Here is a 47,925-nt window from a genome sequence, read left to right as displayed (position 1 = left end):
AAGTTTAGCGGCACTTTGCCGTATCTTTCAAGCTAATTCCCTCTTTACACCCGTTACCGAAGGCCACCACCTTTGGCGCTTTGTCGTACCCGCACGGATTGGAAGCATGAGTTTGTTGCCGTGTGTGGGTGTGGTTGGTCGGGCAGAACGGGGAAATCTCACATACTGCCCAGCGTGTGATCGCGCACCACAGCCGCCCACGATTCGCAACCGTGGGGCATCTGCAAGCAGAGCGTAACGGGGAACCAACCACGGCCAGCTCTTAAAAAACGGCGCGGCAGTCTGGCCATCAGGCGGAGGCTAAAGCAGATGCAGCAAGGACGGGGTGTGTCTCTGGAGCGCGTGAGAGGGAGCTGCCGCAAGCAGTCTCGATAGTCCGGAGCAAGGCGAGTCAATCTTGTGTAACTACGTTATTTTTAACGTAGCCAAGCAGGAGGGCTCTCCTATCTTGAAGCGCAGCGGAAAGATAGGAGAGCCCGCTGACTGTGGAGCTTGGCGACATCCTTTTTGCGCGGCCTTTGGGCCGTTGTTTTTGAGCTCTTTAAGCCCCAGCGGCACGGCACAGACCGCAAATTCAAATCATAAGTGCAACGCTCACTGTCGGCTAGAGGTCAGGCCAGTGCGCATAAGGGGGCGTTACGTTAAATCGGACGCCCTTTTTGCCGCCTGTCATCCTGCAAAACGCTGGGTTTTGCAGGGCGTTATCTCCCATACTGCGCCGCACCATCCCTTGTGTCGGAGAATGACTCCATGGAAACCATTACCCATCCCACCCTGGTGCAACTGGTGGCCGCCGGTGCCGTGCGCGTCGTGGTCGCCGTCGGACAACCAGGCGGCTGGACGCTGCTGGTGCGCTACGGTCTGGCCGAACGTGCCCTCGCCGCCCAGCGCAGCAAGCAGCTCAGAGTATTTCGCAAGCTCGATACCATGGTGCTCTATCTACAGCAGATCGGGGTCAGTCGCTTCGAGGTGGATGCGGCAGGCTTCATGGCTGCCCAGAGACAGCCTCAGGGCTCCTGTGCGTATTCCGGTGAAGTTGAACAGTGATTCCGGAATCTGTGAACACCATTTCCGGAAAGTATGCGGACAGGGATTCTTCGAGCAGAAGCTGAGCTTTGAGGGGAGGCATCTTTTCGACTCACCGAACAAGCCAGCAGCCAAGCGCAGCGCGGCAATTGTGGATCCAAGACGTTGGAACCGGACGGTTCATCTGGCATCAGAGTACGTGCACTGAGGTGTCCGGAATCGGTGTACAAGCAAGCCGGAATCAGCGTTCATTTTCAACCGGAATAGGTGTTCATTTTCGACCGGAATATGCACTCCTGAACATAAAAGCGATGATGCGCTTCTCCATTCCGAGGCAAAATTACCAAAAAAACCAATGTCCGTGAGCGATAGCGAGACGTGTCCAGCATGGCCGATATGAGGACTTTGAGAGACTTCAAGAAGCTAAAACTGCGGGTAAGGTAAGATGCATCCCAATAGGGTCATTGTTGTGCTGGATGGAGTATTTATGAAACGGATGATACCGCTGGCGGTGCTATTAGCGTTGCTGAACGGCTGTGTTAGCCATCAGGATGATGTACAGAACAACGTCAAACCTGTGGCCGATGCTGAGCCTACAGTGATTACAGTAAGTTCCGATGACTACAAATTAGTATGGTCAGGGACTGATGCTGTTATCAAATGGAATAATGGCACCTCGAAGAGATGTCATTTATTCGACGTTAGACGCGGTGTGGATTACGCGGCCGTCCCTTATGTTGGGACAACGTTCAAATGTGATAATGGTAAGAGCGTTGGGCTGAGACAGATTGAAGGCTCCGATTACGCAGAGATGCTATTTCTTGATGAAAAGGGTGATCTCGTTATACGCGAAAGAGTATGGGTTTATAAGAACTAAGAAAAATATGGTTCGAGAGCACATAAGGGGCGCTACGGTAAGCTGGAGCCCCTTATGTGCGGTGCTGGCTAGTCTGCGGCCTATCTCTCTTCAATGACCAAGTCAGGGCTTTTTTCTATTCCAGGGCGAGTATATTCGCTGTCGCTTTCATTTAAGCAACGGAAGTAAATGGTTACCGTTGTGTCTATATCCATTCTGGTTTTCGCAGTGTTTTCATTCAAAAACATAAATTTTTTACCAAGGCTATTACACTTTTCTGCCCCTGAGTTAAAAGCACTTTGACGGGCTGACGCAGCATCACGGAAACCATCTGCAGTGGCTGAGACCGAATATGTGTCTTTGCCAACCTCAAGAACGTTACTCGTAGAGACGCAACCACCCAAGGCTAGAGTAAGTAGTACTGCTGTTGCTTTGTAATTCATTGATTTTATTGCCCTTGTTCTTATCTGAATGGGTGATTGTGGATCATCCAACTCTATCTTTTTTTTTATATAAAAATCAAAGCATTCAGTGATTATTCAATTACCAGTGGTGGCTGTAACTGGTACGGGTTTGGATTTTGGGGTGGTTATATAAATCCAGCATCTCATTGGTGGCTAACGGCCAAGATCAAGATGGCTTCTAGTAGCATCATCATGAGTAGCCCACTTCGCGCTGATGGCGGACAGCGAGCACCACGATAACGTCCGGTTCAATGCGATAGCGGGCTAAATAGCCGCTGTCTCCAAAGGGGATCACCCACTCACGAAACGCCTCTGGTAGTCCTTTAATGGGGCGGCCCATTGAGGGTTGGGCTGCGAGCTGGCGTAGGGACAGCTGGATTGTTGTTGCTGCCCGCTGTGCGACCTGCTGGCTTTTAGGGCGCAGGAATTCACGTAGGCGTTGCAAGTCTCGCAAGGCTGCAGGGGCAAAGATCACTGGTGGCATGCCGGAGGCGCTCCTTCGGCATCAGTGCCCCAAGAGGCTAGCCACTGATCCACATCTTGAGCGGTGGCATAACGGCCAGTCTCCTGGAACTCCTGCCAGGCCTCCAGAGTGTCACGCTGGAAGGTCTCGCGCAGTTCTTCGCGTTCGACGTACTGGCTGATTGCTTCGCGCATGAGCCAATGGGCAGAGCGTTCGCGGGAGGTTGCCAAGCGTTTGATGCGTTCCTGGGTGTCGGCGTCGAGTTTTATTGAGACCGGTTTGGATTGTGTGGGCATATCGGTACTCCAAGGTAATACCAGTAATTACCCATAGCATACCATTGAGCTCATTTTCTGGATCAGGTTTTTGGGCTGTGAGGGCTTCCGGTATCCAGCCAGGGCAACAAGGGGCGGCAACTCTTCACACTGTGTTCTTGCACTTAAAACTCATTTGATGTTTTACTCTTTTACTCATTCACTCTATTGAGTTAAGAGGTGGGCATGCTGGTTATATCGGTATTGAACCAGAAAGGAGGGAGTGGCAAAACCACGATTGCCACTCATCTGGCGCGAGCCTTTCAGTTGGCTGGTCGCGATGTGCTATTGATCGACAGCGATCCTCAGGGAAGTGCAAGGGACTGGTCCGCTGTCCGTGATGAGCAACCGGTGCCAGTGGTAGGGATAGATAGGCCAACCATCGAGCGCGACATTAAGGCTGTTTCTCACAAAGATTTGATCGTGATTGACGGTGCCCCGCAGGCTGCGGATCTGGCTATATCCGCCATCAAGTCCAGTCATTTGGTGCTGATCCCCGTCCAACCATCCCCTTATGACATTTGGGCAGCCTCCGATCTGGTCGAGCTGGTGAAGCAGCGGATCGAGATGACTGATGGGAGGTTAAAGGCGGCGTTCGTTGTGAGTCGCGCCATCAAAAACACCAAGATCGGAGCTGAGATTCAGGCCGCTTTGGAAGGGTATGGCCTCCCTGTGCTGGCGTCCCGTATTACCCAGAGCGTAGCCTATCCGAGCACGGCTGCTACCGGGACAACCGTTCTGGATGCCGAGCCAAACAGCAACGCAGCCCAGGAAATCCGTGACCTTGCCGCTGAGGTGTTGGAAATGCTCAATTGAGTTAATGAGGGTATGAGTAAATGAGTATTTTGAAGGCTGGCCGTCCCAGCAGCGAAAAACGGGCGATGACGATGGGTGACATATCCGGCGTAGACAAGATGAAACGGGTGAATTTCGACTTGCCGGAGGCGCTTCATACGCGACTAAAAACCTATGCGGCATCCCAAGGGAAGTCGATCAAGGAGGTATTGACCGAGTTCGTCGAGGGGTTGGTTTGATCGCCGAGAGCTCGGCATGGTTTTGGTAACAGTTACCAACCATCTGAAAAATCAGGTGTTGTTTTTGCGTATGATCAGGATCCACCTCTTGCACTGATCTTGATCTGGCGCGTATGCTTTCGGCCAGAAACGAAAAAACCGCCTTGGCGGGCGGTTTTTCGAAGGTACTCGGAGTTGGCGCTCTTTGTACCTGGTAACGGCTCCGTAGAGGGAAGCAGCTACCCAAAGTCCCAATAAGTTTAGCGGCACTTTGCCGTATCTTTCAAGCTAATTCCCTCTTTACACCCGTTACCGAAGGCCACCACCTTTGGCGCTTTGTCGTACCCGCACGGATTGGAAGCATGAGTTTGTTGCCGTGTGTGTGTGGTTGGTCGGGCAGAACGGGGAATCCTCACACACTGCCCAGCGTGCGACCGCGCACCATAGCCTCCCTGGACTCGCAATCCAGGGGCACCTGCCACCAGAGCGTAACGGGGAACCAACCACGGCCAGCTCTTTAAAAACGGCGCGGCAGTCCGGCCTACAGGCGGGGGCTAAAGCAGGTGCAGCAAGGACGGGGTGTGTCTCTGGAGCGCGTGAGGGGGAGCCGCCGCAAGCGGCCTCGATAGTCCAGAGCAAGGCGAGTCTATCTTGTGTAACTACGTCATTTTTAACGTAGCCAAGCAGGAGGGCTCTCCTATCTTGAAGCGCAGCGGAAAGATAGGAGAGCCCGGCTGATCACGGAGCATGGCGACATCCTTTTCGCGGCCCTTGGGCCTTTGTTTCTTCTCGAGATCGCATTAAGAGAGAGGATCTTGGCGAGGGGGGTAACTGGCGAACCGTAGGCCGTCCATCAGGCCGTGTTTTTGGCCTGTGGGCGGGCCAGTTATCCCCGGAGCGGGTCTTATGGTTTTTGCGCATGCGCAATGTTCGAGGTTGCGTTGGGCTTACTCTCACGTCGCTTTGCCAGCTTTGCTTTCATCAACATCGACGCTGCTTGCATGTCGGTACGCAGCGCTTCAAGTTCCTGCTCGGTTAACTGCCTTACTGTCATCGATCGACCTCCAGACCCAGCGCCTGCAGCTTGTCCCGCCATTCCTCTGCCGGCAGAGTCTCGTAAATCAGCCCGCCCTCAACGCTGATGAAGGAGCCGAAATCGATCAGGCGCACCTCTTCCAGATCGGCGGTTGGGGTACCGTCCACGAACAACCAGAGGGCGTCTTGGTGCTCCTGGATAGCGTAGTGGGGTTTCCTGTCCATAATGCGCTCCCTGCTTAGCGGCTGCTCAGATCGACCTCAATACGGCGAAAGCCAATGTTTTTGGCGGTGTTAGCGGCGGCATCGATGGTCTTGAACACGCGCCAGCCTCCGCGCTGGCGTTCCAGTACCAGCGTCTCATTTAACCGGCCAAACTTCACCAGGTGCAAATGGTATCCGGCCCCCATCGGGGTCGGCACGATCATCGCTTTGGCGAACCCGCCCTGGTCAAACGTCCACTTGGCTTTCAATTCTTCCATTTCAATATCCTATATTGATGGTTCAAATTTGAGTTTTGATTGTGGGCTGTTAGCTATCAAAATGCAAATATGATTGTTCGTTATTTGGTTTTGATTTGCCCGCAGCGCGGGTCGAGCGGACAATTTGGAGGGCGAAGCCCGTAAAATTGTGTAGTGAGTCCACATCCTTTAGGATGGGGGCAGTGCTTTCACCTCCAGAGCCCTCCTTATGGCCTTCGCTATTCTCCGCACGCAAAAGCTCAAAGCCGCTGTCGCTGTGCGCCGCTCCCTCAAGCATGCCTTCCGTGCCCAGAATACCCCCAACGCCGATCCGGCCCGCCTCAAGGAGAACAGCCACCTGGGCGCGAACTCGGTCGAGGAGGCGATGAAGGCGTTCCAGAACAGATTGCCGGAGAAGATCAGGAAGAACGGGGTGCTGGCGATCGAGTACCTGATCACCGGCAGTCCGGACGGCATGAACAGCAAGAGCCGGCGCGACCAAGATGCCTACTTTACCGATGCGTTGGCGTGGCTCAAGGAGCGACACGGGGCAGAGAACCTGATCTATGCAGGCATCCACCGGGATGAAACCACCCCGCACCTGTACGCCTATGTGGTGCCCCTGGATCCCCAGGGCAAGCTCAACTGCCGCCACTTCCTGGGCGGGGCCAAGGCGCTGTCCCAGATGCAAACCGACTTTGCCGAGCGGGTCGGCCAGCGGCACGGCCTGCAACGGGGCATCGAGGGCAGCAAGGCCAGGCATACCACCGTGCGCCAGTACTATGCCGCCCTGCAGCAGGAGACCCCGCCCCCCTTGGCGCTCTCCGGGCAGGCCACCACGCCCCGGGTGCTGAAGAAAGGGATCCTGACCAGTCTCCACGAAAGCCCGGAGCAGGTGGCCGAACGTCTGACCGCGGCCAGCCAGGCGCACTATGCCCCGGCCCTGGCGCGGGCCAAGGAACTCGCCGCCACGGCGCAGGCCAAGGAGACCGAACTGCAGGTGCTGCGGCCGCTGGCCGAGGGACTCCCCCCGGAGGAACTGGAGGCGGTACGGCGCTTTGCCGCAGAGCTGAGGGCCGAGGCGGCCAAACGCCAGGAGCAGGAGCGCCGGGTGGCGGCGTTGCCGCACCTGGTACGCAAGCACGGGCCGGTGGCCACGTTCGCCCGGCTCGCCATCGAGGCGATCAAGCAGGTGGCGGATGCTTGGCAGGCGGTGGACTGGAAGGCGCTAGAGCAACGGGCTTTCAAGCAGATCATGCAGGATGGCTGGTCGCCCAGGAGGGGGATGAAGGAGATCGTGGATCACTCCCCCGCTCATGCCGGCCAGTCCCAGGAACAGCTCAACGCCGTCCTGGCATCCCTGTCCGATCAGCCCATCGTGGATAAGCCGCCCAGGACAAAACAACCAGGGTCAGGGTACAGCCGCTAAACGCGCCGAAAGTCCCCGTCTCCCACAAAAAAGCATCACACCCAACGCAGCTTTCGCTGCCCGTGCGCAAGCCTTGTACCACAAGGCTTGCAGGCGAAAACGCGAGAGGGGCTGAGGCCAGGCAGGGCCTAGCTTGCGCGAGGTTTCGCGGCGGGTGTGGCAGGCTGCCGCGCAACGCTTGCCGACTCCCCAGCCGGGGGCGACAGACTGCGCTAGTCGCTCCCGGCTGGGGAGTGAATCAAAATTAAATATCGAACCATCAAAAGTTAAATTTGATAATGGGGCCGCTGGCCCCACTCGGGAGGAAGCCAATGGACAAGAAGCAAAAAGCCGCCCTGAACATGGCGAAATTCATTAAGGGGCAATCCTTGGAGCTGCTGGGGCGCCTGGAAGAACTGGAGATGGACGAGCGAGCCGAGCAGTGCGAACGCCTGCACGAATTGGCGGAGGTATTACTGTTGGCGCTACAGGAGGATCTGCAGGACGAAGATACAAGCGTTTCGCATGCGAAACTGGGCTGTTAACAGTGGGGCCACTGGCCCCACCCTTTAAGCTACTAGGCGGCTTTGTTCGCTAAACGGTACAGATTGCTTTTGATGTACTCGTGGAACTGACCGTGAGTCACATAGTGGCTCCCCTGCTTTCTCTTGAGTTCCTCACCCATAGTGACAAGAGTGGTCCGGTTTGCACTGGACTCGGCTTTGTTGACCTTTCGGAGATGGTAATTGAGCTCGTGTTCTTGGCTGAAGTTGACGTACTCGTGGTCACTTAATCCCATAAACATTGATCCCTTTGTCTCTCGGGCTCCGGTATTGGTCCCGTATGGGTAACGTGAGGTCGTTTTTTGTTCTTTTCAAGGTGAGAAATTGCTGGATAAGCGCAAAGTTTGGGCTCCCTCCAGATCTCTGTGGAGACCACCCCAAACCCCCTGTTCCTAGCGTCTTTGCCCTGAACTCGGATCGGCCGCGCCGCCCGGCCAAATTGCCGGTCAAACCGTCACAAACTTTCAGCGCCAAAAGGCGCAGTGTTGCGGCCCAACACTGCGCCTTTTTGGCTGCTTGAGGAGTCTTCTTGGTGGGCTGCGAGTTTTCGCATGCGAAGACTTCAATTGAACATAAAAGGCGTTATGCGCATTGTAAGGCCTCCGAAAAAGCCAATTTCACCGCATCATCGGTTCTTACGCTCTCCCAATGATCAGGATGGCGCATAACATCATGCACTTCGTATCGATCCGCATTAAATCATTGCTTTGTTTAATGACTCACGTAATAGGCAGGCATACAGACAACCTGTTTTCAAATATGGCGTGGCTAAACCTTAGCCAACCTTCATTTTTTCCCCGAGGACATTTCCATGACTACTGACTACACCCATCAAGACTCTAAGCTAATTTTTTTCTTCCCAGAGACGCATGAGGTCAACCGTTTCAAAATGGTTGAGTACCGTACAGACCATACTCACTTTTTCACGTTTACCCTGAAAAACGAACAACCAAACTCTCGGCTGAATCAGGCTTTGGCAAGGCACATCGAATCTAAGATCCATTCGTTGGTGATCGTGACCCGCAATGACGGTGTAACCCGTAGAGAGAATGTTGTTGTGAGTAAATCAGCAACGAAAGGACCCAATGACTACCATCTGAGCATTATAGGTCCAAGTGATCGCCAGAAAGTTCAAAGCAAACGATGCTAAGCGATCTCCCAACAACCTAAGGGACTTCCGCCCCCTTTACTCTGTCTATATGTATATGTTCAATAGCCGATTTCACATGACAAAACGGCTAAGACAGGGCATTTACTGCCTGAAGGTTTGCAACGCTTCTGAGGCTGTTTGACGACCGGATCCAGCAAGGTACGGTTTGTGCCGCGTTTGGGGGCGAACCGGCCATTTTCGAACATCCACCCTCTTTGGCACACCCATCTGTGAGCCACAGCTATTGCACCTGTATTGCACCTGGCATGGAATTTCCGTCACTATGATCTTTGTTCAAATCTGGAATTTCGTTCGATGAACCTCAAGCAAACCTTCTGCACACTAGCACTGGCCGCGCTATTTACTACCGTAACCCCGCTACTGGCACATCAAGAACCTACTGAAGCCGCAGCTCAGTACGACCTGGCGGATTCTTACTACATGGGTAAGGGGGTGGCGCAAGATGCCATAGAGGCGGTGTACTGGTACCGCAAAGCCGCTAAACAGGGACATGCCGCAGCCCAGTCCAAACTCGGGTGGATGTACCAAAACGGCCTTGGAGTGCAGAGTGACACCAATATGGCGATATACTGGTATAACAAAGCCGCCGAACAGGGTTATGCCGAAGCCCTACGCCAACTTGGTATGTTTTACGCCTACAGCAGTGAGCCAAAGGAGGTCAAACTGGCGCTGAACTTGACTCACAAAGCCGCTGAACAGGGTGATGCCAAAGCCCAACTTACGCTCGCAGAGATGTATAACGACAGCAGGGTAGCAGGGGAAGACGCCAAACAGGCGGTATTCTGGGCCCGCAAAGCCGCTGAACAGGGTTATCTCGAAGCGCAGCTCTACCTGACATATTTATACGGCTACAACGAGGTCGTGCAAGACGCCAAACAGGCAGTGTACTGGGCTCGCAAAGCCGCCGAACAGGGTGATGCAGAAGCCCAGCTCAACCTGGGCACGATTTACATCACCGGCCAGTTTGTCGCGCCAGACCTTAAGCAGGCCTACATCTGGAACTCAGTGGCGGCAGCTAATGGTCACGCTTTGGCAGCCGCAACTCGCGACAGTATCGCGAAACGACTTACTCCAGCAGAGTTAGAGGCAGCACAAGAGACTGCCGCTCGTTATTTTGAGCAGTACAAACCCAACTAATTGGGGGAACCGCAGAATTCGGAAAAAATCGTACGCTAAGCTAACGGTGTTCTCGTGACAGCTCTTTGACTAGGCTTTCTAAGGCCATTCTGATAGCCCTGACTTCCTGAAAAGCCATGGCTAAAATTTGTGCGGCTAAAAGGGATAACCGATGGTAAAGTAAGTTATCCCTGTCGAGATACTGAAAAGCGTTATCCTCGTTTTTCCCAAAACTGTTTTGCCAGTTCGCTCAGAGCGCTAGTTAACTGAGCGACAGATTTCGCACTTTGCAAATTATTCTGCCCGGTCTGTACATTGGTATCAGCAGCATCGCGTATATTGATAATACTGCGGTTTATGTCTTCACTTACTGCTCCCTGCTGCTCGACCGCAGTCGCTATTTGCGCGTTCATGTCGGTAATTTCGTTAACGCGTTGGCCAATTCCATCAAGAGCTGTAGCTGCTTCCTCTGCGTGAGCTACACTCGTGTGCGCTTGCCGACTACTTTGCTCCATGACTGTAACAGCGGATTGCGCTCGCTCTTGTAGAGCGCTGATCATGCTTTGAATATCCGTTGTCGATTGCTGTGTGCGAGCAGCAAGACTGCGAACCTCATCGGCGACAACAGCAAAACCACGCCCCTGCTCACCAGCACGCGCGGCCTCAATTGCTGCGTTGAGTGCCAACAAATTCGTTTGCTCGGCGATCCCTCGTATAACGTCAAGAACTTTTGATATCTCGTTACTTTGACCTTCAAGCTCATGAATAACCTGAGTGGCTTGCCTAATTTCACCTTCAAGGGCAGTGATTGACTGGCTTGTGTGGGCTACCAGACGCTGGCCAGATGCCGTCTCAGTGTCTGCTCTTCCGGCCGCATCTGCAGCATGCTGTGCATTGCTCGCAACCTCTTGAATGCTTGCCACCATTTGGTTTACTGCCGTTGCTATTTGATCTGTCTCTGCCTGCTGCTCAACTGTAAGTACATTGCTTGACTCAATATCCTTTAGTAGGCCTCGGGTGTGTTCGCTAAGCCGATTTGATGCATCACCTATGCGACCTACTATGGCGCCTGTTTCAGCTTGCATCATTCGTAAAGCAAACTCTATTTGGCCAAACTCATCGGTGCGCCCAGTGTAGAGGGATTGACTTAATGGGTTATTGGAAATATTCCTGGCTCTTTCAACCAGTCTTCCAAGAGGAGAGAGAATAGCCAAAACACTAACAGAGCTTAAGCTTCCTGACATTAAAGTGGCTAACAATAAGCTGCTTATTGATGTATCAGTAAGCATGCCGGCAGCCATTGCGCTTGATATAATACTACCCCATATGAGCAAGAGTATTTTCACGGAAAAGCTAGCAGCCAATTTCGGCCTCGCGGCCTTCCCGCTTCTCAATTGAGCATATAATTTTTCCGCAGCCAAAACCTGCTCAGGTTCAGGCTTGGTCCTTACAGACTGGTATTCAACAATCGAACCATTCTTAGCTATTGGCGTTACATAAGCACTTACCCAATAGTGGTCGCCATTTTTACAGCGATTTTTTACTAGCCCCATCCATGAGCGGCCAGATTTTAATGTACTCCACATATGCTCAAATGCAGCAGGCGGCATATCTGGGTGTCTTACGATGTTGTGAGGCTGGCCTAATAGTTCTTCCTCAGTGAAACCACTGATTTTAATGAAGTCAGGATTAACGTACGTGATATGGCTTTGAGGGGAGGTAGTCGAAAGAATATTGGCATCTTTTGGGAGTTCTAAGTTTCGACCCGTCACTGGTAAATTCTGGCGCATAAGAACCTCAAGGGTTGGCTGTTTTATTTTATTGTTTTCGGCATTAAGCCCAATTTCTTGAGCGTTACGATAAAGCTAGAATGGAAACGATAGGTGCAAGCAAGTTAAGGGTTGCATCGCGCATGTCAATCTAGGCTATAGCCCAACCGGGCGTCAGACGAAGCGGCGAAAGAGCGTCAGAGTAGGGCCTTTTCCGGAATTTCCTGACGCCTTCGGCGCGGCGTCTATGGCCTCAACCTGACACGCCAGCCGTTAGCGTGCTTTATTGTCCGAATTCTGAGGCGACCCCCTGTAGATACTGCAGCTGTTCATCATGCTGGCGCTGGAGCTGATCACGTTGATCTTTGGCCGCGCCACGGAAGTGCTCCAGAGCCTGCTGTGCATGGCGACTCCGCTCCTCTTGGGAGCGGGCGTGCTGTCGAGCCTGCTCCAACTGCTCCTTTAAGGCATTGAGCTGCTCCGACAGTTGAACAAGCGCCGTCTCTTTAGAGGCGAGGTGCTGCTGCATGGCCAGCCGTGCGGTTTCTGCCTCGCCCAGCGCAAGCTGGGCCCGCTCTAACTCGCCACGAACGGCACTGAGTTCATCATGCAAGCTGCCCCGCTCGTCGTTCCACTGGGCGCGTGCAGCCTCAAGCTCTTGCGAGATGCGCTGTACCTGGGCCTCGGCATCCTCCCGCAGCTGGCCAGCAAGCTGTGCAGACAGGCGCATGATCGCATCGCTTACCGCTACTTGAGGCGTCTGCGATCCCCCCTCAGCGTCCTCGATCTCCTTGAGATAGCGATGGATGGTGGTTTTTGAGCCGGTATCGCCCAGCTCTGCGCGCACGGCATCGATGGATGGGTAGCGCCCCTGTGCGAGGAGGTTCTGCCTGGCGCGCTGAACCTCAGCCTTGTAGATCCCGGAACGACGCATACCCCCTCCATTTCATACCGTAGTACATACCATGCTATTACATACTAGTTATACAAGGTTTGAAACTAAATAATCAGAAAACGTAAGGCGTGATAATCGTGGATTATCGCATGTGATGTGCTGGGGACGCCCGAAAACCCAGGCAGAACCGTACTGCCGCGTGCCATACGGTCGAGCGCCAGCGTTTCGCAGGTCGAGGCCCAAAGTGGCGTAGAGACCGCAGTGGCGCGGCGCGTAGTACGATTTGGAACAGAAGAATGCCGCTCGCCTGCATCGCGGGGGCTTGAGCCACGGCTCAACCGCTGATTGCCTCGTAAGCCCACATTCTGACCAGCACGGATTGAGGTCTTAGCTGGCTTGGCCCCTTATCGGCTTGAGCACATCAACCGCTTCGGGGATTACGTTCTGGATTTCGGCCGTAAAGTTGGGGCCCTGACTGATGACTTCCGGATCCTGGAGGATGTGGCACTGCCGGACAACTCCAAAAAGTAGGGTTTTTCTATTATGAATCATACGGATATGCGAATTTTTGAGGATTTTCAGTTTTCCCGGCCGACCCTCGAGATGAGCTGGAGCAGCGACACCACGATGATGACGGCAATCACCGCCGACAGAACGAGTGCGACAACCTGCTCAAAGCGCTCGTAAAAGCTCATGATGGCCCACTGGTCACGCAAGACCTGAAATGGGTTAAGGCGTGTTGATTTCATGACGATGAACTCCCTGGAAAACGGCTGCTGTCGAGACGGCGGCGCATTGCGCTGATGTGTCCTTCAATCAGCTCGGTCGACATGCCAAGCGTCGACATCACCTGTTCCGCCAGCCCAATAGCTGCGGCAAAGGATTGCTGGTACACGCGCACGTTGGGCATGGCGCGAAATGCATCGGCCGCGGTCGTACTTCTGCATGACACCCACAAGGTCAGCGCCGGACGGCGCTCGGCAATCGCCTGGGCGATGCGCAACGCTTGCTGGGCATGGGCGAACGTCAGCACCACCATGTGCGCATGCGTCAAGCCGGCAGCCAGCAAGGTATCGGGCCGACTGGCATCGCCATGGAACACCGGCGCGCCGGCGGCACGCGCGGCCTCGACCTTCTGCGCGTCCGCCTCCAGCAGCAGATGCGCCACGCCGGCGTGGCGAAGAATCTCGCTGACTGTCAGGCCAAGCTCGCCCGCGCCGCAAACGATGACATGGTCTCGATATCGCGCCGTCTGCGCGGCGATCTCGACTTCTTCAGCCTGGGGTGGCTGAATGACGCCGCCGGTGCGGCTCAAGAACCGGGCAAGTACATCGTGATGGCGGATCAGTAGCGGTGCCAGGGCCATGCTGAGCACCAGCGCAACTAGCATGGGTTGTACGACGGTCGCGGGGATCAGATGCTGCTGCAAGACCATGCCCAACAACAGCAGGGCGAACTCGCCGCCATGCCCCAACGCTATGCCCGTGCGCCAGGCATCGAGGGCGGACAAGCGCGTCGCCCGCAAGGCCAGGGTATTGAACACGATCTTGACCGGCACCAGCACTGCCAGCCACGCCAACACCGTCAGCGGTGCCGAAAGAATCTGTGCTCCGTCCAGCTGCAGGCCGACAGTCACGAAGAACACCCCCGACAACACATCGCGAAACGGTTTGAGGTGGCTTTCCATGTGGTGACGGAAGTCGCTCTCGCCCAGCACCATGCCGGCCAAAAACGCACCCAGGGCGGCGGATACGCCGACCGCGTGTGCAGCAGCGGCGGCAGCCACCACCACGCACAAGGAAACCAGCACGAAGGATTCTTCGTGGCCCTGCCGCGCCACCCAGCCCAGCAGGCCATGCAACAGACGACGGGAGGCGAGGGCCGCTGCCGCGAACAACATCAGCACGCCCAACACTTCGAGCAGCACGCTCTCGATCTTCGGCGACTCGCCGCGCGCCCAGATCGCCAGCAGGGCCAGCAGGGGCACGCTGGCCAGGTCCTGAAAGACCAGCACGGCGATGGCGCTGCGACCGTGGCGGGTGGTGAGCTCGCCTTGGTCGGCCAGCTGTCGGCTGACCAGCGCCGTGGACGACATGGCCGCCGCAGTGCTGAGCAACGCAGCGCTCTGAACTGGCTGTCCCAGCCACATCAACATCAAGGTCAGTGGCGTGGCGACAGCGATCATCTGCAAGCTGCCGGCCGCCAATACGGTTTTACGGGAAAGCCAGAAGTGCCCGAGGGAGAACTCCAGCCCAACCATGAACAGCAGCAGGGCCACGCCCAGCTCGGACAGAAAATCAAGCGCTTCTCCCGGCGCGACTACACCGCTGACCGACGGGCCCAGCAAGGCGCCGACGGCGAGGTAACCCAGCAAGGCGGGTACTCTGAACGCCGCCGTCGCCACCGCCGCGAGGCTGCATGCCGCCAGCAGGATCAGGGTGGCGCCGAGCAAGTCCTGCATCGGTCAGCGCCCCACCTGTGCAGATGCCCAGCGCACGATGTCCTGCGCGCCCAAGGCGCCGGCCTGACGCCCGATCTCCCGCCCACCCTGGAACAGGGCGAGCGTCGGAATGCTGCGGATGCCGAACTGCGCGGCCAGGTGGGGTTCTGCCTCGGTATTGACCTTGGCCAGCCTGACCCTGGGTTCGAGCTGGCGCGCCGCTTGCTGGAACTGCGGGGCCATCATCTTGCACGGCCCGCACCAAGGTGCCCAGAAATCGACCAACAGTGGCAGGTCGCTGCGCTCCACGTGGCGCGAGAACGTCGCCGTGGTCAACTCGATGGGTTCGCCCGTGAACAAGGGCTGCTGGCAGCGGCCGCAGTTGGGATGTTCCGATAGCTTCGCAGTCGGTACGCGGTTGATGGACTGGCAATGCGGACAGACGAGGTGAAGATCATTCTTCATGGTTCGCCTCCTTGGACCACAGTGAGGCTGCCGCGCTTCGGGTCGCAGACAATGCCGACCAATCAACGCCTTGGAGCCAATCGTTCCCGTCTTTGCTTACTCCGGCCTCTTCCAAATGAGCAGCGATGAACGCTTCGGCCGGCATGAGCCACCTTTGGACAGTATCTTCCTTACTAGGAATCAGCAGGATTTCAGAGACGCTGCTGGCATCCAGCCCGTCCACACGGATAAGCAGAAAAATGCGCCGCCACAAACGCGGCATGTCCTTCAGCAGGTCGAATGCAAAAGCGAACTCGCTCGACCGATCAACTAGCTCCTCCTGTTCCGCGATCGTTGCGGCATCGGGATGCTGACTGTCAGCGATGATATCGGCCAGCCTGAGTGTGTCATCGGGCTGATAAAATTCGAAGACTTCCTCTTCCACCATGGCCTCGGCGACGTCTTGGGCATCCGGTTCGACCGGCGCGTCCAGAGAAACGAATTCGCCAAATTGCCGGCTGCTTGCCACTTCGTTATCCAGGACGGCGAACAGATGCTTCAAAAGACCGGTGTAAGCCTCTTTTTCCCCCGGCACGGATTGCCATTCCACCTCAGCTCGGACAATCGCTTCATCCACCACGTCGCGCAGCGTCGGATAATCGCGCGGTAAATCGCCGACGGCCCGCAGATAAGCCAGCTCACGCCTTGCGACAGCCTCAAGTTTCGACAGTAGAGGCATTCGGGTCACTTTGGCCTCATGGGCGGCTGACGCGGGTTTTGCGGCAATCCGCACCTTGAGCTCGCGCAAGCGCTCGCGTCGTGCTTTGCGCTTGATTTGGTCCTGAGCATGCAGCCGGTCAAAATGCTTCTTGGCCTGACGGAACAACGACTGTGCGAGCATCTGCGCGAGGGGCGTCAGCTCGTCATGTGATACAGTAACGCTGACAATCTTTTTGCCGGGCAGGTGCATATAGCCACTGGCCAGAAATTGCCGCTTGGTCTTGTCGCGATCAAGGACGATTTGAAGTCGCACTGAATGTTTAGTGTGTTTGTCGAGCAATGGCTTGAGGGCGCGCTCGATCACATTTCCCAAAGCTCTCTGCCATGGTTCATGAAACTCTTTGTCGATAGCTCGATAGCTATATTGAATCTGCATGCATGACTCCTTTGATGTTATTTCTATGGAGGCACGAACCGAAAATGCTCATATCCATAGAATTTAGTTTGACCCGTTCTTATCCCTGGCGCGTTTTGCGAAGACGCCAACTCAAGAACAAAAGCGTGACACCATAGACTGCCGCATAGAAGCCCAACAGCCAGCCTGCGGCCAGGAATGACTCGACCGGACGGGAAAAAAATACCCACAAGACGATAGCGCCAAGGACAATCGAGAGCAGTCCACTGAAGGCAAGCCAGATTTCACCCTTGATTTCTTGACGCAGCCGAACGGCGGCGGATATCTCCAGCACACCGGTGAAAATCGCCCAGAACCCCACGCTAGCCCATAAAAAAGAAGCCATGACCATCGCGGCGACCCAAGGAGCAACCAGGACGACGACGCCGGTAAGTATGCCGACAATGCCGCTGAACAGCAGCCAGCCCCAGCGCTCTTTTTTCTGGATATGGCGCACCGCTGCAACCAAGTTGAAAGCGCCATTGACCAAGGAAAATGCGCCGAACACTAAGGTCATGGCCAACAGAGCCGATTGTGGCATCCAGAACGCAAGGGCTGCGAAAATCAATGCCAAGACACCGCGCAACGCAAAAATCCACCAATTTTCGGTCAATGAACACAGTGTTTTGGTGGGCTCATCCGCACTGGAATCGGTGATGGTGTCTGTATTCATGCTATATCTCCTAAAGATCTAATGGGGTGAAAAAGCAAACACTCCTGAGCCAAGAGAGGGGCGCGACGCGCCCCTCTTACGCCCTATCCAGCGGTTTCAGAACAACTTGGACAGCTTTGCCTTGATTTCATCGAGCCAGCCTTTTCCGCCGCCTCCCCCAGCCGTCTTTTGCTCGACTTTCTTGAGTTCAGCATACAGGGGCTCAAAGTCCTTCTTCTTTCCATAGCCCAGCAGTTCTGCCATTTCCAACTGCTGCCGCGCTTCGTTCAACAATGTCTCCAGGCGCTCATTGGACGCTTCGCTCCGCTGACCATCTTCTACCAAGGTCTCGGCGCGCTTCAGGAGCAGCCTGGCGCGCAGGGCGGGCAGCGGATGCACGCTGCGCGTCTCGACCAGCGTGCTGAGCGCTGCCTGCAGCGCGGCTTTGGCTTCTTCAATCTTGCCCTGATCGATCAGCGGCACGACTGACTTCACGGCTGCGGGATAGGACGCCAGAGGGATGTTGGTGACCGCGATCACGATTTCACTGGCCAGCAAAGCCAGCACGTGACGTGCCTGTTGCACCTCGCCATGTTTGAGGGCATCCAGCGCCTCGTCGGTCATCGCCTCAATGGTTTCCGTGTTGGCGAACAAGTCGTGCACGATGGTGCGCACATCAACGGGGGCCAGGGCGAGCGTGGGTTCGCGCGCAACGATCAGCTCCAGCTTTCCCGTCACTTCGGCCAGCGTTGCCAATGCGCGTGCAGCGTCCTTTCCGTCAAGTGCGGCCAGCGCTGATTTGGTCAGCGCCAAGGCCGAGACGGCCTCATCGAGGACTTGTTTACGTTTGTCTGCCGCCTGCGAGTCCGTTTCCTTCTGAACCTCAGGCTGTACCTCCGTGACGACTTCAGCCTTGGCCTCTGGACTGACAGGAAGGCTGCTTACCGCGGCCTGTTCGTTTATTTCTTTGTTCGTCGCATTGGGATTCGATGTTTGCTCATTCATGGTGATATGCCTCGTGTGAGTTAGTGAAAATAGGCGAATCTATTGGGGCTGACTGCGAACATCGCGAGACTGACCGACAGAGCAGTCAGCCCCTTCATCACCTCAAAACAGCTTTTGGATGCGCGTCTTCAACTCGTCGAACCATCCCTTGCCGCTTTTGCCACCAGCCGACTTTTGCTCAATGGACTTCACCTGATCGAAGATGGGTTTGAAGTCCGCCTTCTTGCCATAACCCAGGATCTGCGCCAGCTCGATTTCCGTGCGCACGTAGGCCAGCAGGGCGCTGAGCTCCTCGCTCTGTTTGGCATCGCGCTTGTCGGTCTCGGCCAGCTTTTCCGCTTTTGCCATCGCGGCTTCGGCCCGTAGCACGGGCAGAGGAGAGGCGACCGAGGTCACCACCAGCGTGTTCAGTGCTCGGGCGAGTTCCGCCTTGGCGTCGTCGATCTTGCCGCTGTCGATGAGCCGTGCGGCCGACTTGATCGCTGCCGGGTACGTTGCCATCGGCAGGTTGTCGGTTTCGATCACGATTTCGCTGGCAAGATTGGCAACAATGGGCCGTGCCTTTTGCACCTCGCCATCATCCAACAACTCCCGAGACAACTCGACCGCTTTCTTGACCGATTCCACGTTGGCGTGGATGTCATGGGTGATGACGCGTGCATCGACGGGCGCCAAAGCAAGTTTTGGGTCACGCGCCAATACCAGTTCCAGCTTTCCGCTGGCCAGTTCCAGCGCAGCGAGCGCCTCCTTGGTCTTCCTTGCATCAAGGAGGATCAATGCCTCATGGGTCTTGGCCAGCGCAGTGATTGCATCTTGGGCGAGTTCGGCGCGCTTTTTCGCGGCTTCCCGGGCGACCTTGTCATCTACCTGTGGCAGCGCCGCTTTGGATGCGGCAGAGTGTGCTGCAGCACCTGGACTAGAACCTGCCGCCGATTGGGCCAGGGCCGGTCCGCTCAGTCCGACGACGACCGCCAGGGCAAGTGCGGAGAAGGTTGATTGGGGCTGTTTGATATTCATGATCTTGGGCTCCTAATTAAAGTTAGTTGACTGAGATTTCAATCTGTTTCGGTTTGGCTTGCTCGGCCTTGACAAGCCGCACTTCCAGCGCGCCGTCTTTCATCGAAGCCGTCACCTTGGTCGGATCAACGTTGTCAGGCAAGACAAAGCTGCGCACAAAGCGGCCATACGCACGTTCGATGCGGTGGAACTTTTTGCCCTGCTCCTCTTTCTCCAGTTTGCGCTCGCCGCTGATGGTGAGCACACCGTTTTCCGCGCTGACGCGCACGGCATCCTTGGGGACCTCCGGCAGATCCAGTTTGAGGATGAATGCGTTCTCATCCTCGCTGATGTCCACCATTGGCGCCCAGTCCGCCGTGGTCATGGCTTCGTTGCTGGTACGGGCGCCCTGTCGCTGGGGTGTCCGTCCCAACATCGTCGCCAGGCGGTCTTGCAATTCATCCAGTTCCCGGAAGGGGTCCCACGGAGTCAATGCAGACATATCGGTTCTCCTTGAACAATGCCGGCGAATTGGATGACGCACCGAACAGAGCCGCCGGTTCACTCTGAATAGCGCCTACTACTTTTCGTTTCCATCAAGAACAAGTCCTTGGGTCAATTGAAGGATCACGACAGCCTCCCCATGACTCAAGATTCGCCGCCCGCTGACTTTTTCTTGCGCGCAGGCTTGCTCGCGTCGCTCGGCGGCGTCTCGGCCACGTTCGCGGCATCGGGCTTCTCAGGCTCGGCCGGCTTTGCGGGTGGCTCCTGGCGCTCGAAGACCACCCGTTCGGCCTTGTCGTCCCAGCGTGCGCTGGCGTGATCGCCCTTGCCGATTCCGCCGCCGAGCATCTCGCGCGCCAGAGCAGTTTCCAGCTCGCTGCGGATCAGCCGCTTGAGCTCACGCGCGCCGAACTCGGGCTTGTAGCCTTCCTCCGCGAAGTGATCGATCAAGGTCTGATCGAAGGTCAGCGTCACGCCCTGGCTGGCGGCGTTGCGGGCCACACGATCGAGCTGCAGGCCGACGATATGGCGGATCTCCTCCTTGCCCAGCGCATGGAAGACGATGATCTCGTCGATGCGGTTGAGGAACTCGGGGCGGAAGTGTCCGCGCAGCACGTCCATCACCTCGCCCTTGGTCTTCTCGTATTCCTCGCCGGCGGCGCCACGGGCCTTCAGCCGACGCTGGATGATGTCCGAGCCCAAGTTCGAGGTGGCGATGATGATGGTATTGGTGAAATCCACCACCCGGCCCTTGCCGTCGGTGAGCCGCCCGTCGTCGAACACCTGCAGCAGGATGTTGTAGACGTCGGGGTGAGCCTTCTCGATCTCGTCCAGCAGCAACACGCTGTAGGGCTTGCGACGCACCTTCTCGGTGAGCTGGCCGCCCTCGTCATAGCCCACATAACCCGGAGGCGCGCCCACCAGGCGTGCCACGGTATGGCGTTCCCCGTACTCGGACATGTCGATGCGCAGCAGAGCACCTTCATCGCCATAGATGGACTCGGCCAGCGCCTTGGCGAGCTCGGTCTTGCCCACGCCGGTCGGCCCGAGGAACAGAAAAGTCGCCACCGGCTTGCTGCCTTCGCGCAGGCCCGCGCGAGACAACCGCACGGCATCGGCCACCGCGCGCACCGCTTCGTCCTGGCCCACGAGGCGCTCGTGCAGCCGCTGCTCCAGATGCAGCAGCTTCTCGCGTTCTTCCACCGTCAGCTCGTTGACCGGAATGCCGGTCAGGCGCGAGACGATCTGCGCGACATGCTCGGCTTTGACTTCGGCACTGCCCGAGGCGCGCTCGCGTTCCCATTCCTCGACAAGCTTCTTGAGTTCGGCCTCTTTGGCCTCGATGTGCTTGCCCAGCTCGGCGGCCTTGTCGTACTGCTTGCGCGAGGCCACATAGTCCTGCTCACGCCGCAGCTGGTGCAGTTCGGACTCCAGCTCTTGCACCGCCACCGGGCGGGCCGTGGCCGACAGCTTCACACGTGCGGCCGCCTGGTCGAGTAGGTCGATGGCCTTGTCAGGCAAAAAGCGCGCGGTGATGTAGCGGTCCGACAACTCGGCGGCGGCGATGATCGCATCCTCGGAGATGCTGACCTTGTGGTGCGCCTCGAAGGTGTCGCGCAGGCCGCGCAGGATCATCATGGTCTGCGCTACCGTCGGCTCGGGCACCATCACCGGCTGGAAGCGACGCTCCAGCGCGGCGTCCTTCTCGATGTACTTCTGATACTCGTTGAGCGTGGTGGCGCCGATCAGGTTCAGTTCGCCGCGCGCCATCATCGGCTTGAACACGTTGGCCACGTCCAGCCCTCCTTCGCCGCCACCCTGGCCTGCACCGACGATGGTGTGCACCTCGTCGATGAAGAGAATCAGCTCGCCCTGGTGCTCGGTCACTTCCTTGAGCACCTTCTGCACGCGCTCCTCGAACTCGCCCCGGTACTTGGCGCCAGCCACCATGGCATTGATGTTGAGTTCCACCAGGCGCTTGTCGCGCAGCGTCTCAGGCACTTCACCGGCCACCATGCGCTGCGCCAACCCTTCGACGATGGCGGTCTTGCCGACGCCGGGCTCGCCGATCAGCACCGGGTTGTTCTTCTTGCGCCGGGCCAGCACTTCGATGGTCGTCTCGATCTCCTGCGCGCGGCCGATGACCGGATCGAGCTTGCCCTCGCGCGCCATCTTGGTGAGGTCGCGCGAATACTTGTCGAGTTCCGGCGTGTTGGTCGGCGTCTCGGCGCGGCCATCCTCGGCCCCTTTGCCGACCACCTTGCTTACCTGCTGGCGCAGCGCTTGCGGCGTGAGGCCGTAACGGCGCAGCAGGTTGGCCGCCAAACCTTCGCCTTCCTCGGCGAGCCCGATCAGGAAATGCTCCGGCCCGACATAAGAGTGGCCGAGTTCGTTGGAGGCCACGAAAGCACGGCTGAGCGCGTCCTTGACCCGGGGCGACACGCCGATCTCGCCCTCGAACGGCTTATCGCCGCGCTTGGCTTCGGATTCGATCTGGCGCTTGAGGTCATCGACCTTGATCTTGAACTGCCCCAGGATGGTCTTGACCACGTCGCTGTCGGATAGCGCCAGCAGCAGGTGTTCGGTATCGACTTCGGCGCGCCCGAACTCTGCAGCGTGTCGGGCGGCCTCCTGCAATAGGGCCTCGGACTGTTCGCTGATACGGCTGGCGAGCCCACTGCCGCGACGGCGCGCGGTGCCCGTACCGGCCGGGGCGGGTTCGCCGAACGAGGCATCGACGACCTCGTCGGTATCGGCCGCCATGGACGGTGCGTCGTCACCGATGCGGAAGAAGTCGCTGCCAAGGAAGTCCTCGAACAGGCCGCTGCGCGAGCCGAACAAGGCTTCCAGCGGCGAGACGGTGCGCTTTTGCTGGCGCACCAGTTGGCGGTAATGGTCGTCGCACAACAGCATGGTGCTGTGACGCCCGTTGAGATTGGCTTCCACCCGCACGGTGGCGGGTTGGCCGCAGACCTGGCATTGTTTTCTGGCCATGCTGATGCTCCTGAGAAGGTTGACAAGGTTGAGGCGACGAGGCATCGCGAGCCGCGACACCTCGTCTCGTACCGGGTTTTTCTTGTGACGAACGAGCCGGCGACGTCAGCTGTTGATCGGGATCGAACGTCCCTGCTTCGGCGCGCTGACCTCGCGCTTGTCGATCGTGACCGTGAGCACCCCGTTCTTGAACGATGCCTTGATCGAATCCTGATTGGCGTCGTCAGGCAGGTTCAAGGCGCGGTGAAAGCTGCCGTAGGTGCGCTCCACACGGTGGAAGCCACCTTCCTTCTTCTCCTGTTCCTGGCGCTTCTCGCCACGCACCACCAGCACGTCGTTGTCGAGGGTGATCTGGATGTCCTTTTCCTCGACACCGGGCACTTCCAGGGCAATCTTGTACTGCTTGTCGGTTTCCTGGATGTCCAGGGCCGGCTTCAGCATGCCCGACCAATCGGATGGCAGCCGCGGCATGGCCAGCGCCGGAAAACCGAAGCCCCGGAACGCGTCATCGAACAGCCGGTCGATCTCGCGATGCAGTTGCAGGATCGGGCTGACTGGCCCGCTCGCCGCTGGCAGGTCATTGCGCTGCACCGGCAGGGAAGAGGCGGTCTGCTGCTCTTGCTGCTCGTTCTTGAACCAGTTCCAGGGAGCCAACTTCTTGAAATCGATGTCCATGTCATACCTCCAGAAAAATTGAAAAACGAGTTACTCAAGCCCTTTGCCTGCTGCGACGGGCAGTGCGCCCAGGCGACACGGGCTGCTCGGATGACTTCTGCTGTTCACGCTTGCGCATCACCTCCTTCTTTGCTCCGGCTCGGGTCTGATCATTGATCCACTGATCGATTTCACTTTGACGAAACCGCCACGTCCCGCCGACCTTGAAGGCCGGAATTTCCCCGTGCGCGGCGAGCCGGTAAAGCGTCCGCTTGCCGACCTTTAAGTAGGTAGCCAACTCGTCGAGTGTGAAGATCGCCTGCTGGCGCGCTGTCATACCACCCCCACAAGTTCCGTCGTCACGCGGCCTCGCTCGAGGAAATTCTTGCAAGACTTTGCAAGATATTGCGCCTAACATGCCGAAAGTCAAGAGTCAAGAGTCAAGAGTCAAGAGTCAACATCCAGCGACCTGCTGGCCGATTGATGTGACTCAAATCTTCAAGGACGGTATGCCAGGGCGGGCCGGTCCGGCGCAGGGGACGGTGGGTTGATCGGGACCTTGCGGGCGCCGCCCACGGCCGCAGATCAAACACCGATCCTCACGTTGTAACCGAGCGCCCGCAGCCCTTTGCTCGTGCGCATGTTCCTTGGCGGAAACTCGTCTGGGCGCGCCCAGCCGACGATTTCCCCGAGACTGCTCAGGCCAATGTGCGGAATGGCCCAGTCGTCGCTGCGGATCGCGTTACCCAAGAAGCCCAGTGGCAGCGCAGGACGATTTTGGCCAAATCATCGAATCCACGTCCTCAAGGCCAAGGCGTTACTATTTAGTTCGGATTACGGACGCGGGTTCGGTTCCGTGTTCCACCACCACATACCAAACCGCGTTAGTTCGCGTAAAGCCGCAAAGCACCATAAAACAGTGACTTGCGGCTTTTTCTTTGGAGCAGGCTCGACAGCACGCCCGCTCCCAAGAGGAGCGGAGTCGCCATGCACAGCAGGCTCTGGAGCACTTCCGTGGCGCGGCCAAAGATCAACGTGATCAGCTCCAGCGCCAGCATGATGAACAGCTGCAGTATCTACAGGCCGAGATCCGACAGCTCCGTGACGCCAACGCATCGACTCAAAACGCGCTCGCGGAGCAGCGGCAGGTCGCCAATGAGCGCCAATGTGAGGTTGTCCGTTTAGAGCAGATGGTGGCGGCCCAGCGTCATGAGCAGCTCGTGCAGGAGCGTGAACTCAAACGACTGAAAGACATTGAACAGCAGCATGCCAACGCCGCCACCCAGCTTGCGGCAAGCCAAAGCAGAGTGTTGGCCCTGGAGGCGATGACCACAGACGCTGTTGCCGCTCGGGACGAGCTAACGGCCGTGATCAAAAGACTGGAGTTACAACTAGATGTCGCGCAGGCGACGGCGGCCTCGCAGGATCAGGTACTGCGGTCGCTCTCTGCGTTCATCGCAGGTTTGGGTAAAGCCAATACAGAACAATTGATTACGCCAAATTCGTGAGGATTTTCAGTTTTCCCGGCCGACCCTCAATATGCTATACTGCGCTTGAGTAATTCCTTTTTTCCTCAAACGCTCAATAGCTCAAGGAGCGCATATGCAAGTCATTGCTGTACTGAACCAGAAGGGCGGGGCGGGTAAAACCACCATCGCCACCCACCTTGCCCGCGCCCTGCAACTCGACGGCGCAGACGTGTTGCTGGTTGATTCTGACCCGCAGGGCAGCGCCCGCGATTGGGCCGCCGTCCGCGAGGATCAACCCGTGCCCGTGGTTGGCATCGACCGGCCCACCATCGAGCGCGATCTAAAGAGCGTGGCCCGGAAAGACTTTGTTGTGATCGACGGAGCGCCGCAGGCTCATGACTTGGCCGTGTCGGCAATGAAGGCCGCCGATTGCGTGCTGATCCCGGTGCAGCCGTCGCCCTACGACATTTGGGCAACCTCTGACCTCGTGGATTTGGTCAAGCAGCGCATCGAGCTGACCGACGGCAAGCTGAAAGCGGCTTTCGTGGTGTCCCGTGCGATCAAGGGCACCAAGATTGGTGCGGAAGTCTCCGAGGCGCTGGCCGGGTACGGCCTGCCGATCCTGCAAACGCGCATCACGCAGCGCGTCATCTACCCGAGCAGCGCGGCCAGCGGCACCACGGCCATTGACCAAGAGCCGACGAGCGAGGCCGCCGAGGAAATCCGGGCGCTGGCTGAGGAAGTGCGCCGTTTCCTCAATTGCACCATTTGAGTAATTAAGGAGTAGGTGAAAATGAGTAGCGGGAAACTTGGCATGAAAGCAGGCCGCCCGAGCGCCGCGAAGGCTGGCCCTACCTTGTCCGACCTTGCCGACAAGGCCGCCACCGTCCGGGTGAATTTCGACCTCGACCGGGCCGAGCACACGAAGCTGAAGATTTACGCCGCCAAGACCGGGCGCAGCATCACGGACATTCTGCGCGAACTGGTGCGCTCACTTGATGAAAAGAGTGATTGAGTAATCACTTAACCGGCTGGACGGGTCAAAAGCATGGACTATAGTCCATACATTTTTGATTTGGCGAAATTTAATAATGTTGATGAAATACGGCGCGTGGGGTATAAAGTGATGGTTGAAATGGAACCGTTGAGTCTGGAGGTACTGCCGCCCTCTCATTTCAAGGCGTTTGCGAAGAACGCACCGCATGAGATCAAGGGCGCTGTCATCGAGAACACAGAGCGCGGGCTGGTGATCGTGCTGCACGTTGGCAACGAGCGGCGCATTCTCGGCCAGTACCGGGGAGGCATCCGGTTTTTTCGCTCTTTCGATGGCGCGGCGGCAGTGCTGCGGCAGCATGGCGTGCTGCACTGGACGGCGAATGCAAAAGGCTGGATTCCGCGAACTTTGGAAGCGAAGGAGCGGAGTTCAGATGGATGAAAAAGCAAAGCCCCGCGTGGCAGCGGGGCTTGGCAAGAGGTGGGAACCTAGCAGGTGGCACTGTTTGGAACCCCAAGGCGTGACCGATGCAGACGACCAGAAACACCCAAACTATGGTCTGCATTGTAGCGCCCTACCTCTTGCCGCACAAGCGGAAAGAGGGTTATGGGGCAAGCACAGCTACGACTTTTCAGCCCAGCCGATGAGGCGGGTTGCTATCACGACACAGCCCGGCAGGGCTTTTTCTCGTTGCTCATGGCGACGGGCGAGGGCAGCGGCAAGAAGCAGGACAGTTACCGGCTGTCACAGATGCCCGTGGTGCTCTCCATGCTCGACCACAGCCGGGATACGTGGCTGTCTCAGGCCGAGTTCATCAAGCCAAACCGCCGTGTCGTCAATCTGGCCCGTATCGGGCTGCTGTTCGCTGACTTGGACACCTACCGCGAGCCGTGGGCGCAGGGGCGCAGCCCCGAGCAACTGGCCGCCGCTGTCATGTTCCGCTGCTACGACGAAGGCGTGCCGCCGCCGTCGATCCTCGTTTTCTCTGGCCGTGGCGTGCAAGCAAAGTGGCTGCTGGATGGCACCTTGCCGCGTCAGGCGCTGCCACGCTGGAATGCCTGCCAGCGTTACCTGATCGACCGTCTGGCCGGGCTGGGCGCTGATCCAGCGGCCAAGGATGCAAGCCGCGTGCTGCGGCTGGTCAATACGGTGAACAGCAAGAGCGGCGAGGTTTGCCGCGTCATCCACGTTGAGCAAGGCCCGGACGGCGAGCCGATCCGGTACAACTTCGAGTATCTGGCCGAGGCGCTACTGCCGGTGGCCCGCTGGGACATCGAGGCCGACCGCAAGGCCCGCGCCGACCGTCGCCAGTTCAAGCTGCTGCCGGGCGGCCAAACCGGCAACCTGCGCACGCTCAACGGGCGGCAACTGGCGTGGGATCGTCTGGAGGACTTGCGCACGCTGGCCGCGCTGCGCGGCGGCGTGGCCGAGGGCGAGCGGATGCAGCACCTGTTTTGGCGGCTGAATTTCCTGCTGCTGTCAGGTGCGACGCACACCGGCCAGATGTACCACGAGGCCGCCGCGCTGGCCCGTGAGCTTGACCCACGGTGGAACTACCGCAGCGCCGAGCTTATGACGCTGTACGCCAAGGCCAAGGCCCACGAAGCCGGGGAAAAGGTGGAGTTCGGCGGCAAGCAGTTTGCGCCGCTCTACACGCCCAAGAACGACACGCTTATCAGCCTGTTTCACATCACCGACGACGAGCAGCGCAAGCTGCGCACGCTCATCAGCCGGGACATGGCCGCAGAGCGCCACAGCGAGCGCGAGAAAGCCCGCAGACGTGCCGCTGGGGCTGTCGATCGTGCTTCCTATCTGGAAGCAGCCAGCGCCAAGCAGGCGCAGGCTTTGGCCCTCAAGGCGCAGGGTCTGAGCGTGCGGGCCATTGCTGCACAGATGGGCATTAGCAAGACCGCTGCCGGGCGCTACATCGCAGAGCCGGGAGAGTGTCCCAAGTCCATGCGTATTACAGGCGGGGAGGGCTGATCGTGAGGTGTTCAAAGTCCGTCCGTATTACTAATGGCGGAGCCTTCCGGGCGGGTGTCCCAAGTCCATGCGTATTACTAATGGCGAAGCCTACGCCCGGCGCGTAGCGCCTGCCTTTGAGTAGCGCCTGCCTTTGAGTAGCGCCTGCCTTTGAGTAGCGCCTGCCTTTGAGTAGCGCCTGCCTTTGAGTAGCGCCTGCCTTTGAGTAGCGCCTGCCTTTGAGTAGCGCCTGCCTTTGAGTAGCGCCTGCCTTTGAGTAGCGCCTGCCTTTGAGTAGCGCCTGCCTTTGAGTAGCGCCTGCCTTTGAGTAGCGCCTGAACGGCGCGGCCCCCTCGTCCAGTTCATCGGGTGGCTGTCATGAGTCGCGCCCGTCGATCCTTTCCGCCCGCGCTGCTGGATTCGTTGCGGGCAATGACGGTGCAGGAAACGCTAGACCGGCTGGGCCTGTACTGGAAACGTGAACCTGGCTTTGTGCCGGTGAAGGACAAAGCTACGGTGCGGCTGAATGTGTCCATTGGTGGCGGCGGTGTTGAGCTACTGGCGACCGGGCCGAAGTGGTACGACACGCGGAAAGAGCAGGGCGGCGGTGCCATCGACCTGACCATGCACCTGTTCAGATTGTCATTTGTGGATGCGGTCAAACGGCTGTCGCCTTGATCGTGTTTGCAAGATGCCCCCGGCAGGGCCGCCGGAGGCCACTCGCCGCCGTGAGGCTCTGGGGGCAGGGTGGCGGTCTTCGCCCTTCGTCCTGCCCCCTTTCTTACCCTCTCAAAACGCGCTGTAGGCCCGTTTCTGGCCGGAGCCGGGCGGCGGGCGGAAAGCTCCGCTTTTCGTTCGACGGCTGGCCGACAACGAGCCGAAGGCGAGGCGTCAGCACGGTGTTTCACCAAAAACGAGCAGCCGACCGGGCAGCGGTACGTTACGAAAACCGCTCGCATATCGTATCTGTATTGCGTATCATATCTGTATTGATACGATTTACACTGATACGGTACGAAAGGAGCAACGATCATGGCACGTCAGGGCATCACTTTTGAGCAGGTCGCCGCCGTCGCTGATGCGCTGGCAGGCGAGGGTCAGCAGCCGACCATCCGGGCGGTGCGGGAGAAGCTGGGCGACACCGGCAGCCCGAACACTATTCACAAGCACTTGACCGCGTGGCGCGAGGCCCGCCCGGTGGCCGCAGCCGCTGCGCCGGAACTGCCGCAGGCGCTGACCGCTGCCATTGCCGCCGAGATCGAGCGGGCCGCATCGCGGGCACGCGGCGAGATCGAGGGCCGTCTGGTGCAGGCGCAGGCGGAGGCCGCCGAACTGGCCGCCGCTGGCGAGGTGCTGGAAGGCGAACGCGACGAGCTGGCCGAGCAGGTGGCCGTGCTGACCACTGAGCGCGACACGCTGGCAGGCAAAGCCGCCCAGCAGGCCGCCGACTTGGCCGAGGCGCAGCAGCGCATCGAGCGCGAGCAGCAGGCGGCAGAGTCTGCCCGGCTGGAGGTGGCAACCGCCCGGCACAAGATCGAGGCGCAGGCCGAGCGCGTGAGCGAGCAGGCCGCCGAGCTTGAGCGCCTACGCGCCGCACTGGCCGAGGCACAGCAGGGCCGCACCGCCGCCGAACAACAGGCCGCCGTGCTGGCCGCCAAGCTGGAGGCGTGCGCCGACCGTGTGAGCCGCGCAGAGGCCCGCGCCGAGCAGATCGAGCAGCAGGCCGCCAAGGCTGCACAGGCCCACGACACCGCCCGCGCCGCAGCAGCGCAGGAAACCCGGCAGACGCAGGCCGAGCGTGACGAGGCTCGCAAGGTGGCAGCAGAGGCCCGCGAGCAGGCCGCACGACTTGCCGGGCAGCTTGAGGCGCTGCAACGGCAGCAGGACAAGGCCGAGGCCGCCGAGAAGGCCACGAAGGCACCGAAAGGGAAGGGGGGCGAGTGATGCCAAGCGCCGCAGAATTTCAGGCGCTGTCCGATGAGTTGCGGCAGCTTGGGGCGGTGATCGTGCAGGCTGCGAACCTGGGCGATCAGGAGCTTGCATTGTGGGCCGTGGGGGCGCTGTCATCCGCAGCCGCCCGGCCTGCATGGTGGGCGAGAGAGGCCGCAGACAGCGAAGCTGTGGGATGCAAATAAAGTCCCATCCTAAGCTACGCCAATTTTCAGGACTGTTTTGAAAGACTCAGGCTTGGCAGGCGGGTAAAGTGTCATTCTGAAAGGATCGCGTGGCATTGGGCGCGGCCTGAATCGTGAAAATAAAGTCTCATACTTTCGAGCGTCTGAATCGTCGCCCACTACCGCCGGGACTGAGACACCAACAAGGGGGGCGTATGCCCAAAACCCGAAAACACCTCACCCCGACCGAAGCAGAGGCCAAGGGGCTTCTATGCCGTAAGCACCTCAAGGAACGCCTCCGCCTCATGCCGGGACTAAACACCAAGCCCGCTGGCAGTGTCTGGCAAGGTCAGGGGGCTTATGATGTGTACAACCCAGCCGAGTGCGTGCCGTGGCGCTGGATGCCTGGGCGTGCCCAAGTCCGTCGCCAGCACGTCGCAGCGCAGGCAAAAGACCTGATCGCCGCAGGCTGCATTGTGCTCGACACCGAAACCACCGGCCTCGGTGATGACGCCGAGATTTGCGAGATAACCATACTCGACGTGACCGGCGCACCGATCCTCGACACGCTGGTACGCCCGACCCGGCCAATCCCGGTCGAGGCGACAGCGATTCACAAAATCACCGACGCCATGGTGGCCAGTGCGCCGAGCTGGCCCGAGGTGGCCGAGCAGTACGCCGCCGCCGTTGCTGGCCGAACCGTCGTTGCCTACAACGTCGCTTTTGATGCGCGCTTGCTGCGGCAGACCTATCAGATACACGGACTCACCGCGCCAGTGTTGACGACCGCTTGCGCGATGCTGATGTATGCCGAGTGGCATGGAGAGTACGACCGGAGCCGCGACCGCTGGCGATGGTTGAAGCTGATCGAGGCTGCGACCGACTGCGGCGTGGCAGAAGACGGCGCACACCGCGCCCTTGCCGACGCCCGCATGACGCTGGGTGTGCTGCGATACTTGCAGCGCCGCACGAACGGACGGCGACCGGCAGGGCCGAAAGTGGCCACCGTCCCGCAGGAGGCTTTGCCCTCTGTTTTAGGATGAAACTCTATTTCAAAGAATGAGACTTTATTTGTACGGATGAATCTTTATTCGCATCCCACACATGGCTTCTAACCACGCTTCGTGCATCCAGAATGGGGCTATTTTTCCGTGCTGAAGTGTGCAAAGCGGATTGAGCACCCGGCGTGGGTTCTTTCATGTCTCGACGGAGAGCAACAGGCCGTCCGCATGGACGGAAAAGACTGGTAGTGCTTTCGGCTGGCCCTTCTTCTTGCCTTGCGTTTCGGTTGGCTTGAGGTCGCCCCAAACGCCTTGCACGGTTTTGTTCAGTTCGTCGATGAAGCGTTCCGGCATGGTTTTCAAGAGTTCTGCAGTGATTGCGTTCGCGTCCTCAAATTGCTTTCTTGCTTCGGCTTCCTTTTTCCGTCGTTTTTGCCGCTCCTGTTCGTATTCGTCTAAGGTTTGCCTGTGTCTGCGCTGTGCTTCAGCTTCCGCTTCTTCAGCTTGCCTTCGTGCTTCCTCTTTGGCTTTCTGTCGGCGTGCTTCACCCTCTGCTGTGAGTGCTGGTTTTACCAGTTCGCCAGACTTGGCCTCGATGGTGATCGAAAGCGGTTCGCCGCGATGGTCTACCAGATCGAAAGGCAGACCATCCGCATCGAATGCCGTGAGGTAAAGATTGGCCCCATAGACCTTGTGCCCCGGCCTCACAGCTTCGTATTTTTCTGCTGCTGCGTGCAGTGCTTCCGCTAGGCGTTCTGCCGTGATTTCTCCTTTGATCTTGATTCTCATGGCAACCTCCATCCGTAGGTGCCATCCGATGCGGGCTTGACGTAGCACACGCCTTTTTCGACGTACCACCCCGGCCTATCGCACTTCGCCAAGCTGGCGAGGCTTCCCGTTTGAGCGAAGCGGTAGGCCAAGCGCCCCTCTGGCGTGTTGGCCCATGCCGCCGCCGCTTTCTCGTCCTTGGCTTCGGTGTATCCCGCGCCGTATCCGGCCTGATAGCCCGAATCCTTGCCGCTGCTGTGCATGTACCAGCCGAACAGGCCGACGCACAGGAAGGCCACGGCGATGCAGCCCGCCGCCCACTGCCACATCTGCTTTGCTGATGTGTTGTGCGCGACCTCTTGCGCTGCTGCTGCTACCGCTTGCGCCAAATCCGCCTTGGCTGCTTCCGCTGATGCTTTCACGGTTGCATCCGCCGTTACCTTGAAATTGACCAAGGTATCTTTGGCTGCTTGTGCTATCGCTTGCGGGAACTTCTCATACTGGCCTTGGTAGTGTTGCAAGGCCATGAGCACCAGCCACAGCGCATCATTGTTTTTCAGGCCGAGTGCATCCCGAACCCGGTAAAGACTTTGCCGCTCCGCGTCACTAGGTTGCCTGCCGAGCAGCTTTGCAAAGCTGTCGTCTAGGTCACTCATGGACTACGGCCTCCAATACCTTTTTGGCCTCGTTGCGCCACCGCGTAAGCTCCGCACGGTTGCCAATGGGCAATTCCTTGAGTGCTACCGCAATGCTCATGCGCTTGCTGTAAATGTCATCGCTCACACGGTCGGCCATGTCCGGGAATGTCACCGATTTCCCGCCGCGTTCCTCTACCGCCGTGCGCAGCTTGGAGCCGTTGTAAAGCTCGAACTTATTTTCTTCCCCGAAGTGTCCATTGCGTACCACATGAACATCCGCATTCGGAATTGCGTCCATGTATTCCTTGAGCAGTTCGAGGCTATCCCGTTGGCGGTTAATCACCCACAGCGTGACCAGCTTCCGCTTGAGTTCTTCAAGCGTGCTATTCAGTGTTTCACCGTAGGCGCTCACGCCCTTGTTATTCCGTGCTGCCGTGTTGATTACCACGACGCTATCCGGCTTGCTATCGCACAAGTTCACTAGCTGAATCCATCCGTCCGCCTCATCCAGATTGATAAGCTCCGTTTCCGTGCTTTCTTTATAGGCTTTCCATACGTCCGGGTTAGAGGTGTCAGACTCAATCAGCAAGACGCTTTCGCCGCGCTCTTGCAGGTAATCAACCGTTGCCATCGTGACAAGCGACTTGCCAACGCCGCCTTTGCTGCCACCGATCAGGTAAATGCTTTTCGCCATGTTGCTTACTCCTTAAATGTCGTCGCTGTCAGGTTTCGGGGTGAATGTCGCCTTTGATGTATCCGCAGGCTTCTTGACGGCGGGGCGGGGGCGGGGTGTGTCTCCCGGTGCTTGCACCGGAGCTTTTTTCGCTGGCTTTGCTCTCTGCAAGTAGCTCTTGAGTGTTGGAGTTGCGATGCTCAGACCTTCACCGCGCAGCGTCTCGGAAATCTGGTCAAGCGTGTATCCACGCTTTTGCAACAAGGCGATTTCCTTCGAGAGTATGCGCACGGCATCTTGCTTGCTGTGCTCTTGCTTCTTTTTCTCGACTGGCGGCATCTCTCGCAGCTTTGCAGCGATAGCCTCTAGCTGTTCTGTCGTGCACTTCATCGTGCTAACTCCTTTGCTTACTTGTTGCGGAGTTGACAGCATAGCGCCATTTGTGCTTGTTGCAAAGTGCGTCCCGTGCACCTAAACTGCTGATACGATAGTAGAGCGGATGAGCAATACAGGATGACCGTTGTAACACACATGGCTTCGCCACGTGGTTCCAACGGACGCCTGCCCATTCGGCGCTTCGCTTCTCACGGTCTGGCTTATCCTGCAAGGGGTATCCCCTTGACCCCGGACAGTGCGGCGCTCTCGCTTCTTACTGTCCAAGACACACCCCGCCCCCCGCCCCGGCGAGAAGGAGACACGATGCCATTTGAAACGCAGGGGCCGGAACCGCTGGACGCCGTTATCAATGTACGGCTGACCGCAGCGGAGAAGGCCCGCTTGAAAGAGGATGCCGACCTTGCCGGGTTGAGCATGTCCGAGCTTGTCCGCCGCCGCTACTTCGGCAGGCCGATCATTGCCAACGCCGACGCCGTGATGCTCAAGGAGCTGCGGCGCATCGGTGGATTGCTCAAGCACATCCACAACGAAAGCGGAGGCATTTACAACAAGGACACAGCCGGGGCACTTGTGGCCCTGAAAGCCTACATCGGGAAACTGAGCCGTGATCGTCAAGAAGGTTAAGAACCCGCAGAAGGCAGCAAGCAAGGCGGTTCGCGTTTCTCGCCTAACCGACTACATCCGCGAGCCGGAGCGTGAGAACTCGCAGGAGAAGTGCATCCATGCCGGGGCGCGTGGATTCATCACCGATGAACCACAGAGCCAGACGGCAGAAATGATTGCCTTGTCACAAGAGGCAGTGCGAAGCAAGGACACGATCAATCACTATGTCCTGAGTTGGCGAGAAGGCGAGCAGCCCAGCCCGGAGCAGGTCGAAGAAGCGGTAAGCATTTTCATGGATGAGCTAGGTGTTAAAGACCATCAAGCCATCTATGGTTTGCACGCCGACACGGACAACTTGCACCTGCACCTTGCCATCAACCGCGTGCATCCTGAAACGCTCAAGGTGGTGAAGATCAATAACGGCTTCGACATTGAGGCAGCGCACAAGGCGATAGCACGAATCGAGAACGCACAAGGCTGGCAGCGTGAGCAGAACGGGCGTTATCAGGTGTTGGAGAATGGTGAGTTAGGCCGGGAGCACATCGACAAGGACAAGCCGCGCCAGCCAGCCCAGCCGAAGCGCGACATGGAAAACCGCACCGGGGAGAAATCCGCCGAACGCATCGCCATTGAGGACGGCGCACCGATCATCAAAAAGGCGCAGACGTGGGAGCAGTTGCACCGCGAGTTAGCAGCCAAGGGGATGCGCTACGAGAAAACAGGCAGCGGGGCGACGCTCTTTGTCGGTGATGTTGGCGTGAAGGCCAGCAGCGCAGACCGGGACGCGAGCCTATCCAAGTTACAAAAGCGACTCGGAGCTTACCAGCCGCCGCCGCAGCGTCAGCAGGTAGCACAGCGCGAGCCAGAGCCGATCAAGCCAGACGTGCCGGGATGGAAGGATTACATCACCGGGCGCAAGGCGCACTACGCGGAAAAGAACGCGGCCAAGCTGGCACTGGACAAGCGGCAGGAGCAGGAGCGCAAGCAGATTGCCGAGCAGCAGAAAGCCCGCCGCGATGAACTCATGCGCGGCAACTGGAAGGGTAAGGGCGAAGTGCTCAACGCCATGCGCAGCGTGATTGCCGCCGAGCAGGCCGCAGAGAAAGCAGCCTTGAAAGAGAAGCACCAGAAGCAGCGCGAGCAGCACCGGCAGCAGTTCCGGCCCTATCCCGACCTGGAGCAGTGGCAGCGGATGCAGAAAAGCCCGGAGCTTGCCGAGCAGTGGCGGCACCGCGCCAGCGAGCCGCAGCGCATCGAGGGCGCGAGCGGCGAGCCGCCGACGCCGCGAGACATCCGCGCCTATCAGCCTGAAATCGTGGGCCAGCAGGTGCATTACAGCCGGAAGGAAGAAGCGGGGGCGGGCGGGGGTGTGTCTTTCGTGGACAAGGGAAAAAGCATCGATATTCACGACTGGCGCAACCGGGACAGCACGCTTGCCGCCTTGCAGCTATCGGCGCAGAAGTGGGGCAGCTTCACCGTAACCGGGAACGACGAATACAAGGCCATGTGCGCGAAGTTAGCAGCAGAGCACGGTTTCAAGATCACGAATCCTGAGCTTCAGGAGCGCATCCAGCAGGAGCGGCAGCGGATACAGCAGGAGAGGGCGCAGGCGATGAAATCGGAGCAGCTAAAGCAGTTTGAGCTGTACGCGGAAGCGGTAGGCGCGGAGCGCTACCGGGTAACGTCCATCAAGATGCAGGCAGACGGAAGGAAGCAAACCTTCATCCTCGACAAGAAGGACGGCATCACGCGGGGCTTCACGCCGCAGGAGATCGAGCAGCGCACGCCGGAGATGCTGCGCCTACAGCGCCGGGGCGAAAACCTCTACTACACGCCACTATCGGACAAGAAGCATCACATCCTCATCGACGACATGAACCGGGAGAAGCTGGAGCGGCTTATCCGTGACGGCTACCGGCCCGCCGTTGTGCTGGAATCAAGCCCCGGCAACTATCAGGCCATCATCACCGTGCCGAAGCTGGGGACGGCCCACGACAAGGACGTGGGCAACCGGCTGAGCGATGCCCTGAACCGTGAATACGGCGACCCGAAGCTATCGGGAGCCATCCACCCGCACCGCGCACCCGGCTACGAGAATCGCAAGCCCAAGCACCAGCGCGAGGACGGCAGCTATCCCGAAGTGCGCTTGCTCAAGGCCGAGCGCCGCGAGTGCGTCAAGGCGCTGGCCCTGTCCAGCCAGATCGACGCCGAGTATCAGCGTCAGGCCGCCTTGAAGGCGCAGCAGCCAGAACGCAGCAAAGCCAAGCCCGCCTTGGAGCTTGCAGCGGCCAGCGGCAGCGCGATCGACGCTTACCAGCGGCATTACCGCGACGTGATCAAGCGGCAGCGTGGCGGCGAGGTGGACTTGTCCCGCGTGGATTCCATGATTGCCGTGCGGATGCGCGTTACCGGCCACGATCAAGCCGCCATCGAGGGCGCTATCCGCCAGTGCGCCCCGGCCACCCGGCAGAAGGGCGAGGGGCGCGACTGGAACGACTACGCGCAGCGCACCGCCCGCTATGCCTACAGCGCCGCAGGCGACCGGCAAGCCGCCGAGCTTGGGAAGTACCGCCAGCAGTGGGAGAAGCTGGAAGGGCGCGAGCCTGTACGCCAGCAGGAGCAGGCCAAGGCGCAGAAGATCGAGCGCGACAACTCACCCGGCATGAGTCGATAAGACTTGATGTAACTACAAAAAGACGCTACAATAAGAACACAATGGAACTTGAATGGGACGCCGATAAAGCGGCACGAAACCTGAAAAAGCACGGCGTTTCCTTCGAGGATGCCGAGCTTGTTTTTTACGACTCCGGGCGGGTTGAAGCCTACGACGGACGCGAGGACTACGGGGAAGATCGTTGGGCAACGATTGGGCTTGCCTACTCGGCTGTCCTGTATGTGGTCTACACCGTCCGACACGAGGAAACCATCCGCCTTATCTCTGCGAGGAAAGCAAATGCCGACGAAAGAAAGCAATATCGTGAAGCGAACTCTTGACCTCAAGAAGCCGCCACAGTTGAGCGCCGAGCAGAAGGCGCGACTGGATGCCGTGGCCTCGATGCCGGATGAGCAGATCGACTATAGCGATGCACCCTATCTGCCTGATGCTGTCTGGATGAAGGCAGCGGAGCAATTGCCCCACACCAAGAAGCAAATCACGCTGCGCATTGATGCCGAAGTGTTGGAGTTCTTCAAGCACACCGGCAAGCGTTATCAGTCGCGCATGAATGCTGTTTTGCGCTCCTACGTTGAGGCGCACAAGGCGCACGCGAAATGAGCGGCGACGACAAGCAGCTTGAGCTTGAAGCCCTCGCCGCCGTGGGCGAAATGCTCTTGTTCGACCAAGCCAGAGGCAACCCGGAAGAAGCCGCCCGCATCCTGCGATGTGCGCGGCTTTTTGCTCGTTCAGAGGATGCCGCGCAGCGTCTCAGCGAGCTATGCAACGAGGCGGGCAGTGATGCGACTTGGCGCGAAAACATCGTGGAGGAACTGCAAGACCGAGAGGACTTGCAAGCCGCCGAGGCAGCGATGGAAGCCCGCCGACAGGCCTAACTTGTTGCGCAAGCGGATAGTGCCGACACGGCCTTGCAGACCCTAATGGACGAGGTAGCGGCGGACACCTTCGGCAGTCTCGATGAAGGATATGCGGCACAGGCGCAGGCCGAGGCCGTGAAGGCGTGGCAGGGCAGGCAGTGAGCGGCATTTGTTGGTGTTTCATCGTAACCCGGCAAGTGTTCAGCAAACGGTGGTTTGTTGGACAGTTGCCGCAAGGGGCAGTTTTTGTCATTTTCAGAAGACGACTGCACCAGACAACGCGGTTTGAAGGCAGTTGTGCAGTCGTCTATTGAACGAACAGTATCAGGAGTCCGCTGCACGAATGATGACCTCAAGCCGGTTCTGGTCGCGCTGGCGACCGATCAGCCCCTGGATGTGCGATACCGCGACCACGATCTTTCCGGCGATTGGGCGGGCTACCGCGAATGCCACATCAAGCCCGACCTGCTGCTGATCTACCGCAAGTCCGACGCCGACACCCTGCGACTGGCGCGGCTTGGCTCCCATAGCGAGCTGTTCGGCTGATGCCAGTCGCCTTGTCCGCCAAACGATCATTAGGCGGCCAAACCGGACGCCTGTCCGAAAACATCTTGCGCAACGGGATGACGGACAATAAGATAGGCGGACGGTATAACGGACAAATGGGCGGAAATGGCACTCATCGGCTATGCGCGGGTATCGACGGCGGAACAGGACACCGCCTTGCAGACGGATGCGCTGCGCAATGCAGGCTGCGAACGGGTTTTCGAGGACACGGCATCCGGGGCCAAGGCAGACCGGCCCGGCTTGGCCGATGCGCTGGCTTATCTGCGCGATGGCGATGTGCTGGTCGTCTGGCGGCTGGATCGGCTTGGCCGCTCCCTGCCGCACCTGATTGAGACGGTCGGCAAGCTGGAAGCACGGGGCGTCGGCTTCCGCTCGTTGACTGAAAACATCGACACCACCACGCCGGGCGGACGGCTCATCTTCCATGTGTTCGGTGCGCTGGGCCAGTTCGAGCGCGACCTGATCCGCGAGCGCACCAAGGCCGGGTTGACCGCTGCCGCCGCACGCGGGCGCAAAGGCGGACGCAAGCCGGTTGTCACTGCCGACAAGTTGCAACGAGCGCGGGAGCTTGTCGCCAACGGCTTGAATGTCCGCGAGGCCGCCGCACGCCTCAAGGTAGGAAAAACCGCTCTCTACGCTGCCTTGCAGGCGGCCAGTTCTGGCAGTGCAGCCGACTCCTGATATTTCGTGCAGTCGCCTTCTGAAAACGACAATCAGGCAAAAATGCGTCGCCATCAGGCGAGACAGGCAAGTCCCGCAGGTGGATCAGCTACGAGATCAAGGCGGGCAACTTGCTGGCGTTGAACGTGGGCAACCGCGGCCAGCGGGTGCCGGACTGGCACCTCGACCCACTCAAGCACGAGCTGATCCAGTCCGTCCTCAAGCTGACCAGGGGTGCGGACCCTTGGCAGATCTACCATGCACTGCTGCAGCCGCGCTCGATGCTGCGGGGGCGTTCGGCACTGGAGGGCGTGACGGCCAGCAATCTCGACAAGCTCGTCATGGCAGTGAGCACAGCCGTGAAGGAAAGCGAATGGACCCCGCCGCGAGTCGGGGTCGCCTAGCAGCAGGAATGCGGGATCGTGGCGAAACCGCGATTCCCGCGCGTCTGTCAGGACACCAGGCGCGCGCATTTCATGAAGGCGATGGTGGCCTACGTGAGGGACAAACAGCAGCGCTTCCAGCGCGAGGGGCTGCTGAACCACCTCGGTGCCTTGCAGAGCCTCGGCCCGCTGCACGGCATGCGCACCTTCTGGGATTTCGACGGTCGCTTCACCGCACCGCTGCACGGCTACAGCGACGCCCAGGACTACTACCGCCGTGCCTCCAGCCGCTACTACCTGCCAGAGATCACGACACCAACCCTGCTGATCCAGGCCGCGGACGACCCCTTCGTGTTTCGCCACAGCGTGCCGGAACCAACCGAACTGTCGGCGACCACAACCCTGGAGCTGCACCGCCGCGGCGGCCACGTCGGCTTTGTCGAAGGCACACCGCGCCGCCCGCGTTACTACCTGGATCGGCGCATTCCGCAGTGGCTGGCGGGCTGAGACGTTTCAGCCGCCAAATGGCAACCATCGGTGCGGGAAGCGCGCCTTGAGACCGAGCCGGTCAATGCGCCACTCAGGCGGCAGACCATCGTGCACCCGCGCAATCACGCGCAGCCTGCGTGTCGGCGCACTGAACGGTGGGCGCAGTTCGACCGGCACCGGCGCGGCATCGTCCACCGCCTGAATCACTACCGCCTGGCGTTGACTATGGTCGGGAAAGATCAGCGTCAGCAGCTTTCCGGGTGTGGCCTCGGCAGCGTGGCGCGGATCGAGATAAACCCAGACCTGCGCCTCGCCGTCGCTCTCGACGCGCAACAGGGGCGTGCCCGGCCCGACGTTCTCGCCAGGCGCGACGAGGATTTCGCCGACGCGGCCATCGTTCTCGGCGCGCAGTTCCAGCCCCTGCAAACGGCTGTCCAGCCAGGCCAGCTCCAGATCGCGCTGGCGCTGTTCGGGTCCGGCATCCGGCTGGCGCCGCTGCTCCAGCTGATACAGTTCGCGCAGCCGTACATCACGCAGATCGGTCGCCGCCAGCAACTCGCCACGGGTTGCCGCGCCGGCATCGAGCAGCCGCTGGACCTGCCGTACGCGCGCTTCGGCACCCGCCAGCGACTCCTGCAGCAGCGCCCGTTCGGCTGCCAGGCTGGCGGCATTCGGGCTTTCCATCGGCGTGCTCGCCGCCTCCAGCAGGAAGCGCCGCGCACGCCATTCCGAGTTGTCCAGACGTACCAGCAGCTCGCCGGCCGTGACCCGCTGCCCCGGCTGTACCAGCAGCTGCTGGACCTGCGCGGCGTCACGGGCGCGCAGCTCGCTGCCCGGCAGATGCAGCTGAGCCGGCGCCTCGATCAGCCACAGCGTGAGCACCCAGCGGCCGATCAGCCAAAGCAGCGGACTGAGTACCGCCAGCAGAATGAGGTACCAGCGCACTCGAAAGGCCAGGCGCTTGCCCGGCGCATAGAGCACCTGCAGGCCCTGCTCCTGGGTGGGTTGTTGCTCCTTGGCGCTGGAGAATTTGATCTTCATGCAATGTGCTCAATGGGGATAGTGAGACCAGTCCTGCCAGTCGATGCCGGCAACGGCCTGTGGCTGCAACTGCTGGCGCCAGCGCTCGGTCTGCGCCTGCAATTGCGCGCGCGAGGCGGCGCTCCAGCTTTCATCCGCCGCCAGCTGCGGCTCCACGCTCTGCGCCAGGCGGAACGACAGTCCCGGCCAGCGGCGCGCAATATCCGCCGCCAGCTCCGCACTGCGTGCGGCGTTGCGGGTGTAGATCATCAGGCTGACCTGGCGCACGCCGCGCTGGCGCAGCTCGCAGGGGACGCAGTATTCGCCGGCGCGCGGTGCGGCGAACCAGCGGTGATGGCTGGACAGCTCAAGCGGCCAGGGACTGACGCTCGCGGCCGCCGTCAGCGTATCCATCCAGTCGCGCAGCCGCGCCTCGGGGACCGGCCAGCCGAGCTGCTCGACTTCCAGATCCAGATGCAGACCGGCGAACGGCAGCGTCGTCAGCTCACCGAGCAGATCGAGCAACCCCTGACGACCCTCGGGTTGTAGCCAGTGCGGATCGCCGAGCAGCAGCAGCACCTCGAATCCCTGTTCGCGCGCGGCACTGAGCAACACGCGCAACTGGCCGCGCAAGCGCTCCGGCTCAGCCACTTGGGCGGCGTCCAGGCCGAGGTAGAGACGCTGCATGCCGGCCGCGCGCAGTTGCGCCAATGCCTCGGCGCGGCGCTGTTCGTCGAGCAGTGCGTGGCTGTCCCAGAGATAGACGCCCTGTTGCCATTGCACCGCCCGGGGAGCCGCCGCCGTGTGTGCGGCCGCCACCGGTGCCTGCCAGTCGAGCGTGGCCGGCCCGAGCAACGGCGCGTGCGCAACATCGTCGTCCACGAACAGGCGCAGAGCCGCTTCCCGCAGCCACAACCCGTGCCAGGCGGCGATCAGGCGCAGCCCGGCGTAGCCGTGCTCCAGCTCGGCCGCCAGGCTGCCCAGATAGGCCTGATCGACGTCGCCAGCGCGCCGCAGACGCTGCTCACGCACGGCCAGCGCCGCCGCTTCCAACTGCTGGCGCGCCTGCAGCAGGTCTTCGGCGGCCGCGCGCTGCGCACGCAGTGCCTGGCCGAGGCCCTGCACCAGGCGCTCACGCTCGGCATCGAGCTGCGCCAGCGCCATCTGGTGACGCGCCGCGCCCTCATCACCGCGCGCCTGCCCGTAGGACAGCGGGTCGAAGGGCGCCGACAGGCTGATGCTGGCCACCAGCCCATTGCCCGGCTCGTTGCCACCGCTGCGGTCTTCGTAGCTCTGCGCGACGCTGAAGCTCAAATCGACCGCCGCGTACCACGGACTCTGCCGATTGCGCTCGGCCTGACGCAGCTGGCCGCGCCGCTCCTGCAGACGTGGATGCCGCTCGAGCTGCTGCAACCAGGCGCTCAGAGGCTGCGCGCTTGCCGCCAGTGCTTCGGTCTGGGCCTGGCTTTGCGGCTCGATGGTCTGTCCACTCAGCGACTGCAGGCTGTAGCGGGTTTCTTCCAGCAGCGGCCCGGCGGCGGCGCAACGGCGCTCCAGCGCCTGCCAGCGGCCATCCTGCAGACGCGCCTCGGAAGCCAGCAACCAGCCTTCGCGCAGGCGCGCCGCCAGCTGCTCGCGCGCGCGCCGTGCAGGCTCGGCGATGCCGTCGCACCAGCGCAGTTCTTCCTGCGCTCGCCACCAGTCGGCATAGGCGCTGCGCAGTGCCAGGCGCTGCTCGAGGCGCGCCAGCTGCAGTCGCGCCTGCTGTTGCTGGCGCTGGTCTTCGACGCTGCGCAACGCATCCTGCTGGCGCTTCAGGCTGCCCAGCAGTGGATGACGCAAGCCGAGCGCCAGATCGCGACCGTAGTAGTCGTCGCGCACCTCTTCGGTCACCAGCTCCCGATAGCGCCCGGTCCCTGCCGAGGCGAACCATTGCCAGCCGGCTTCGGCCTCGCGCTGGCGCTGCAATGCCTCGAGCGCCGCACCTTCGGCCTCGGCCGCGCGCAGCAGCGGCGTGCTGTTGGCGCCATCGAGCAGCGCCGGTAGCGGCAATACCTCGGCCAGACAGGATGAAGCCAGTCCCAGCAGACCCAGCAATAGGAATACTCGCCGCATCAGAACCTCTTCGCCTTGCGCAGCACCCACCAGGGCGCCATCGAGGTTTCCTCATGGCCACGCCGGATCATTTCGTTGAGGATCGCCACTGCGCTCCAGCAGCGCATGACGAACATGAACAGCGGAAACAGCGGCACCACCCAGCACAGCCACAGGTCCTGCCGCGGCCGCTCGGACACCATGCACACCGCTACCACGTAGGCCAGCAGGGTGTTGGCCAAGTACACCAGATAGACCAGCCAGGCGAGCACCAGGAAGGTCGACAGCGTCAGCGAGTACAGTCCGACGATGAAGTAGCCGAGGATGATGAACGGCAGCACCAGCTGGAAGAAGAACCCGCTGACCAGCACCACCAGAAAGTTCGGCCAGCCGAGCAGGCGCGGCGTGAAACTGTGGCGATGCTTGCGCACATAGAGGAAGAACAGATCGCCATCCCAGCGCAGGCGCTGCATGAGGAACTGGCGGAACGTCACCGGCGCGTCGGTATGGCCGATGGCGCGGGGCTCGAACGGAATGCGCAGCGGCCGGCGGCCGAAGTAGTTCTTGATGCGCAGGGTGATATCCAGATCCTCGGCGGTATGGGTATCCCAGCCACCGATTTTCTGCAGAAAGCTGCGACGAAAGGCGCCGAACGCGCCGGATACGTTATTCACCACGTTCCACTCGCTGAGCCCGATCTTGGCCAGCTGGATCGACAGCAGGTATTCCAGCGCCTGCATCGCCGTGGTCAGCGAGGCGCGAGCGTTGCGCACCCGCAGGCTGCCCGCCACCGCCGGCACGTCCGGGTCCTGGAAATGGCGCACCACGTTGACCACCATGTCGTTGTCGAACGAGGTATCGCCATCCAGCGCCATGACGATCTCACCGGTGCTGTATTCCAGCCCAGCGTTCAGTGAGGACACCCGTCCGCCACGCTGCCACTTGGCGATCGGCCGCAGAAAGCGCCGCGGATACAACTGCGCATCGAGGCGAAAATCCCGCACGGCCTGCATCGTCGCGTGATTGGCCGTCGCGCCGTCGACCACCGGAATCATCTCGATCTCGCCGCGATAGGTCTGCTCGCACAGGCTGAGCAGCGTGGTCTGCACATCCCGACCTTCGCTATAGCAGGTGATCACGCAGGACACGCGCGGCTGGTAACTGTTGCCTTCCGGCAGCTCGAAGGGTTTGCGCACGAACCAGCGCAGCACGCCGAGCAGGATCACCAGGCTGAGCGGCACCTCCAGCAACAGAAACGCCGGAAACAGCATCACCAGCAGATAGCCCAGGCCGTCGGGCTTGTCGATTTCGCCGAGAATCCCCAGCCACTGCAGCCAGAAACCCTCCATCTCAGCCCAGCTCCCCGTTCAGGCGCGCCAGCAGCAACGCGGCATCTTCCTGTTCGAGCAGGTCGGCCGGTGCGGTGAAGCCGATCTGACGCAGCTGCAGCTGGCCGATCTGCTCGCTGGCCAGCCGCTCGGCACCTTCCTGCAGGCGTTTACGCACCACTGCCAGGCCGGCCGCATCGGTGTGCGGCATCATGATCCAGAGAATCTCTTCACTGACCCGGCTGCAGCGATCGGTGTCGCGCACGGCTTCCTGCAGCCGCTCCACCAGGCTGTCCACCAGCGCATGGCCGCGCAGCTCGCCGAGTGCGCTGATGGTCGCCGCCAGGTTGACGAACCGCAGCCCCAGCAGGGAGAACGCCGGCTGCTTGTAGCGCCGCACCAGCTGCAGCTGCCAGTTGAGCAGCTCGTGGAAGGACTTCTGGTTGAGCAGGTTGAGCGCACCGAACTGATCGGTCTCGGCGACACTGGCCGAGTAGCCCTGCCGACAGCGCAATCGCCCGGCCTCGGCGAGGCGGAAGTGACGCACCTCGCGCACGCGCAGCTTGTCCGGCGCATGGGCCTGGCCACAGTCCAGGCAGCGCGCCTCGACTTCGGCATCGACGAAGAACGCCTGGCAGCTGCGGCAGCGATAGTTCTCCAGCGGCCGGTCGTAATCGCTGCCGATGTGACGCAGGCGCGAGAAACAGTTCGGGCAGAGCAGCAGGCCATCCTTGAGGAAGTGCTCCTGGGCGCCGACGTGGCCGCAGGTGAAGCAGTGCAGCGACGGCTGACGGGCGATTTCCAGCGTCTGGCACTCGGGGCAGACATCCACGTAGTTCAACCGGCCGGAGCCACAACCGACGCACAGGCGCACCCGATCGACCAGCTCGCCCTCTTCCAGCCAGCCCTGCTGGGTCATCAGCTGTAGCCAGGCGAAGGCGTTCGGCGACTCGTCGTCCTCCAGCGCCTCCAGCAGCGGATAGTGATAGTGCTGCGCCACGCCGGCATCGCGCACCGCATGGATGGCGCCGTGCGGGTGCAACCACAGCCAGGCGAGCACGCGCGACTCGAAACGCTCCGGCGCCACCCCACGGTTGAACAGCGCGAAGCGCTCCTGCCAGAGCCGCCAGAGCGGCACCAGGGCGCTCAGATCAGCCGGCGGCGCGCCGTCGCTCAGCGCCTTGCAAGACGCGTCCTGCTCCTGGCAGCAGTAGATCAGGCTGAAGCGGTAGCGCTTGTCCATACGCAGGCTGCGCAACGCTTCGCCGGCGCGCACCGCCGGCAGATCGAGCAGAACGATGTCATACGCCGGCAGCGCCGCGAGCGCGGACCACTCGGGGTGCCGCTCGTATTCGATACCGACAACAGGGGAAGAAGACGCACCAAGGACAGCGACGCGTGGCATGGGGGACATGGGAAGGAAAACCGGATAATGGCTATGTGATACTTGATTGCCTCATTCTACAAGTTCTTTCAGGGTTATTCACCAGCTATTCGTCGGCCTCGACGCTTGAATATTGATCAGGCCGTCATTCCGCACCTTCCCTAACGGATGATTGATTTAGCAATAATTGCGCATAAGGGGGCGTTACGGTAAATCCGGCGCCCCTTTTTGTTGTCTGTTGTCTTGGCCGGACATCGAGGGAAGCTGCAGGAGTGGTTTCACTGTCTGCGCCGGACATTCAGGAGCCCTCTTCACGCCGGTGCTGCGGTTACCCAGATTGCCATCTCGGGCATGTCGCCATGCTGCTGCTCAGGGTGTAGTATGTAGCATATTGTAAACATTGTAGTGTCGGGAGGGGCGTATGAGCGTGATGTCTGTCCGTTTGCCGGACGAGGTAGAGCAACAGTTGGGGCAGTTAGCCCAGTCCACTGGCAGGACTAAATCCTGGTTGGCTAACCAGGCTATTAAGGATTATTTGGCGCGTGAGGCCTGGCAGATCACGGAGGTAGAAGCCGCCTTGCGTGAAGCGGATGCGGGTGACTTCGTATCTGAAAAAGAGATGATGGCGAAGTTCAATCGGTGGGGTATCAATGCAGGTTAAATGGCTGCGTAAGGCTGCGCTGAACCTCGAAGATGCTCACGATTACTTGGCAAAAGAAAACCCCAGGGTTGCCCAGGAGTTTGCGCACGAGGTGTATCGCTTGGTTAATCTGCTGGTCGAACAGCCCTCGATGGGAAGGTCGGGACGTGTCCCAGGTACGCGCGAGCTTGTGGTGCAACCTTACCCGTTCCTCATTCCATACCGAGTAAAGGGAGAGGAAATCCATATTTTGAGGGTGTTTCATACCAGGTTACGGCTGCCTAGTCACTGGTAGTTGGATGTTGCCCGTTAGCCCCATGCCTGGCATCCATCCAGCCACTAAATAGCTAATCAAAGCTAAATATTGATTGTTCGTTTTTGTATTTTGATTGCGGGCGTTATATGCCCTTCGGCATAAGTGCCCCAAGAGGTTAGCCACTGATCTAAATCTTGAGCTGTGGCATAGCGGCCAGTCTCTTGGAACTCCTGCCAAGACAGCAACCAAGACAACAACAAGGAGTGGCAACCTCTTGCGTCTAAAGCTCATTTGATGATTTACTTCTTTACTCATTAACTCAATTGAGTGGGGTGGGCATGCTGGTTATATCGGTGTTGAACCAGAAAGGAGGGAGCGGCAAAACCACGATTGCCACTCATCTAGCGCGAGCCTTTCAGGTGGCGGGTCGCGATGTGCTGTTGATCGACAGCGATCCCCAGGGAAGCGCAAGAGATTGGTCTGCAGTGCGTGATGAGCAACCGGTGCCAGTGGTGGGGATAGATAGGCCAACCATCGAGCGCGATATCAAGGCGGTGTCCCACAAAGACTTGATCGTGATCGATGGTGCTCCGCAGGCCGCTGACCTAGCGATATCCGCGATCAAGGCAAGCAATCTGGTGCTGATCCCTGTCCAACCCTCTCCTTACGATATTTGGGCGGCCTCTGATCTGGTGGATCTGGTGAAGCAGCGGATAGAGATGACCGATGGCCGTTTGAAGGCTGCGTTTGTGGTAAGTCGAGCCATCAAGAACACCAAGATCGGCGCTGAGATCAGAGAGGCGCTGGAGGGTTATGGTCTGCCGGTATTGGCAGCGAGAGTGACCCAAAGCGTTGCGTATCCGAGCACAGCAGCTGCAGGTACCACCGTGCTTGATGCTGAGCCTAACAGCAATGCAGCCCAGGAAATACGTGACTTGGCAGATGAAGTTTTAGAATTACTCAAATGAGTTAATGAGGGTGTGAGTAAATGAGCGTGCTGAAAGCTGGCCGTCCCAGCAGTGAAAAGCGGGCAATGACCATGGGTGATATTGCCGGATCCGTGAAGATGAAGCGGGTTAATTTCGACCTGCCGGAGGCGTTGCACACCAAGCTGAAAATGCATGCAGCTGCGCAGGGGAAGTCCATCAAGGATATCATGACGGACTTTGTTGAAGCCTTGCCGTGATCGATTGATTATCAACTATCCTGTCGGGATAGTATTGAATATATGAGTATTTTTTTGCAGTAGTGCGTACTAAAAAGCGTTGATCGATCAGTCTGATCAACGCTACTCTGTACGCCAGAAACGAAAAAACCGCCTTGGCGGGCGGTTTTTCGAAGGTACTCGGAGTTGGCGCTCTTTGTACCTGGTAACGGCTCCGTAGAGGGAAGCAGCTACCAAAAGTCCCAGTAAGTTTAGCGGCACTTTGCCGTATCTTTCAAGCTAATTCCCTCTTTACACCCGTTACCGAAGGCCACCACCTTTGGCGCTTTGTCGTACCCGCACGGATTGGAAGCATGAGTTTGTTGCCGTGTGT

The 47,925-nt window shown here is 59.4% G+C and carries 57 protein-coding genes and 1 pseudogene; 30 read left to right on the top strand and 28 right to left on the bottom strand.

Annotated elements, in window-relative coordinates; translation table 11 throughout:
- Positions 1 to 750: 750 nt before the first annotated feature.
- Complete coding sequence (locus OOJ59_RS25420) at positions 751 to 1,047, top strand: hypothetical protein (protein ID WP_268063537.1); 297 nt, start codon at positions 751 to 753, stop codon at positions 1,045 to 1,047.
- 466 nt (positions 1,048 to 1,513) lie between these two features.
- Positions 1,514 to 1,903 (top strand): hypothetical protein, encoded by a 390-nt coding sequence (locus OOJ59_RS25415; protein WP_104456135.1) that lies wholly within the window; start codon positions 1,514 to 1,516, stop codon positions 1,901 to 1,903.
- Positions 1,904 to 1,983: 80 nt separating this feature from the next.
- Here OOJ59_RS25415 and OOJ59_RS25410 read toward each other — a convergent pair whose 3' ends face one another.
- The 3 genes from OOJ59_RS25410 to OOJ59_RS25400 form a co-directional block, all read right to left on the bottom strand.
- Positions 1,984 to 2,325, bottom strand: coding sequence for a hypothetical protein (locus OOJ59_RS25410; RefSeq protein ID WP_268063536.1), 342 nt, complete (start codon positions 2,323 to 2,325; stop codon positions 1,984 to 1,986).
- Between the two features lie 211 nt (positions 2,326 to 2,536).
- Entirely contained in the window at positions 2,537 to 2,830 is a 294-nt protein-coding gene (locus OOJ59_RS25405) for a type II toxin-antitoxin system RelE/ParE family toxin (protein WP_059167471.1), read from the bottom strand.
- Positions 2,818 to 3,105, bottom strand: coding sequence for a CopG family ribbon-helix-helix protein (locus OOJ59_RS25400; protein ID WP_104456134.1), 288 nt, complete (start codon positions 3,103 to 3,105; stop codon positions 2,818 to 2,820). Before OOJ59_RS25400 ends, OOJ59_RS25405 begins: the two co-directional genes overlap by 13 nt.
- Before the next feature lie 204 nt (positions 3,106 to 3,309).
- Between OOJ59_RS25400 and parA (OOJ59_RS25395) the strand changes: the two genes are divergently transcribed.
- Together parA (OOJ59_RS25395) and OOJ59_RS25390 are read left to right on the top strand one after the other, a co-directional pair.
- A complete protein-coding gene (parA, locus tag OOJ59_RS25395; RefSeq protein ID WP_104456133.1) occupies positions 3,310 to 3,939 on the top strand; it encodes a ParA family partition ATPase in 630 nt (209 codons plus the stop codon).
- 20 nt (positions 3,940 to 3,959) lie between these two features.
- The gene (locus tag OOJ59_RS25390) at positions 3,960 to 4,157 is read left to right on the top strand and encodes a plasmid partition protein ParG (RefSeq protein WP_104456132.1); all 198 of its coding nucleotides are present in this window, start codon (positions 3,960 to 3,962) and stop codon (positions 4,155 to 4,157) included.
- A gap of 883 nt (positions 4,158 to 5,040) precedes the next feature.
- On the opposite strand, the gene OOJ59_RS25385 is transcribed toward OOJ59_RS25390, so the two are convergent.
- The 3 genes from OOJ59_RS25385 to OOJ59_RS25375 are packed head-to-tail and all read right to left on the bottom strand — an operon-like array spanning position 5,041 to position 5,653.
- Positions 5,041 to 5,190 (bottom strand): hypothetical protein, encoded by a 150-nt coding sequence (locus OOJ59_RS25385; protein WP_158003968.1) that lies wholly within the window; start codon positions 5,188 to 5,190, stop codon positions 5,041 to 5,043.
- Entirely contained in the window at positions 5,187 to 5,396 is a 210-nt protein-coding gene (locus OOJ59_RS25380) for a hypothetical protein (RefSeq protein ID WP_104456131.1), read from the bottom strand. Before OOJ59_RS25380 ends, OOJ59_RS25385 begins: the two co-directional genes overlap by 4 nt.
- A 14-nt stretch (positions 5,397 to 5,410) precedes the next feature.
- On the bottom strand, positions 5,411 to 5,653 hold the full coding sequence (locus OOJ59_RS25375; protein ID WP_104456130.1) for a plasmid replication protein RepB: 243 nt from the start codon (positions 5,651 to 5,653) through the stop codon (positions 5,411 to 5,413).
- Positions 5,654 to 5,861: 208 nt separating this feature from the next.
- Here OOJ59_RS25375 and mobV point away from each other — a divergent pair, with 208 nt between their 5' ends.
- From mobV to OOJ59_RS25355, 4 genes are all read left to right on the top strand, one after another.
- On the top strand, positions 5,862 to 7,061 hold the full coding sequence (gene mobV, locus OOJ59_RS25370) for a MobV family relaxase (protein ID WP_268063535.1): 1,200 nt from the start codon (positions 5,862 to 5,864) through the stop codon (positions 7,059 to 7,061).
- Between the two features lie 311 nt (positions 7,062 to 7,372).
- Positions 7,373 to 7,585, top strand: a complete 213-nt coding sequence (locus tag OOJ59_RS25365; protein ID WP_104456128.1) for a Rop family plasmid primer RNA-binding protein — start codon at positions 7,373 to 7,375, stop codon at positions 7,583 to 7,585.
- 829 nt (positions 7,586 to 8,414) lie between these two features.
- Positions 8,415 to 8,753, top strand: coding sequence for a hypothetical protein (locus OOJ59_RS25360; RefSeq protein ID WP_268063534.1), 339 nt, complete (start codon positions 8,415 to 8,417; stop codon positions 8,751 to 8,753).
- A 315-nt stretch (positions 8,754 to 9,068) separates the two neighbouring features.
- Entirely contained in the window at positions 9,069 to 9,911 is an 843-nt protein-coding gene (locus OOJ59_RS25355; RefSeq protein WP_268063533.1) for a tetratricopeptide repeat protein, read from the top strand.
- Between the two features lie 191 nt (positions 9,912 to 10,102).
- Here the strand turns inward: OOJ59_RS25355 and OOJ59_RS25350 are convergent, their stop codons facing one another.
- The 14 genes and pseudogenes from OOJ59_RS25350 to OOJ59_RS28300 form a co-directional block, all read right to left on the bottom strand.
- Complete coding sequence (locus OOJ59_RS25350) at positions 10,103 to 11,680, bottom strand: methyl-accepting chemotaxis protein (RefSeq protein WP_001323889.1); 1,578 nt, start codon at positions 11,678 to 11,680, stop codon at positions 10,103 to 10,105.
- 262 nt (positions 11,681 to 11,942) lie between these two features.
- Positions 11,943 to 12,593, bottom strand: coding sequence for a DNA-binding protein (locus tag OOJ59_RS25345; RefSeq protein WP_268063532.1), 651 nt, complete (start codon positions 12,591 to 12,593; stop codon positions 11,943 to 11,945).
- Positions 12,594 to 13,147: 554 nt separating this feature from the next.
- Positions 13,148 to 13,303, bottom strand: a pseudogene (gene psiE-GI / locus OOJ59_RS25340) (heat resistance protein PsiE-GI); the annotation flags it as partial.
- Positions 13,300 to 15,015 carry a heat resistance system K+/H+ antiporter KefB-GI gene (gene kefB-GI / locus OOJ59_RS25335; RefSeq protein ID WP_161469796.1) on the bottom strand — a complete coding sequence of 572 codons (1,716 nt, stop codon included), beginning with the start codon at positions 15,013 to 15,015 and terminating at the stop codon, positions 13,300 to 13,302. The pseudogene psiE-GI and the gene kefB-GI, both read right to left, overlap by 4 nt.
- A gap of 3 nt (positions 15,016 to 15,018) precedes the next feature.
- On the bottom strand, positions 15,019 to 15,459 hold the full coding sequence (gene trx-GI, locus OOJ59_RS25330) for a heat resistance system thioredoxin Trx-GI (protein ID WP_012761376.1): 441 nt from the start codon (positions 15,457 to 15,459) through the stop codon (positions 15,019 to 15,021).
- The gene (locus OOJ59_RS25325; RefSeq protein WP_161469795.1) at positions 15,449 to 16,594 is read right to left on the bottom strand and encodes a hypothetical protein; all 1,146 of its coding nucleotides are present in this window, start codon (positions 16,592 to 16,594) and stop codon (positions 15,449 to 15,451) included. Before OOJ59_RS25325 ends, trx-GI begins: the two co-directional genes overlap by 11 nt.
- A gap of 79 nt (positions 16,595 to 16,673) precedes the next feature.
- Positions 16,674 to 17,285 (bottom strand): heat resistance membrane protein HdeD-GI, encoded by a 612-nt coding sequence (gene hdeD-GI / locus OOJ59_RS25320; protein ID WP_085819397.1) that lies wholly within the window; start codon positions 17,283 to 17,285, stop codon positions 16,674 to 16,676.
- A gap of 96 nt (positions 17,286 to 17,381) precedes the next feature.
- Positions 17,382 to 18,269, bottom strand: coding sequence for a heat resistance protein YfdX2 (yfdX2, locus tag OOJ59_RS25315; protein WP_161469794.1), 888 nt, complete (start codon positions 18,267 to 18,269; stop codon positions 17,382 to 17,384).
- 102 nt (positions 18,270 to 18,371) lie between these two features.
- Positions 18,372 to 19,286, bottom strand: a complete 915-nt coding sequence (yfdX1, locus tag OOJ59_RS25310; protein ID WP_085819399.1) for a heat resistance protein YfdX1 — start codon at positions 19,284 to 19,286, stop codon at positions 18,372 to 18,374.
- Between the two features lie 22 nt (positions 19,287 to 19,308).
- Positions 19,309 to 19,767, bottom strand: a complete 459-nt coding sequence (gene hsp20-GI, locus OOJ59_RS25305; RefSeq protein WP_053461217.1) for a small heat shock protein sHSP20-GI — start codon at positions 19,765 to 19,767, stop codon at positions 19,309 to 19,311.
- A gap of 146 nt (positions 19,768 to 19,913) precedes the next feature.
- Complete coding sequence (clpK, locus tag OOJ59_RS25300) at positions 19,914 to 22,763, bottom strand: heat shock survival AAA family ATPase ClpK (protein WP_161648082.1); 2,850 nt, start codon at positions 22,761 to 22,763, stop codon at positions 19,914 to 19,916.
- Positions 22,764 to 22,868: 105 nt separating this feature from the next.
- Positions 22,869 to 23,438, bottom strand: coding sequence for a small heat shock protein sHSP20 (gene hsp20 / locus OOJ59_RS25295; protein ID WP_034126243.1), 570 nt, complete (start codon positions 23,436 to 23,438; stop codon positions 22,869 to 22,871).
- A gap of 34 nt (positions 23,439 to 23,472) precedes the next feature.
- The gene (mads1, locus tag OOJ59_RS25290) at positions 23,473 to 23,754 is read right to left on the bottom strand and encodes a methylation-associated defense system helix-turn-helix domain-containing protein MAD1 (protein ID WP_015060211.1); all 282 of its coding nucleotides are present in this window, start codon (positions 23,752 to 23,754) and stop codon (positions 23,473 to 23,475) included.
- Between the two features lie 248 nt (positions 23,755 to 24,002).
- The gene (locus tag OOJ59_RS28300; protein ID WP_108912252.1) at positions 24,003 to 24,182 is read right to left on the bottom strand and encodes a phospholipase; all 180 of its coding nucleotides are present in this window, start codon (positions 24,180 to 24,182) and stop codon (positions 24,003 to 24,005) included.
- 173 nt (positions 24,183 to 24,355) lie between these two features.
- On the opposite strand from OOJ59_RS28300, the gene OOJ59_RS25285 reads away from it, so the two are divergent.
- From OOJ59_RS25285 to OOJ59_RS25245, 9 genes are all read left to right on the top strand, one after another.
- A complete protein-coding gene (locus OOJ59_RS25285) occupies positions 24,356 to 24,925 on the top strand; it encodes a hypothetical protein (RefSeq protein WP_015060212.1) in 570 nt (189 codons plus the stop codon).
- 94 nt (positions 24,926 to 25,019) lie between these two features.
- The gene (gene parA, locus OOJ59_RS25280; RefSeq protein WP_008166580.1) at positions 25,020 to 25,658 is read left to right on the top strand and encodes a ParA family partition ATPase; all 639 of its coding nucleotides are present in this window, start codon (positions 25,020 to 25,022) and stop codon (positions 25,656 to 25,658) included.
- 21 nt (positions 25,659 to 25,679) lie between these two features.
- Entirely contained in the window at positions 25,680 to 25,901 is a 222-nt protein-coding gene (locus tag OOJ59_RS25275) for a plasmid partition protein ParG (RefSeq protein WP_011178357.1), read from the top strand.
- 33 nt (positions 25,902 to 25,934) lie between these two features.
- Positions 25,935 to 26,321, top strand: a complete 387-nt coding sequence (gene parC / locus OOJ59_RS25270) for a ParC family partition-associated protein (protein WP_011270177.1) — start codon at positions 25,935 to 25,937, stop codon at positions 26,319 to 26,321.
- A 165-nt stretch (positions 26,322 to 26,486) separates the two neighbouring features.
- Positions 26,487 to 27,863 (top strand): replication initiation protein, encoded by a 1,377-nt coding sequence (locus OOJ59_RS25265; protein ID WP_015060213.1) that lies wholly within the window; start codon positions 26,487 to 26,489, stop codon positions 27,861 to 27,863.
- 417 nt (positions 27,864 to 28,280) lie between these two features.
- Entirely contained in the window at positions 28,281 to 28,520 is a 240-nt protein-coding gene (locus tag OOJ59_RS25260; RefSeq protein ID WP_442781395.1) for a hypothetical protein, read from the top strand.
- A gap of 354 nt (positions 28,521 to 28,874) precedes the next feature.
- Positions 28,875 to 29,786, top strand: a complete 912-nt coding sequence (locus OOJ59_RS25255) for a DNA-binding protein (RefSeq protein ID WP_059385975.1) — start codon at positions 28,875 to 28,877, stop codon at positions 29,784 to 29,786.
- A complete protein-coding gene (locus OOJ59_RS25250; RefSeq protein WP_033147142.1) occupies positions 29,786 to 29,977 on the top strand; it encodes a hypothetical protein in 192 nt (63 codons plus the stop codon). Before OOJ59_RS25255 ends, OOJ59_RS25250 begins: the two co-directional genes overlap by 1 nt.
- 194 nt (positions 29,978 to 30,171) lie before the next feature.
- Positions 30,172 to 30,999 carry a 3'-5' exonuclease gene (locus OOJ59_RS25245; protein WP_059385974.1) on the top strand — a complete coding sequence of 276 codons (828 nt, stop codon included), beginning with the start codon at positions 30,172 to 30,174 and terminating at the stop codon, positions 30,997 to 30,999.
- Between the two features lie 153 nt (positions 31,000 to 31,152).
- On the opposite strand, the gene OOJ59_RS25240 is transcribed toward OOJ59_RS25245, so the two are convergent.
- The 4 genes from OOJ59_RS25240 to OOJ59_RS25225 are packed head-to-tail and all read right to left on the bottom strand — an operon-like array spanning position 31,153 to position 33,426.
- Positions 31,153 to 31,746, bottom strand: coding sequence for an OfxX fusion product (locus tag OOJ59_RS25240; protein WP_223930628.1), 594 nt, complete (start codon positions 31,744 to 31,746; stop codon positions 31,153 to 31,155).
- Entirely contained in the window at positions 31,743 to 32,381 is a 639-nt protein-coding gene (locus tag OOJ59_RS25235; protein WP_009873359.1) for a DUF6753 family protein, read from the bottom strand. The genes OOJ59_RS25240 and OOJ59_RS25235 overlap by 4 nt, the downstream gene beginning before the upstream one ends.
- Complete coding sequence (locus OOJ59_RS25230) at positions 32,374 to 33,057, bottom strand: nucleotide-binding protein (RefSeq protein WP_015060218.1); 684 nt, start codon at positions 33,055 to 33,057, stop codon at positions 32,374 to 32,376. Before OOJ59_RS25230 ends, OOJ59_RS25235 begins: the two co-directional genes overlap by 8 nt.
- 12 nt (positions 33,058 to 33,069) lie before the next feature.
- The gene (locus OOJ59_RS25225) at positions 33,070 to 33,426 is read right to left on the bottom strand and encodes a hypothetical protein (protein ID WP_015060219.1); all 357 of its coding nucleotides are present in this window, start codon (positions 33,424 to 33,426) and stop codon (positions 33,070 to 33,072) included.
- Between the two features lie 309 nt (positions 33,427 to 33,735).
- On the opposite strand from OOJ59_RS25225, the gene OOJ59_RS25220 reads away from it, so the two are divergent.
- From OOJ59_RS25220 to OOJ59_RS25180, 9 genes are all read left to right on the top strand, one after another.
- Positions 33,736 to 34,056 carry a plasmid mobilization protein gene (locus OOJ59_RS25220; RefSeq protein ID WP_021029055.1) on the top strand — a complete coding sequence of 107 codons (321 nt, stop codon included), beginning with the start codon at positions 33,736 to 33,738 and terminating at the stop codon, positions 34,054 to 34,056.
- Entirely contained in the window at positions 34,037 to 36,709 is a 2,673-nt protein-coding gene (gene traI / locus OOJ59_RS25215; protein WP_059385972.1) for a TraI/MobA(P) family conjugative relaxase, read from the top strand. The genes OOJ59_RS25220 and traI overlap by 20 nt, the downstream gene beginning before the upstream one ends.
- A gap of 41 nt (positions 36,710 to 36,750) precedes the next feature.
- Positions 36,751 to 37,029, top strand: coding sequence for a BrnT family toxin (locus OOJ59_RS25210; protein WP_015060221.1), 279 nt, complete (start codon positions 36,751 to 36,753; stop codon positions 37,027 to 37,029).
- Positions 36,989 to 37,309, top strand: coding sequence for a BrnA antitoxin family protein (locus OOJ59_RS25205; RefSeq protein ID WP_045286807.1), 321 nt, complete (start codon positions 36,989 to 36,991; stop codon positions 37,307 to 37,309). Before OOJ59_RS25210 ends, OOJ59_RS25205 begins: the two co-directional genes overlap by 41 nt.
- A complete protein-coding gene (locus OOJ59_RS25200) occupies positions 37,306 to 37,584 on the top strand; it encodes a hypothetical protein (protein ID WP_202211495.1) in 279 nt (92 codons plus the stop codon). Before OOJ59_RS25205 ends, OOJ59_RS25200 begins: the two co-directional genes overlap by 4 nt.
- 228 nt (positions 37,585 to 37,812) lie before the next feature.
- Entirely contained in the window at positions 37,813 to 38,112 is a 300-nt protein-coding gene (locus OOJ59_RS25195; protein WP_196240184.1) for a type II toxin-antitoxin system YafQ family toxin, read from the top strand.
- A 126-nt stretch (positions 38,113 to 38,238) separates the two neighbouring features.
- Positions 38,239 to 38,814 (top strand): recombinase family protein, encoded by a 576-nt coding sequence (locus OOJ59_RS25190; protein ID WP_001173919.1) that lies wholly within the window; start codon positions 38,239 to 38,241, stop codon positions 38,812 to 38,814.
- A 110-nt stretch (positions 38,815 to 38,924) separates the two neighbouring features.
- Entirely contained in the window at positions 38,925 to 39,197 is a 273-nt protein-coding gene (locus OOJ59_RS25185) for a hypothetical protein (protein WP_442781394.1), read from the top strand.
- Between the two features lie 18 nt (positions 39,198 to 39,215).
- Positions 39,216 to 39,683: a hypothetical protein gene (locus OOJ59_RS25180; protein WP_223916890.1), complete on the top strand. Its 468-nt coding sequence runs from the start codon at positions 39,216 to 39,218 to the stop codon at positions 39,681 to 39,683.
- Positions 39,684 to 39,689: 6 nt separating this feature from the next.
- Here OOJ59_RS25180 and OOJ59_RS25175 read toward each other — a convergent pair whose 3' ends face one another.
- Genes OOJ59_RS25175 through OOJ59_RS25160 form a run of 4 tightly spaced genes read right to left on the bottom strand, consistent with a single transcriptional unit; the run spans position 39,690 to position 45,512 of the window.
- The gene (locus tag OOJ59_RS25175; protein ID WP_202212045.1) at positions 39,690 to 40,706 is read right to left on the bottom strand and encodes an HlyD family secretion protein; all 1,017 of its coding nucleotides are present in this window, start codon (positions 40,704 to 40,706) and stop codon (positions 39,690 to 39,692) included.
- A gap of 9 nt (positions 40,707 to 40,715) precedes the next feature.
- Positions 40,716 to 42,830 carry a TolC family protein gene (locus OOJ59_RS25170; protein WP_268063531.1) on the bottom strand — a complete coding sequence of 705 codons (2,115 nt, stop codon included), beginning with the start codon at positions 42,828 to 42,830 and terminating at the stop codon, positions 40,716 to 40,718.
- On the bottom strand, positions 42,800 to 44,128 hold the full coding sequence (locus OOJ59_RS25165) for a glycosyltransferase family 2 protein (RefSeq protein WP_202212047.1): 1,329 nt from the start codon (positions 44,126 to 44,128) through the stop codon (positions 42,800 to 42,802). The genes OOJ59_RS25170 and OOJ59_RS25165 overlap by 31 nt, the downstream gene beginning before the upstream one ends.
- Before the next feature lies 1 nt (position 44,129).
- Positions 44,130 to 45,512, bottom strand: a complete 1,383-nt coding sequence (locus OOJ59_RS25160) for a diguanylate cyclase domain-containing protein (protein WP_202212048.1) — start codon at positions 45,510 to 45,512, stop codon at positions 44,130 to 44,132.
- 400 nt (positions 45,513 to 45,912) lie between these two features.
- Here OOJ59_RS25160 and relB point away from each other — a divergent pair, with 400 nt between their 5' ends.
- The 4 genes from relB to OOJ59_RS25140 all read left to right on the top strand — a co-directional run bounded on the left by relB (position 45,913) and on the right by OOJ59_RS25140 (position 47,573).
- Positions 45,913 to 46,152: a type II toxin-antitoxin system RelB family antitoxin gene (relB, locus tag OOJ59_RS25155; protein ID WP_042044878.1), complete on the top strand. Its 240-nt coding sequence runs from the start codon at positions 45,913 to 45,915 to the stop codon at positions 46,150 to 46,152.
- Positions 46,142 to 46,426, top strand: a complete 285-nt coding sequence (locus OOJ59_RS25150) for a type II toxin-antitoxin system RelE/ParE family toxin (protein WP_139731036.1) — start codon at positions 46,142 to 46,144, stop codon at positions 46,424 to 46,426. Before relB ends, OOJ59_RS25150 begins: the two co-directional genes overlap by 11 nt.
- Before the next feature lie 299 nt (positions 46,427 to 46,725).
- Positions 46,726 to 47,355, top strand: a complete 630-nt coding sequence (gene parA / locus OOJ59_RS25145; RefSeq protein ID WP_202212049.1) for a ParA family partition ATPase — start codon at positions 46,726 to 46,728, stop codon at positions 47,353 to 47,355.
- 20 nt (positions 47,356 to 47,375) lie between these two features.
- Complete coding sequence (locus OOJ59_RS25140) at positions 47,376 to 47,573, top strand: plasmid partition protein ParG (RefSeq protein WP_139731038.1); 198 nt, start codon at positions 47,376 to 47,378, stop codon at positions 47,571 to 47,573.
- The last annotated feature ends 352 nt before the right edge of the window (positions 47,574 to 47,925 follow it).

Source organism: Citrobacter sp. W9 (genome assembly GCF_026719375.1).
In the GTDB taxonomy this organism is placed as follows: Bacteria; Pseudomonadota; Gammaproteobacteria; order Enterobacterales; family Enterobacteriaceae; genus Citrobacter; species Citrobacter werkmanii.
The sequence above is the reverse complement of the archived record's forward strand: the minus strand, read 5'-3'. Positions and strand labels throughout refer to the sequence as shown.

Coding starts and splice junctions, on each gene's coding strand:
- OOJ59_RS25420 (WP_268063537.1), top strand. CDS start 751: ATGGAAACCATTACCCATCCCACCCTGGTGCAACTGGTGGCCGCCGGT.
- OOJ59_RS25415 (WP_104456135.1), top strand. CDS start 1,514: ATGAAACGGATGATACCGCTGGCGGTGCTATTAGCGTTGCTGAACGGC.
- OOJ59_RS25410 (WP_268063536.1), bottom strand. CDS start 2,325: ATGAATTACAAAGCAACAGCAGTACTACTTACTCTAGCCTTGGGTGGT.
- OOJ59_RS25405 (WP_059167471.1), bottom strand. CDS start 2,830: ATGCCACCAGTGATCTTTGCCCCTGCAGCCTTGCGAGACTTGCAACGC.
- OOJ59_RS25400 (WP_104456134.1), bottom strand. CDS start 3,105: ATGCCCACACAATCCAAACCGGTCTCAATAAAACTCGACGCCGACACC.
- parA (WP_104456133.1), top strand. CDS start 3,310: ATGCTGGTTATATCGGTATTGAACCAGAAAGGAGGGAGTGGCAAAACC.
- OOJ59_RS25390 (WP_104456132.1), top strand. CDS start 3,960: ATGAGTATTTTGAAGGCTGGCCGTCCCAGCAGCGAAAAACGGGCGATG.
- OOJ59_RS25385 (WP_158003968.1), bottom strand. CDS start 5,190: ATGACAGTAAGGCAGTTAACCGAGCAGGAACTTGAAGCGCTGCGTACC.
- OOJ59_RS25380 (WP_104456131.1), bottom strand. CDS start 5,396: ATGGACAGGAAACCCCACTACGCTATCCAGGAGCACCAAGACGCCCTC.
- OOJ59_RS25375 (WP_104456130.1), bottom strand. CDS start 5,653: ATGGAAGAATTGAAAGCCAAGTGGACGTTTGACCAGGGCGGGTTCGCC.
- mobV (WP_268063535.1), top strand. CDS start 5,862: ATGGCCTTCGCTATTCTCCGCACGCAAAAGCTCAAAGCCGCTGTCGCT.
- OOJ59_RS25365 (WP_104456128.1), top strand. CDS start 7,373: ATGGACAAGAAGCAAAAAGCCGCCCTGAACATGGCGAAATTCATTAAG.
- OOJ59_RS25360 (WP_268063534.1), top strand. CDS start 8,415: ATGACTACTGACTACACCCATCAAGACTCTAAGCTAATTTTTTTCTTC.
- OOJ59_RS25355 (WP_268063533.1), top strand. CDS start 9,069: ATGAACCTCAAGCAAACCTTCTGCACACTAGCACTGGCCGCGCTATTT.
- OOJ59_RS25350 (WP_001323889.1), bottom strand. CDS start 11,680: ATGCGCCAGAATTTACCAGTGACGGGTCGAAACTTAGAACTCCCAAAA.
- OOJ59_RS25345 (WP_268063532.1), bottom strand. CDS start 12,593: ATGCGTCGTTCCGGGATCTACAAGGCTGAGGTTCAGCGCGCCAGGCAG.
- kefB-GI (WP_161469796.1), bottom strand. CDS start 15,015: ATGCAGGACTTGCTCGGCGCCACCCTGATCCTGCTGGCGGCATGCAGC.
- trx-GI (WP_012761376.1), bottom strand. CDS start 15,459: ATGAAGAATGATCTTCACCTCGTCTGTCCGCATTGCCAGTCCATCAAC.
- OOJ59_RS25325 (WP_161469795.1), bottom strand. CDS start 16,594: ATGCAGATTCAATATAGCTATCGAGCTATCGACAAAGAGTTTCATGAA.
- hdeD-GI (WP_085819397.1), bottom strand. CDS start 17,285: ATGAATACAGACACCATCACCGATTCCAGTGCGGATGAGCCCACCAAA.
- yfdX2 (WP_161469794.1), bottom strand. CDS start 18,269: ATGAATGAGCAAACATCGAATCCCAATGCGACGAACAAAGAAATAAAC.
- yfdX1 (WP_085819399.1), bottom strand. CDS start 19,286: ATGAATATCAAACAGCCCCAATCAACCTTCTCCGCACTTGCCCTGGCG.
- hsp20-GI (WP_053461217.1), bottom strand. CDS start 19,767: ATGTCTGCATTGACTCCGTGGGACCCCTTCCGGGAACTGGATGAATTG.
- clpK (WP_161648082.1), bottom strand. CDS start 22,763: ATGGCCAGAAAACAATGCCAGGTCTGCGGCCAACCCGCCACCGTGCGG.
- hsp20 (WP_034126243.1), bottom strand. CDS start 23,438: ATGGACATCGATTTCAAGAAGTTGGCTCCCTGGAACTGGTTCAAGAAC.
- mads1 (WP_015060211.1), bottom strand. CDS start 23,754: ATGACAGCGCGCCAGCAGGCGATCTTCACACTCGACGAGTTGGCTACC.
- parA (WP_008166580.1), top strand. CDS start 25,020: ATGCAAGTCATTGCTGTACTGAACCAGAAGGGCGGGGCGGGTAAAACC.
- OOJ59_RS25275 (WP_011178357.1), top strand. CDS start 25,680: ATGAGTAGCGGGAAACTTGGCATGAAAGCAGGCCGCCCGAGCGCCGCG.
- parC (WP_011270177.1), top strand. CDS start 25,935: ATGGACTATAGTCCATACATTTTTGATTTGGCGAAATTTAATAATGTT.
- OOJ59_RS25265 (WP_015060213.1), top strand. CDS start 26,487: ATGGGGCAAGCACAGCTACGACTTTTCAGCCCAGCCGATGAGGCGGGT.
- OOJ59_RS25255 (WP_059385975.1), top strand. CDS start 28,875: ATGGCACGTCAGGGCATCACTTTTGAGCAGGTCGCCGCCGTCGCTGAT.
- OOJ59_RS25250 (WP_033147142.1), top strand. CDS start 29,786: ATGCCAAGCGCCGCAGAATTTCAGGCGCTGTCCGATGAGTTGCGGCAG.
- OOJ59_RS25245 (WP_059385974.1), top strand. CDS start 30,172: ATGCCCAAAACCCGAAAACACCTCACCCCGACCGAAGCAGAGGCCAAG.
- OOJ59_RS25240 (WP_223930628.1), bottom strand. CDS start 31,746: ATGAGAATCAAGATCAAAGGAGAAATCACGGCAGAACGCCTAGCGGAA.
- OOJ59_RS25235 (WP_009873359.1), bottom strand. CDS start 32,381: ATGAGTGACCTAGACGACAGCTTTGCAAAGCTGCTCGGCAGGCAACCT.
- OOJ59_RS25230 (WP_015060218.1), bottom strand. CDS start 33,057: ATGGCGAAAAGCATTTACCTGATCGGTGGCAGCAAAGGCGGCGTTGGC.
- OOJ59_RS25225 (WP_015060219.1), bottom strand. CDS start 33,426: ATGAAGTGCACGACAGAACAGCTAGAGGCTATCGCTGCAAAGCTGCGA.
- OOJ59_RS25220 (WP_021029055.1), top strand. CDS start 33,736: ATGCCATTTGAAACGCAGGGGCCGGAACCGCTGGACGCCGTTATCAAT.
- OOJ59_RS25210 (WP_015060221.1), top strand. CDS start 36,751: ATGGAACTTGAATGGGACGCCGATAAAGCGGCACGAAACCTGAAAAAG.
- OOJ59_RS25205 (WP_045286807.1), top strand. CDS start 36,989: ATGCCGACGAAAGAAAGCAATATCGTGAAGCGAACTCTTGACCTCAAG.
- OOJ59_RS25200 (WP_202211495.1), top strand. CDS start 37,306: ATGAGCGGCGACGACAAGCAGCTTGAGCTTGAAGCCCTCGCCGCCGTG.
- OOJ59_RS25190 (WP_001173919.1), top strand. CDS start 38,239: ATGGCACTCATCGGCTATGCGCGGGTATCGACGGCGGAACAGGACACC.
- OOJ59_RS25175 (WP_202212045.1), bottom strand. CDS start 40,706: ATGAAGATCAAATTCTCCAGCGCCAAGGAGCAACAACCCACCCAGGAG.
- OOJ59_RS25165 (WP_202212047.1), bottom strand. CDS start 44,128: ATGGAGGGTTTCTGGCTGCAGTGGCTGGGGATTCTCGGCGAAATCGAC.
- OOJ59_RS25160 (WP_202212048.1), bottom strand. CDS start 45,512: ATGCCACGCGTCGCTGTCCTTGGTGCGTCTTCTTCCCCTGTTGTCGGT.
- relB (WP_042044878.1), top strand. CDS start 45,913: ATGAGCGTGATGTCTGTCCGTTTGCCGGACGAGGTAGAGCAACAGTTG.
- OOJ59_RS25150 (WP_139731036.1), top strand. CDS start 46,142: ATGCAGGTTAAATGGCTGCGTAAGGCTGCGCTGAACCTCGAAGATGCT.
- parA (WP_202212049.1), top strand. CDS start 46,726: ATGCTGGTTATATCGGTGTTGAACCAGAAAGGAGGGAGCGGCAAAACC.
- OOJ59_RS25140 (WP_139731038.1), top strand. CDS start 47,376: ATGAGCGTGCTGAAAGCTGGCCGTCCCAGCAGTGAAAAGCGGGCAATG.